This is a genomic window from Nocardia aegles (genome assembly GCF_052545135.1).
In genome coordinates, this window is record NZ_JBQWRI010000003.1 from 632,345 (window position 1) to 688,123 (window position 55,779).

Genomic DNA, 55,779 nt, shown 5'->3' on the forward strand with positions numbered 1-55,779 from the left:
AGGTCGCTCACCCGCCGCATCGACGACGGGCCGTCGCGCAGGATGCCACGCAGCGCGGGATCGTGGCGGCGCAGCTGGTCGGTGACCGTCGCGAGATCGGCGGTCCAGGACCGGATCGCGGCGTCCGAGCGGGTCTGGGTGTCCAGCAGCGGCCCGATCTGGTCGATCAGCTGTTTCGTCGGTTCCGCGTTGGCCTGCGCTTCCTGCACCAGCAGCGACGCGGAGTCGATGAACCGTTGCAGGTCCGGTCCAGCCCCGTCGAACGCGAGGAACGCCTCGTCGATAACCTGTTTCAGCCGGGTGTCCGCGACACTTGCCAGCAGCCGGTCGGCCTGGTCGAGCAGCGCGCCGACGTCTTGCGGCAACCTGGTGCGCTCCACCGGGATCACGCTGCCGTCGCGCAGGTTTCCGCCCGTGCGGTTCTGGGCGGGCACCAGGTCCACGTATTGCTCGCCGACCGCGGAGACGCTGCGCACCCACGCGTCGACGTCGGAGGGGATCGTGTAGTCACTGGCGATGGACAGCTTCGCGTCCACACCGACCGGCGTCAGCCGAACCTCTTTCACCACACCGACGTCGGTGCCGCGATAGGCGACGTTGGCCGTCGGGTAGAGGCCACCGGTCGCGGCCAGCTTCACGGTGACCTCGTAGCGCCCGATCCCGAACATCGCGGGCAGTTCGACGTAGGTGCCGCCCATGACCACCAGGCCGATCACCGTGAGCGCGGAGAAGACGACCAGCTGGATACGGACCAACCCGGTGAGCTTCACTGTCCCGGGCCCCCTCGCGGTGCGGTGTCGCCCGGCAGGGGCACGGTCCATCCCGGAATGGCGGGGATGCCGGGTATCGGCGGCAGCCCCGGGACGGTCGGAGCGGGCACGCCGGCCGCGGGCGGCGGCGCCCGCAACGGACCGGTGGCCGGGTCGCCGTTCTGCGCGGCCGTGCCCGGCGCGAAGCTACCGAGCGCGCCTTCGACGCCGCCGAACCGTCCGCCCAGCGGCGTTCCGGTGAGGAAGTTCGAATCCAGCCGCTTGCCGGTGATGTCCACGGTCATGAACAGATTGAGGTAGTCGCCTTTGATCGCGTGGTCCAGGTTCTTCATCGGGAACGGGAAGGTGGCCACGATCTTCAGCGCTTCGGTCAGGTCGCTACCGGTGTCCGACAGCGACTTCAGCACCGGCACGAGGCTGCGCAGGTCGGCCTTCAGGTCGTCGCCGCTGGCGTCGACGACGCGCCGCACGACGTCGCTCAGCTCCCCCAGGGCGGTGATCGCCCTGGTGATGTTCGCGCGGCGATCGGCCAGCACGGTCAACGCCGGATGGATCTGCTCGATGGCCGCCGCCACCACGTCGCGCTGCTCGGCGAGCCGGCCGCCGAGCCGGTCCAGTCCGCTCATCGCGGCGATGATGTCGCCGGTCTGCCGGTCGAGGTTCGTGGTCAACTCGTTCAGCTGCGGCAGCAGGTCCCTGATGGCCGCTTCCCGCCCGGTGAGCGCGGCATCGAGTTCGTGGGTGATGGTTTCCAATTGCGCGATGCCACCGCCGTTGAGCACCACCGACAGCGACGACAGCACCTGCTCGGTGGTCGGATACGCACCCGCACGCGCCAGCGGGATGACGTCGCCCGCCCGCAACCGGCCTTCGGGAGGCTGATCCGTCGGCTCGGCGAGCTCGAGATGGTCGGAGCCGAGCAAACTGGTCTGCCCGATCTTGGCGACGGCGTTCGCGGGCAGCCGCACGCCCGGGTTCAACGTGACGGTGACCAGCGCGTGCCAGTCCTCCACCTCGATCTTCGAGACGGTGCCGACCGCCACATCGTGCACCCGTACCGGCGAATTCCGGGTCAGCGTGGTGACGTTCGGCATCTGGATGCGCACCTCGTACGAGCCGGGCCCGGTGCCCTCGGTGCCGGGCATCGGCAGCGAATTCAATCCGTCCCACTGACAGCCGGTGACGCCGAGCACCACCACCAGCCCCGCCGCGACGACGGCGGCGCGGCGCATCCGCCGCGTCGGCATCATCGCCCTCCTCCGGTCGGGCCCGGAATGGCCAGTCCGGCGAGACCGTCCGGGACGCGCACCTCAGCGGGGCGCTGCGAATTCTGGCTCGCCACCCGCCCGGCCAGACTGGGATCGGAGTAGACGAACTGGTCGGGGAACGCGGTCACGCCGCTGGCCGGGTTCGCCATGATCGGCACGTAGTTCATGCTCAGGCTGTTGATCACGGGCGCGAGGTACTGCGCGCACAGGTCGGCGCTGCGATCGGAGTCGTTGGTCTCCAGCGCGCGCACCGAGCCGCACAGGAAGCCGAGCGGGTCGGCGGGGTTGTTCAGCGCGATCGCGCCGGTCAGGGTGCCTTGGGCCGGTTTGTAGATCTGGTAGAAGTTCACCAGCGCGGTCGGGCCGGAGTGCAGGACGCGTTCCAGTTCCGGCCGCTTGTCGACCAGCACCTGGGTGGCGTCGGCCAGGCGTTGCACGCCTTCGGTGAGCTCGGCGCCGCTGCCGTCGATGAACCGGCGGACGTCGACGATCGCCGCGTCCAGGTTGTCCAGTCCGGCGCCGAGATCCGAGGAGACTCCGGCCAGCACGGAGGACACCGACGCGAGCCTGCCCTCGAACTGCACGATCTGGTCGTTGCTCGCCGACAGCACGTCGACGAACTTCTGCAGGTTGCGCACGGTGCCGAACAGGTCGGTGCGGCCGTCGGACAGCGTGCTCAACGTTGCCGACAGCTCCCGCAGCGTGTCGCGGAAGCGCTGCCCGTTGCCGTCGAGATTGTTCGCGGCGGTGTCGATGAAGCGGCCGAACGACCCCTGTTTGTCGTCACCGACCGGCCCGAGCGCGGTGGCCAGCTTGGACAGTTCGGCCTTGATGTCGTCCCACTCGACCGGCACCGCGGTGTGCTCGATCGGGATCACGCCGTTGTCCTTCAGCGTGGGGCCGCCGGTATAGGCGGGCGCGATCTGGACGAAACGCGCCGAGACCAGCGAAGGCGAAATGATCACCGCCTTCGGGTCGGCGGGGACATCGACCCCGCGATTCAGGGTCATGGTCACCTTGACCCGGTCCGCGCCGGGCTCGATCGCATCGACGCGGCCGACCTTGACGCCGAGCACCCGCACGTCATCGCCCGCGTACAGGCCGGACGTCGACGGGAAATAGGCGGTGACCGTGGTGGTCCCGATCCTGGTCAGGCCGTTCCACGCGACCGCGACCACGAGCGCCGCGACGACCACTCCGGCCGGCACCAGCGCCCAGCGAGGTAGCTTCCGTACGGCGTTCGACGCGGTCACGCGTCCACCTCGCTCGCACTCGGTTCCGGAAGGACCGGGTAAACGTTGCGTTCACTCATCGCGGCTCCTGGGTCGCGGGAACGATCGACGGGGGCGGCGTGAGGTAGCTCTGCAAGTCGCTCGGCAGGTGCTGCGGCCACACCAGCGCGTCCACCAGCGGTTGCAGCGTCTTGCTCGCCGCGTTGACCACGTACGCCTGGAAGTAGGGGCCGCTGCCGACCTGCTCGCCCAGAGCCGCGGCGAACGGGCCGAGCCCCTCCAGTGCGTCGGCGAGGTTCTGCTTGTTGCGCTGCAACAGCGCCAGCACCGAATTCAGTTTGTCCAATGCGGGTTTCAGCTGCGCCTCGTTGTCGGCGACCAAGCCCGACAGCTGCTGGGCGAGTCCGTTGACGTAGACGATCAGCTGCCCGAGCGCGGTGCGCCGCCGGTCCAGTTCGCCGAGCAGCTCGTTGCCGTCCAACAGCAGCGCGCTGATCTGGTTGCCGCGGTCGGCGAGGATCTTCGTCACGTTCTGTGCCCGCTTCAGCAGATCGGTCAGCGCCTGGTCGCGCGCGTTGATGCTGCGGGACAGCGCGGTGACGCCGTCCAGCGCCGAGCGCAGCGGCGCGGGCGTGTCGGCGAAGGTCGCCGAGAGCACGTCCAGGGTCTGATCGACCCGGTCCAGGTCCAGATCGTGCACCGTGCCCGCCAGGTCGCCCAATGCCTCGTTCAGCGAATACGGCGAGGTGGTGCGCTCGAGCGGAATGGTGTCGTCGGCACGCAGCGCGCCGGTGCCCGACGGCGTGACCTCCAGCGACTTGCGCCCGAGCACCGTGTTCGTCTTGATCGCCGCCGAGGTCTTCTCGCCGAGGACGATCGACTCGGCGAGGGTGAACCGGACGAGCACTTTCGCGCCGTCCAGGCCGATGTTCTCCACCCGGCCGGATCGAACGCCCGCCACCTGGACCGGGTCGCCGGGCAGCAGACCGCCCGCGTCGGCGAAGTACGCGGTGAACGTCGCGCCGGAACGGACGAACGGCAGCCGGTCGAATTGCAGTGCCGACAGCGCCACCGCCACCGCGAGCACGAGGCCGACGATGCCGATGGTGATGGTGGGTGATCGCTGCTGTTTCATCGGTTGTCCGCACACCTTCCGGTCGTCTGCGCCCCGGGCATGTTGATCTTCATCGTCTGCCCGTTCGGGCCGTCCACCAGGAAGTTCGTCGAGCAGACGTAGAGCTGGAGGAACGAGCCGTAAGCGCCGATGCGGATCAGCTGACGATAGGTCGACGGCAGCCGGTCCAGCACCCACTGGACCGTGTCCGACCCGGCGTCGAGATTCGTGGCCAGGCGTCCGGTCTGCTCGATGGTCCCGCGCAGATCGGGGCGGGCCTGGGCGAGCAGATCGGTCAGATCGCCGGTGGCCCCGGCGATGCGCGGGATCGCGTCGCCGATCTGGTCCTTGTCGGCCGCCAATCCGCTGATCAGGCGCTGCAGTTCGGCGATCGTGGTGGCGAACTGGTCGCCGCGCTCGTCAATGGTTCGCAGCACCGCGTTCAGGTTGTCGATCACGCTGCCGATCAGGGCGTCCCGGTCGGCGAGGGTCTTGGCGAACGAGCCTCCGCTGTCGAGCAGGGACACCAGGGTGCCGCCCTGGCCCTGGAAGATCTGCAACAGTGCGTTGGTCAGGTCGTTCACCTGTCCGGGGTCCAGGCCGCGCAGCAGCGGCCGGAAACCGCCGAGCAGCATGTCCAGATCGAGGGCGGGCGCGGTCTGTTCCTTGACGATGGTGCCGCCGGGCCGCAAGACGCGGTTGGAGCCCGGTCCCTCCGACAGCTCGAGATAGCGGTCGCCGACCAGGTTCTCGTATTTGATCGCCGCACGGGTGCTGGTCAGCAGCCGGTATTCGCGATCGACGTCGAACTCGACATGCGCGAGATAGTCCTTGCCGACCCGCACCGACGTGACCGACCCGACCGGCACGCCCGCGATGCGCACCTTCGCCCCGGGCAGCATGCCGGACGAACTGGTGAACACAGCGTGGTATCGGTTCTCCCGCGCGAAGCGCAGCTGACCGAACACGACCGCCAGGCCGGCGAAGATCAGCGTCATCACCAGGGTGAAGATGGCCAGTTTTACGGTGGTCGCGGTGTTCTTCACGGGTGCGGCACCCCCGGTAGTCCGGCGAACAAAAGCTGGAAGACCTTCGGCGGGTTGACGGTCAGCGTCGTCGACGGGGTGTACACATGCCCTTCCGAGGTGTCGGTGACGACATAGTTCGAGTGACTCCCCGGCACCCGGTCCAGGATTCCCCCGCACTGCGGGCCACCGGTCGCGTTGACCTTGGGCAGATCCTCCGGGTAGGTGTACGGCTTCGCGCCGTAGATGAATCCGGTGTTCAGCGCGACGCCTTCCTGCAGGCCGCCGAACACCGCCTCCCCCAGCGGCAGCGCCTTGCCCAGGCCGCCGATCAGGCAGTACAGCGCGGGCGCGTACTCGTCGAGCAACCCGGTGGTCGGGCGCACCAGATCCAGCGCCGTGCCGAGCTGGTTCTCGTTGTCGCGCAAGACCGATCCGGTGGTGTCGGCCAGGCCGGTGACATTCACCAGCACGTTGTCCAGGCTGTCGCGCTCCTGGGCCAGGGTCTGGCTGGTGACCGTGAAGTTGTCCACGGTGCGCAGCAAGTCGTTCACCGTGTCCGCGTACAAGTCGGTGACCGCGCCGGTCTTGGCCAGATCCGGTTGCAGCGCCGGCAGCGATGGGTTGATGTCGCGCAGGTAGGCGTCGCTCTGCTCGAGCAGTGCGCCCAGCTTCTCGCCGCGGCCCTGCAATGCGGTGCTCAGCGCGGACAGCGTCGCGTTCAGTTTCTCCGGCTCGATCTTGGCGAGTACGTCGGACAGGTGCTGGAACAGCGTGTTGAACTCGACGGTCACCCGCTGCGCGGTGACGACGGCCCCCGGTTGCAACGACGTAGACGCGGGTTGCCGCGGGACGGTGAAGTCGACGTATTTCGCGCCGAACACTGTGGTGGACCTGATGTCGACGTCCGCGTTGGACGGCACCAGTGTCAGCAGTTCCGGGTCGAGGGCCAGCGTCAGCCTGGCGCCGTCGTCGGTGTAATCGACCGAGGCCACCCGGCCGATCTCGACACCGCGAAACTTCACCTTGGCGTCCGGGTCCAGCACCAGGCCGCTGCGCGGAGCGTCCACCGTCACGGTGGCGGTGGACGTGAACCCGCCGACGAACATGATCAGCGCGACCGCCACGATCGCGACCAGCGCCAGCACCATCGCCGCCCCGGCCAGTTTCAGGCCGAGCCCGCCACGCAGCGCCCGCACCAGGCGGCTTCCCGTGTGCCTCGATTCCGCCATGTCGCTCATCCGGAGAGATGGAAGTTGCCGGAGGTGCCGTAGATGGCCAGCGAGATCAGCAGGGTGACCGTGACCACCGCCACCAGCGAGGCGCGCACCGCGTTGCCCACCGCGACGCCCACGCCGACCGGCCCGCCCGCGGCGTTGTAGCCGTAGTAGGTGTGGATCATCATGACCGCCAAGGCCATGAAGATCGCCTGGGCGAAGGACCAGAGGATGTCGCTCGGGATGAGGAACGTGGCGAAGTAGTGGTCGTAGACGCCCGCCGACTGCCCGTAGATCACGACGGTGGCGAACCGGCTGGCCAGGAACGAGGCGATCACCGCGAGCGCGTAGAGCGGGACGATCGCGATCATCCCGGCCAGCACTCGCGTGCCGACCAGGTAGGGGACCGGACGGATCGCCATCGACTCCAGCGCGTCGATCTCCTCGGCGACCCGCATCGCGCCCAATTGCGCGGTCGAACCGGCCCCGATAGTGGCCGCCAGGCCGATTCCGGAGATCACCGGCGCCGCGATCCTGACATTGATGAACGCCGCGAAGAAGCCGGTCAGCGCCTCGACGCCGATATTGCCCAGCGAGCTGTAGCCCTGCACGGCGATGGTGCCGCCCGCGAAGAGCGTCAGGAACCCGACGATCACCACCGTGCCGCCGATCACCGCCAGCGCGCCGGACCCCATGCTGATCTCGGCGATCAACCGGATGGTCTCGGTGCGGTAGTGCAGCAGAGCCCGCGGCAGGGAACCGAGCGCCCGGGCATAGAACACGGCCTGCTTGCCCACCGAATCGAGCGAGTCCGACATCCGGCGCACCCGTCGAACGACGCGGGGAAAGCGGGATTCGATGACGAAGGCCATCCGATCACCGCGCCGTGAACTTGATGCCGACGGCGGTGACCACCACGTTCACGACGAACAGGGCCATAAAAGCGAAGACTACGGTCTGATTCACCGCATCACCGACACTCTTGGGTCCACCTTTGACAGTCAGGCCCAGATAGCAGGCGACCAGTCCGGCGATCAGCCCGAACAATCCGGCTTTCACCTCCGAAATGATCAGCTCGGGCAGGTGGGTGAGCAGCGTGATGCCATTGACGAACGCGCCGGGGTTCACGTCCTGCAGAAACACCGAGAACAGGAATCCGCCGACGATGCCGATGGTGCACACCAGGCTGTTGAGCATCAGCGCGACGAACATCGAGGCCAGCACCCGTGGCACCACCAAGCGGTGCACCGGATCGATGCCCAGCACGCGCATCGCGTCGATTTCCTCGCGGATGGTGCGTGCGCCCAGGTCCGCGCAGATCGCGGTCGCGCCGGCCCCGGCGACGATGAGCACGGTGACGATCGGCCCCACCTGGGTGACCGAGCCGAACGCCGCACCCGCTCCGCTGAGGTCGGCCGCGCCGATCTCCCGCAACAGAATGTTCAGCGTGAAGCTCACCAGAACGGTGAACGGAATGGCCACCAGCACTGTCGGCACGATCGACACCCGCGCGATGAACCATGACTGATCGATGAACTCTCGCCATTGAAAGGGTCTGCGCAGGCCGGCGCGGGCGACATCGGCGGTGAGTTCGAAGAATCCGCCGACGGCCCGCAACGGCACGGCAAGGACCTCGTTCATCCGCGATCCTCCTTGCTCACCGGCGGACCCGGCACACGGCGCGAACCGTGACCACCCAGCCGGTACGATTAGAACACGTTCACCGCTGTCGGATAGCCTTTTTGCTTATTTGAACTGCAATTCTTACAAGGACATGCATATAAAATTGGAACTGGTACCAGAAGGCAGATAATCCAACCCTTGTGAGATGGGACATAACCCGTCCCTATGTCTACCAAGCACCGATCACATGATCAACAGTTGGACAGCTGATCAGTAGCGCCCCCACGGCGAGTCGCCGCGGCTCACCCCGGCTCGGTCAGCGAGGACGCCGAAAAAGTCCGCCCATCAGGGCGATCAGCGAAGTAGCCGCCCAGCGTGTCGGCCAGCCCCCGCGGCGACCACTCCCCCGCGGCCGCGTGAAACCGGCGCTCGACGACAGGCGCCGCCATGAGCGCGACCAACCCCCCGTAGACGACGAACAGTTGCCCGTTGACCGCGTCGGCCGCGGGCGAAGCCAGATAGGTCACGAGCCGGGCCACGTGATCGGGCGACAGCGGATCGGGCTCCCCCTCCGGGGCCGGGCTGAACACCGCCTCGGTCATCGCCGTCCGCGCGCGGGGGGCGATCGCGTTCGCTCGCACGCCATAGCGCGACAGCGCTCGCGCGGCCGACAGCGTCAGCGCGATGATGCCCGCCTTCGCGGCGCCGTAGTTGGCCTGCCCCTCCGGGCCCAGCAACCCGGCCTCCGACGACGTGTTGATCAGCCTGCCGTAGACCGGCGCGCCCGCCCGCTTCGACTTGCCGCGCCAGTAGGCGGCGGCGTTGCGCGACAGCAGGAAATGCCCGCGCAGGTGCACCGCGACCACCGCGTCGAAGTCCTCGTCGGACATGTTGAACAGCATCCGGTCGCGGGTGATGCCCGCATTGTTGACCACGACGTCGACCGACCCGAAGGACTGCTCCGCGGCGCGGATCAGCGCGTCCGCGGTGGCGCGTTCGGCGATACTGCCTGCGACGAACTCGGTCTCGGCGCCGAGCGCCCGGATCGCGCCGAGCGTGTCGGCGACCGCGTCGGTCTCGGCGAGGTCGTTGACCACCACGGACGCGCCGGCCCCGGCCAGCGCGAGCGCCTCGGCCCGCCCGAGTCCGGCGCCGCCGCCGGTCACGATCGCCACTCGGCCCGCCAAGCTCAGATCATCGATCACGCGGCCGACTCTAGAACGTGTTACAAATTACGGCAAGGGCGCTTCACTCCAGCCGCAGCGCCGCCTTGGGGCACTGCGCGACGGCATCCCGGACATCGGCGAGCCGATCGGCGGGCACGTCGGCGGTCGGGATGTGCAGCACGTCCTCGTCATCGAGTTCGAACACGTCGGGGGCGATTCCGACACATATTCCATTGGCTTCGCACTGGTCTGGATCGACACTGATCTTCATCGCAACTCCTTTACCACCACTCTGGCCGAAGCCTGACAAGACGATCCGCCCCGCCCGGGCGTCATCGGAGGGATACAGTCTCAATACTGGAACATGTTTCAGTCAATATGCAATGATCGGGAGACCCCGATCCCACGAAGGTTCGGTCCTTCCCGCCCGCCGACGACGCAAGCCGTGTCGGCCGACCATCCCCAGTGAGGTGTCGCCATGCGCATTGCGTACACGCCGCGACAGGAGCAGCTGCGCGCGGAACTGCGCGACTACTTCGCGCGGCTCATCACCCCCGAGCGCCGGGCAGCCCTGAGCGCGCAGACCGGCGAGTACGGGGAGGGCAACGTCTACCGCGAGGTGGTCCAGCAGATGGGCCACGACGGCTGGCTGGCGCTGGGCTGGCCCAAGGAGTACGGCGGCCAGGATCGCACGACCATGGATCAGCTGATTTTCACCGACGAGGCCGCGATCGCGGGCGCGCCGGTGCCGTTCCTGACCATCAACTCGGTGGCGCCCACGCTCATGCACTACGGCAGCGAGGAACAGAAGAAGTTCTTCCTGCCGAGGATCGCGGCCGGTGAACTGCACTTCTCCATCGGCTACTCGGAGCCGGGCGCGGGCACCGATCTGGCCGGTCTGCGCACCACCGCGGTGCGCGACGGCGACGACTACGTGATCAACGGCCAGAAAATGTGGACCAGCCTGATCGCCTACGCCGACTACGTCTGGCTGGCCGTGCGCACCGATCCGACGGCCGCGAAGCACAAGGGCATCAGCATGCTCATCGTGCCGACCACGGCCGAGGGCTTCTCCTGGACGCCCGTTCGCACTATGGCGGGGCCGGACACCAGCGCCACCTACTACCAGGACGTCCGGGTACCCGCGAGCGCGCTGGTCGGCCCGGAGAACGGCGGCTGGGCGCTGATCACCGACCAGCTCAACCACGAGCGCGTCGCGCTCACCTCGGCCGCTCCGCTCGCGCTGGCCCTGCGTCAGACCGTCGAGTGGGCGAGCAACACCAAGGCGAGCGACGGCTCCCGCGTGATCGATCGCGAATGGGTGCGGCTCGACCTGGCCGAAGTACACGCCAAGGTCGCGTACCTCGAGCTGCTGAACTGGGAGATCGCCAGCCGGGCCGACGTGGGCGGCGATGCCGCTCCGCGCCCGTGGGACGCTTCGGCCTGCAAGGTGTACGGCACCGAGCTGGCCACCGCGGCGTACCGGTTGCTGATGGAGGTGCTCGGCCCGCAGGCCTACCTGCGCCAGGACTCCCCCGGCGCCCAACTGCGCGGCCGCCTGGAGCGTATGCACCGCGCCGCGCTCATCCTGACCTTCGGCGGCGGCACCAACGAGGTGCAGCGCGACATCATCGCCATGACCGCCCTCCGGCAGCCCGCCGCGGCGCGCTGATCGAAAGCAGGTAGACCCTGATGGATTTCACCCCCTCCGAAGCCCAACTCGATCTCGGCCGGCTTACCGGCGAGGTGTGCGGAAAGCTGGTCACCGCCGACCGGCTGCGCGAACTCGACGCGGCCGACGAGCGGTTCGATCAGCGGCTGTGGAGCGCGCTGGCCGAGACCGGCGTGCTCGCGGCCGCACTGCCCGAGTCGGTCGGCGGCAGCGACCTCGGTGCGCTCGAGCAGACCGCGATCCTGCGCGAACTGGGCAAGCACCTCGCGGCCGTGCCGTACCTGTGGTCGATCGTGCTCGGCGCGGGCGCGCTGGCGCGATTCGGCGATGCGCCGCAACAGGACCTGGCCACCCGGGCGGGCGCGGGCAGCGTCATCCTGACGGTGGCACTGGCCGAGGAGCGCAACTGGGAACCCGCCGCACCGACCACGACCGCGGTCGAGTCCGCGGACGGCTGGCGGCTGACCGGGGCCAAGACCACCGTGCCCTGCGCGAACCGGGCCGAGCGAATTCTGGTGCCCGCCACCGTGTCCGGAACCACCGCGGTGTTCCTGGTCGATCCCGCGGCGGCGACGGTGACCGCGCAGCAGGTCGTCGACCGCAGCCCGGAGTTCGCGGTCGAGCTCACCGATACCCCCGCCGAACTCGTCGGCACGGTGGCCGGCGGCGCGGCGATCCTGGACTGGATTCTCACCCGCGCCTGGCTCGGCCTGAGCGCCGCGCAGCTCGGCACCCTGGAACGGGCGCTCGAACTGGTCGCCGAATACGCCAGGCAGCGCGAGCAGTTCGGCAAGGCGATCGGCGGCTTCCAGGCCGTGGCCCAGCGGCTCGCCGACGCCTACATCGACGTCCAAGGCCTGCGCCTGACGGTGACCCGGGCGGCATGGTTGCTGTCGGAGGACCTGCCCGCCGCCGAAGCGGTGCACACCGCCAAATTCTGGGCCGCCGACGCGGGCCACCGCGTCGCGCACACCGTCGTCCACGTGCACGGCGGCGTCGGCATCGATCGCGACCACATCGTGCACAACTACTTCACCGCCGCCAAACACAACGAGTTCGCCCTCGGCGGCAGCACCGACCACCTCCGCGCCCTCGGCGCGTTGCTGGCCGGCTGAGAGCGGCACGGTAGCCGATCCGGCCCGCACGGCAACACGTCGTGCGGGCCGAGGACTTCGATATGCCCAGCACAGGAGTAAGGTCCGTCGATGAGGTACCGGACCTCATCGACGGACCTTACTCAGCCGAGTGAGTCCACGATCCTCGTTGTCTCGACCGCGACCGTTGTCACCCGCTTGATCAGGTCGACGATGTAGGTGGGGTATTCTGCCCCACTTCATCAGCCCACGAATCTCGCCAGATGCTTGGCAATCTCCGGCACATCAAGTGCACCCTGACATACGTCCGATACGAACCGCTCAGCTTCATCGACGTCGAAGTGTGGATCCAAGCGATGACCGTTGATGTAGAGGAAGACCCAGCTCGCATACCAGGCCAATCGCTTGTTGCCGTCGACCAAACCGTGGTTGCGGGCGATCGATTCCATCAATGCGGCGGCCTTCTGCCACACATCGGGGTACGCATCCTGTCCGAAAACACTGGACTGCGGTCGGGCCAGAGCAGAATCGAGCAACCCGTAGTCACGCACCGCTGGAGTGCCCAAGCGTTCCGCGAGACGCAGCAGCTCCGGGAGCGTCAAGTACTCCATCAGGCCAGCCTCCGATTCAGCTCCTCACTGACCCGCAAAACGTGATCGGCGGCCTCGTTGAACAGTCTGGAATGCTCATTGATCGCCTTGATCACGGCATCGTGGACGAATTGCTGCATACTGCGGCCTTCCGCCTCCGCGCGTTCGCGCAAGGCACCCAGTTCCTCGTCGGTGAATCGAACGTTCAAGCCGGCCATAAAAGAATAGTACCGCGCGGTACCGCTTGATACCGCACGATTCTCGGCGACCGGAGCGGACGTCAGGTAGCGCTGGAGGGCCGGCACGACTTCGGCGATGAACACCGGCATCCAGGACGCCGCCTACCTCGGCCCGCTCCTGGCCCCCATACAGGTAGAGCGCGGTGGCCGGCCGTGTGGATGAACTTTTACTTCCCGCCCGCCTCGGCGCTGTCGTCGGCCGGGCGGGACTGGGTTTGTTCCTTGGCCCAGCGGTAGTCGGGCTTGCCCGCCGGGGAGCGCTTGATCTCGTCGACGAACCACAAGCTGCGGGGCAGTTTGTACGGTGCGATCTCCTGGGCGAGCAAGGAGCGCAGCTCCTCCAGGGTGGGGCGGGACTCGCCCCGGCATTGCACCACCGCGGCCACCCGCTGGCCCCAGCGCTCGTCGTCGACGCCGACCACGAGCGCGTCGAAGATCTCCGGGTGCGTCTTGAGCGCGCCCTCGACCTCCTCGGGGTAGATCTTCTCACCGCCACTGTTGATGCTGACCGAGCCGCGGCCGAGCATGGTGACCGTGCCGTCCGCCTCCACGCGAGCGAAGTCGCCGGGGATGGCGTAGCGGATGCCGTTGAACTCCTTGAAGGTCGCCGCGGTCTTCGCCTCGTCCTTGTAGTAGCCGAGCGGAATGTGCCCGTGCCGGGCCAGGATGCCGACCGCGCCGGAGCCCGGCCGCACTGGATCGCCGTTCTCGTCGAGCACCTCGGTGGCGGCGTCGATCTTCACGCGCGGCCCTCCGGTGTGCGTCGCGCCCTTGGCGACGATGGCGATACCGCCGAAACCGGTCTCCGAGGAGCCGATCGAGTCGGAGATCATCCGGTTGGGCAGCAGCTCGAGGAACTGGTCCTTGAGCGCGGGCGAGAACAGCGCCGCGCTGCTGGCCAGCACATACAAACTCGAAAGATCGTAGGGCTGCCCGGTTTCGGGGTTGCCTTCGATCAGCGCATCGAGCATCGGGCGCGCCATCGCGTCACCGGTGATGAAGATCAGATTGATCTTGTGCTTGTCGATCGCCTGCCAGACGCCGTGCCCGGAGAACTCCGGGAGCATCACCGCTTTGCCGCCGCCGAACAGGCTGTGGAACGTGGCCCACTGCGCCCCGCCGTGGATCATCGGCGGGATCGGGAACCGCACCATCGGCGGGCTGCCCGCGCCGACCTTGGCCAGCTCCCACTCGTCCTGGACGTATTCACCGGTGATGAAGTTGATGCCCGCGCCGAGCACGCGCCACACGTCCTCCTGGCGCCACATCACGCCTTTGGGCATGCCGGTGGTGCCGCCGGTGTAGACCATGTACAGGTCGTCCGGGGAGCGTTCACCGAAGTCGCGTTCGCCGGAGTACCGCGCGATCACCGCCTCGTATTCGACCGAATCCGCTGCGGTGGCGATCGTGCCGGTCGTATCGTCGTCGACGACGATGACGGTGCGCAGCCGCGGCGTCTCGGGACGAACGGCGGCGACCCGGTCGCTGTAGCGCCGCTCGTGGATCAGCGCGACCATGTCCGAGTTGTCGAAGATGTACTGCAACTCGTTCTCGACATAACGGAAGTTCACGTTGATCATCACGGCCCGCGCCTTGAAGACCGCGACCATGGCCTCGACGGCCTCGATCGTGTTGCGTGCGTAGATACCCACCTTTTCGCCCGGCTGTACTCCCTGTTCCTGCAGATAGTGAGCGATTTTATTGGCCCGCTCCTCCAGCTGGGCGTAGGTGACCTCGCGGCCGTCGTCGGCCAGCGCGACGCGGGCGGGCATCAGGTCGACGGCATGTTCGACAAGGTCGGCTATGTTGTAGCTCACAGTCATAAAAATAGAACGTGTTACTGTTTCTGACAAGGCTCGAAGTCAGGAGAATCAGCGATGCCGCACTGCCTCGTCGAGAAGCGCGACCACGTCCTCATCGTCACCATGAACCGGCCCGAGGCGCGCAACGCGCTGTCGGGCGAAATGCTGGCGATCATGAAAGACGCCTGGAACCAGGTGGACGACGATCCGGACATCCGGGTCGCGATCCTGACCGGCGCGGGCGGCGCGTTCTGCGCGGGCGCCGATCTCAAGGGCATGACCTCCGCGCATCCCGGCGACACCATCCACAGCGGCGGCTGGAATCCGGCCAAGCTGGAGGCGCTGCTCAAAGGCCGCAGGCTGACCAAGCCGTTGATCGCGGCGGTCGAGGGCCCCGCCATCGCGGGCGGCACCGAGATCTTGCAGGGCACCGACATCCGAGTGGCCGGGGAGAGCGCGAAATTCGGCGTTTCCGAGGCGCGCTGGGGCCTGTTCCCGCTGGGCGGCTCGGCGGTGCGGCTGGTCCGCCAGATTCCCTATACCGTCGCCGCCGAGATCCTCCTCACCGGACGGCACCTCGCCGCCGCCGAGGCCAAAGAGATCGGCCTGATCGGGCACGTGGTGCCGGACGGAACGGCACTGGGCAAGGCGCTGGAGATCGCGGACCAGATCGCGGCCAACGGCCCGCTCGCCGTGCAAGCCATTCTGCGCACCATCCGCGAGACCGAGGCCATGCCGGAGGAAGCCGCCTTCCGGATCGACGCCGAGCTCGGCATGTCGGTATTCCGCTCGGCCGATGCCAAGGAAGGGCCGCGCGCGTTCGCGGAGAAGCGCAAGCCCTCTTTCACCGGGAACTGAGTTTCCGGCCCGAGCCCTACGCCCCCGATGCGCGCGCATCGGGGGCGACTCCTCGCTGGACTCAGTTCGTGCCCGGGTAATCCATCCAGAACGGCTCCCACTGGTGTCCGTCCGGGTCGATGAAGGTGCGGCCGTGCATGCCCACCTGCGCCTCCTGCGCTCGCTTGTCCTCGTTCACCTCTTCGGTCGCGCCCGCGGCCAGCGCGGCCTCGGTCAGGCTGTCGACCTCTTCGGCGCTGCCGAGCGAGAGCGCGTACGCGGCGTTGATCGCCGCTTGCGTGTCGGCCACCGGGCGCTTGCTGAACGTGGTGAAGAAATCCCTGGTGAGCAGCATCAGGCAGATGTTGTCGTCCACCACGATGCAGGCGGCGTTGTCGTCGGTGAAGTCGTGGTTGACCTTCCAGCCCAGCGCCTCGTAAAACGCCATCGACCGGGGTAGGTCGGCGACCGGGAGATTGATGAAGATCATCTTGCTGCTCATGGCCTCTTCCTCTCGAGCAAGTCCGTTGTGTCATTGGTTAAGACGGGCCACGAACAGTGGACTCATCGCCACGACGACCGTGACAGGTACCACAGCCCGCACCGGTTTATTGATCTTGATTGCCGGTTCCCTCGAGTTCTCGGGCCTGTTTCGTGTCGGCGCCCTGTGGCAGGGTGACACCCATGAACGACTCGCCCGGCACCCCCGCCGGCCTCGCGCCGGAACTGCTCGCCGCGTTCGAGACCCATCGCAGGGAGTTGTGCGCGTACGCCTACCGCATGCTCGGCTCGTCCTTCGAAGCGGAGGACGCGGTCCAGGAGACCCTGACCAGGGCGTGGAAGTCCTTCGCCTCGTTCGAGGGCCGCGCCAGCCTCCGCTCCTGGCTGTACAAGATCACCACGAACGTCTGCCTGGACATGCTCGACGGTCCGCAGCGCCGCGCCCGGCCGATGGATCTGTCCGGCCCCTCGCGGCCGGACTCGCCGTTGCCCGCGCCGCAGCCGGATTACGTCTGGATCGAGCCGATCCCGAACGCGCTGGCCTTCGGCGCCGACCCGGCCGAACATGCCAGCGCCAAGGACACGCTGCGCCTGGCCTTCGTCGCCGCCTGCCAGCATCTGCCCGCCACCCAGCGCGCGATCCTGATCATGCGCGAGGTGCTGCGCTTCTCCGCCAGCGAGACGGCCGAGGCGCTCACCATGTCGCCCGCGTCGGTCAACAGCGCGCTGCAGCGGGCCCGCGCCACCATGTCCAAGGTCCAGCCCGCGGCCACCGACACCTACGACGAAACCGACGACGACCAGCGCAAGCTGGTGGACGATTTCGTCAAGGCGTTCGAGGCCTACGACATGGACACGCTCACTTCGCTGCTGAAAGCGGATGTGGCCCTGTCCATGCCGCCGATCGAGCTATGGATCTCCGGCCCGCGGAACGTGGCCGCGTTCATGCTCGGCCACGGAAGCGGTTGCCGCGATTCCCGACTGGTGCGGCTGGAAGGCGCCAACGGCTTGCCCGCTTTCGGCCACTACAAGCCGGGCGAAGAGCCGGGCGTGTGGGTGCCGTGGTCGATCACGGTGCTGGAACTCGACGGCGACACCATCGCCGGGCTGAACTTCTTCCTCGACACGGAGAAACTGTTCCCGCTCTTCGGCCTCGCGCCGGAACTGCGCGAAGACTGACCGCTGCTCGGCGTATTCGGGACGTGCAGACGAGTGTCACCGACAGTGGTTGACCACGGCAATCCGCTGCCGGGAACAGCATTGCGTCGGGGCTAGGATCCAGCGCATGACCACCCTGAGAATGATCGGTGCCGCCGTATCGGCTGTCACAGTGATGCTGGCAGGCAATGCTTTTGCCCAGGCGGACCCCACCACCGCCGGCCCTGACCTGGTTCCGATCGGTCTGGTCGAAGCAGACCCGGCGGACTTCCTGGATGGCGACACGGTGTACTTCTCCGACTGGCTCGGGCAGGCGAACTGCGCGATCCACCCGAACGGCGATGTGGCCTGCGACCTGACGGCCGGCTACCGCCTGTGGGGAGTCGTTCCGATCACCGACATCGCCATCGACGCCCCGTTCCTGCCCGCACACCCGACCTTCGGACTGGCAGGCCAGCACGGCCGACCGGGCAGTCGCTGGATCACCGACGTGCCGCGCCCAGAAGGGGTCTATCAGGGCACTAGTCTCAGCTATGCAGGCGTCACCTGCATCGGCGGGCTGCCCAGGGGCGCTACGAACTGCACTTCCAAGGGGCACAGCTTCACCCTGGGCGCAAACGTCCAGATCAGCTGATTCCCGCAGATTGTTTCCTCGGCAACAGCGGGGTGCCGACCCGTGTGCTGGAACTCGACGGCGACACCATCGCCGGGCTGCCTCGCCCGGGAACTTCATCTCACATATCCGGTGGCAACCGTCGCCCCATGGTCAGATCGGTGATCAGGCAGTCGTAGGCGTGGCCGATCCGGGTCAGCCACCACGAATGCTCGCCGCGGTCGCTGTCGAGGTCGTTCAGCCAGAGTTCGGCCAGGCGCGACACCACGAGGCCGACCGTCTCGGTGTGCCGGACTTCGGAAACCGTCCGCCGATCTCTCAACACCCTGGCAACCAGGTGATCTATCGTGGTGGCCAGAGCGGCCAGCTCGATCTCCGCGCTGCTGAAGGTGCGCGCCGCCTCGAGCAGGTCACTGCGCGTGCATGATTCCGGTGTCGCGAACCGCCGCAGGGCAGCTCGACGCTTGTGCTGAGCGGGGATCATGGCGGCGGCAGTCTCGGCCATCTCCCTCCACGCCATCGGCATCCGTTCACCACAGAACGCGCGCAGCAAATGTTCTGCGTCCGGGAACAGCGGCACCGGCGCTTCGGGTTCGAGTGTCACCGGGACCCACTTCGCCGATGCGAGTCCGGCACGATGCGTCCGGCGGCAACCAGCACATCCCAGGCGGCGTGCTTACGAGCACAGTGGTGTTCGCGGTGCCGTTGCATAGCGCCATGAGCTTCGGCGAGCGTGAACGGTTCCAGCGGGGCCGCGCAGGTCCATGCCCTCGGCCACGGCACTGCCTGCACCGCGCCGGTTGTGGAAGCCGGACGGCGTCGGCGTGCCGCGACACGGCGTGGTGGACAACTGCTCGGCCACAAACACGCCGATCCGGCAACGACGCAGAACCCACCGCCGACGCTCGCGACCACGCAGTCCACCACATCCCACACGCTCACGCCGGTCCCATCCCTTCCAGCGGCGGCCTGACCTCCTGCCCCGTGTCCGGCGGTTCCGCGAGCCGGCTCAGTTGGTCGAGCACCTGCCGAAACGTTGCCGGCGCGGGACGCCCATCCGGCAGCGCGCGGTCGTCGTCCAATGGTGGGAACGGAATGCCCCTCTCGGCGGCACGTTCACGCGGACTTCGCATTGGCGGCATGATTCGGCCGAAGGCGACAAGCGTGTGATAGGCGGCGAGTTTCCAAGCACACCGCTCGATTCGGCACACCCGATGCGCCCGCATGAGGCGATGGGCGAGTTCGACGTCCGCATGACCACAGATCAGCGGAGGAGCCACAACGGTCTCGATGCTCATCGATCCCCCTCGACTGCCATGCCGGGCACTGGCTGGGCCGAGCGCACCCAGGTCCCCTGCGGACTGACGGTCTCGAGATCAAATCCCTTGTCGCAGAACAGGGCCGGCTGATTATCGACATGATCCAGGTCGAAGACGACGATCACTTCCACGCCGAGCCCGGCTGCGATGCCGAGCACGTACCCGATCGGGTTGTCCACATCGGCCGGTGGACGGACTGTGTAGACGTGGTGGTAGCCGAGCGTGTGCGCGTGCCGTCGCACCTCGGCGGCATGACGTGGTGCGTGTATACCGGAAACGTCATTCCGGATGAACCCCAAGGATTTCGGCCGGGATGGCGCTGGCTCGCCAGTGTGTGCGTAGGTCATAGATCCCCCTTGGAACCTCGTAGGAACTGGTTGCGGGACATCCGGGTGACCGGCAGCAATGAACGCCACACTGTGCGAGCGGGCTCGGACCTGCGTTCGATCGACGACGTTTGGCGGTCTAAAGTTGTTGTGGCTCAGGCTAACTGGTGACTCGTACCCACACCTGCCGTGTCATCCGAATGTTGAAACCAGCAGACCATCGCGCAATCCACATGGGAACCCTTGTATGGGATTCCCAAATTTTTGATGAAAAGCCCAGTAGTCGGACCTGCTGCCGTGTAGAAATTTCCCAGAGCGGGTGTACATGACTACTTCGGAGGGGAACGCAATGTCAGAGGTCGGTAGCACGCTTCCACGGCGTCAGCTCGGTCGATACCTGCGAGGGGCTCGCGAATCGCTCGGCCTCACTCTTGTCGAGGCCGCCACACTGATGCAATGGGGGAAGTCCACACTGCAGCGACTCGAGACGGGGCAGATGGAGAAGATCCGTACGCACGACATCGCGTTGCTGTGCGAGATCTACCAGATGAAGCCCGAGGAGACCGCCGACCTGATAGCACTGGCTGAACAGACAGCGGTGAAGAACTGGTGGCACGACTACGGTTCGCTGATTTCACCGAACTTCGATGTTTACATGGGCCTGGAGTCATCAGCCCGCGAGATGATGTTTTTCCAGCCGTCCGCCATACCCGGCATACTTCAGACCGCCGACTACGCGCGCGCTCTCGATCGGCTGTTCTTCCCCACCGAGACCGGGGAAGAACTCGATAGACGGGTGGAGCTTCGGTTGCGCCGGCAGGGGGTGATCACCCGCAGAACAAGCCCGGCTAAGCTGACGGCGGTCCTGCACGAATCGGCCTTGCGGACAGTGGTCGGCTGCCCGAAGGTGATGGCAGCACAAATTCGCCACCTTGCCGAGTTGAGCACGAGGCCGAACCTCGATATCCGGGTGCTCCCGTTCCGGGCCGGACTGCCGGTTGGATGGTCCACCGGACCCTTCGTCATCCTGAACTTCGGGCTGAACAAAAAGGGCGTGCCGCTCGAGCCAACTTTGGTCTATGCCGAGGCGTTCACTGGCGCGATGTACTTCGAGGACGCCGGTGATGTAGACAGGTACCGTGACGCATACAGGATCCTCCTGCGCGCTGCGTTGGAAGACCGGCCGAGTCGAGACCTGTTGCGCGAGATAGCACGAAGCAGCAAGGGAGTATGAACGTGAACGTCGACGTCTCCGCGGCGCAGTGGTTCAAGAGCAGCCACAGCGGCGGAGGACAAGAGTGCGTGGAGGCTGCGTGGCTGGACGGCGGCATGATCGCTGTCCGTGACTCGAAGAACCCGACCGGTCCCGCGCTGGTGTTCACGCCCGGCGAGTGGGAGGCGTTCGCCGGTGGCATAGCGAACGGCGAATTCTCCCGCCCTGCATAAGTAACCTCGAACGTCCGCACCAGCAGCCCCGTTCACTTTGGCAGGGCTGGTTCATGCGCACAAGACCGTCAGGGCACCGGCCCGAGTAGAGGCGCGACCGGTCGACCGTTCTTGATGGGCTCTCGGCTGCGAATTCAGCACTTCTCGTAGTGGTCTGCGAGCGCCCTTTCCACAGGTTCCGCAGCGTAGGCAAGGTCGGTGCACCCTATACGCGCAACCGTCAGTGAGCATGGCAGTCAGAGGAACGAACGAACCGCCCATCGCGCGCCGAGGATGGCAGCGAGCACATAGACGAGGAGGATCGACGTCGACGGGAAGATACGCTTCCCAGATGCAGGCTCGTTCATGGCGATACGTTCATGGATTCGGGACCGCCGCCGATCCGGACATTCGCGAACTGCGGCAGCGGAACCCACACGCGGGGCGGCCAGTCGCGTGTAGGTGTATCGGCCATCCGCCACCCGGTCCACGGCGGCATCGATGGCGGGCGACGCCGTGTCGGTCGAAGTCGGCCCGGACGGCAGTCTCCGCGCGATTCGCCTGACCGACAACGGCCGCCGACTCGATCCGGACACCCTGGTCGAAGCAATCGTGCGTCTGCATGCCGTCGCGCTCGCCGAGTCGCGAAAGTCCGTCGCGGCAGCGGTAGCACGGATCGAGAACGATCCGCGCCTGCGCGCCCAGCACGACCGCACGGTCGACGCGCTCGGCCAACCACTGCCGCATCCCGCACCGTCGTGGCAGCAGTCCCGAACCCGGGCCTGGTCTCCTACTTCGCCCCCAACGCCGCCGCAGCGCCGACAGCCCACCGCGGAAGAGGACGAGGAGATGGATCGGTACTACCAGCGCAAGAGCTGGCTCGAGTACTGAGGAGCCGATCAACCGTCGAAATCGCGGTGACCAAGGGGGTTACGAGCGCGGGCAGGTGGCCGCCCGATGGTCGTGTCGCGGCCTACAGACCCGGAGAAGCGGGCGAACCATACCGCTCGCGCAACTTGCGCTTGTACAGCTTGCCGTTGGGGTCGCGCGGCAGCTCGGGCAGGTAGTCGATCGATGTGGGCATCTTGTACTTCGCCAATCGCGTTGCGGCAAAAGCCAAGAGCTCCTCGGTGAGCGCGTCGTCGCCCTCGGCTCCGTCGGCGGGCTGCACGACCGCCTTCACTTCCTGACCCCAATCCGGGTGCGGAACGCCGAAAACCGCGACGTCGGCGACCTTCGGATGGGTGATCAGAACGTTCTCGACCTCCGCCGGGTAGATGTTCACCCCGCCGGACAGGATCAGATCCGAGCGCCGATCGTGCAGGTAGAGGTAGCCGTCCTCGTCGAGGTGGCCGATGTCGCCGACAGTGAACAGGTCACCGACGCGCGAGTCCTCGGTCTTGGCCTTGTCGTGGTGGTACTCGAAACTCGAAGCGCCCATGCGCAGGTAGACCAGGCCGGTTTCGCCGACCGGCACCTCGGAGCCGTCCTCCTCGCTGAGCACTTTGATCACCGACCACGGCCATGCCTTGCCGACCGAGCCCGGCTTGCGCAGCCAGTCGGTACCGTTGATCACCGTTCCGCCCCCCTCGGTGGCCGCGTAGTACTCGGTGACCGTCGGACCCCACCACTCGAGCATCTTCCGCTTGGTCTCCTGCGGGCAGGGCGCCGCGCCGTGCACCATGCAGCGCAGCGAGGACACATCGTACTTGGCGCGTACCTCCGCCGGCAGCGCGAGCAGCCGATGGAACTGGGTGGGCACCATGTGGCTGTGCGTCACCCGGTGCTTGTCGATCAGCCGCAGCATCTCCTCGGCGTCCCAGCGATCCATCAGAACGAGCTTGTGGCCCAGCTGGATCGAGATGGTGGCGAAGTTCAGCACCGCCGTGTGGTATAGCGGCGAGCCGCAGATGTGCACGTGGTCGTCGTAGGGCGCGAGTTCGAACAGGCCGAAGAACGCCGTGGTGTGCGGCGGGACGACATCCGGGTCGGCGCCGGTGAGCGGCCGCCGCACGCCCTTGGGCCGCCCGGTGGTCCCCGAGGTGTAGAGCATCGGCGCGCCGGTGCTGCGGTCGGACGGACGGCCGGTACCGGCGGCGCCGAGCCAGGCCACCGACTTGAAGCCTTCGATCTCGCCCACCGCGAAGCGCGCCGTCGCGGGCAGTCCCGCCTCGTCGGCGGCGGCCCGCGCGACGGCGGCGAAACGATCGCCGGCGATGAACGCCTTCGCCTCGCTGTCGGCCAGGATGTAGGCGACTTCCGGACCGGTGAGATGCCAGTTCACCGCGACGATGTACAGCCCCGACTGGTAGGCCGCGAAATACGCCGCGATCGCCTCCACGCAGTTGTGCACCATGCTCACCAGCACGTCACCGGTTTTCAGACCGAGCCCGCGCAGGCCGGTGGCGTAACGATCGGCGAGCGTGGCCAATTCGCGATACGTCACCTCCCGGCCCCGGGGATCGACCATCGTGATCCGATCGGGTTCGGCTTCGGCGATGTTCCACAGACCGAGAATTTTCGCTGACTCCTGCGTCGTCACGCCAATGAATCTAGAACGCGTTCTACTGTTCGACAAGAGGGGCGAGCCGATGCAACTGCGCGATATCGGGAACCGACACCAGCATCATGGTGACGCCCGCGGCCTCCCAGACCCGCAGTTGTGCGCGGACCCGCTCCTCGTCGCCGATGATCGCGGTGTCCAGAATCAGCTCGTCGGGCACCGCCGCGGCGGCTTGCGCCCGCTTACCCGACCGGAACAACTCGCCGATCTCGTCGACCTCACGGCCGTATCCCATGCGCCGGTACACCTGGGCGTGGAAGTTCAGCTCCGGCGCGCCCATGCCGCCGAGGTAGAGCGCCATGATCCAGCGCATCCGCTCCAGCTCGCTCGCCGGGTCGTCGGTGATGACCACCTGGCAATTCGCGGCGATCTCGAAATCCGCCCTGCTGCGCCGAGCACCCGCCCGCGCGAAGCCCTCGTCCAGCCAGGCGTCGTACATCCCGGCCAGCCGGGGCGCGTAGTAGATGGCCAGCCAGCCGTCGGCGATCTCGGCGGCGAGCGCCACGTTCTTCGGCCCCTCCGCGCCCAGCCAGATCGGCAAATCCGCACGTAGCGGATGCACGATCGGCTTCAGCGGCTTGCCGAGCCCGATCGAGCCCGGCCCGGTGTAGGGCAGCGGGTAGTGCGGCCCCTCGCAGGTGACCGGAGCCTGCCTGGCCAGCACCTGGCGCACGATCCCGACGTACTCGCGGGTGCGCTGCAACGGCTTGGCGAACGGCCGGCCGTACCACCCCTCCACCACTTGCGGACCGGAGACGCCCAAGCCGAGAACGGCGCGACCACCGCTGAGGTGATCGAGGGTGAGCGCGTGCATGGCGGTCGCCGCCGGTGTGCGTGCCGACATCTGCGCCACCGACGTGCCCAGGCGCACCCGCCGCGTGGCCGAGCCCCACCAGGTGAGCGGGCCGAAGGCGTCCGACCCCCACGACTCGGCGGCGAACACGGCGTCGAACCCGGCTTCCTCGGCTGCCATCACAAGCTCCCCCGCGTTCGCGGGCGGCTGGGCCATCCAGTACCCGAGCTGCAATCCGAACTTCACGCCGGACCCCTTTCCGATCGACCGCTTGCCACCAGAGTTAGAACCTGTTCTACTCGATATCGTGACTCAGGGGAATAGTGCGTCCACCGCAATTGCCGGTGGCAGCGGCGCGGCATCGAACACCGACGCCGTGCCCGAGGTACTGAGCGCGCCCCTGCGGGTGCGTTTCGATTACACCCGCTCCGTCGGCTCCACCATCGGCACCTTTCTGACCCGGTTACGCGACCACACGATCGTGGGCGTGCGCGGCTCGGACGGCCGGGTGATCGTGCCGCCCCCGGAATACGATCCGATCACCGCCGAACCGCTCACCGAGTTCGTTCCCGTCGCCGACACCGGCACCGTCGAATCGTGGACCTGGGTGCGCGAGCCGCTGCCGGGCCAGCCGTTCGACCGCCCGTTCGCCTGGGCGCTGATCCGCCTGGACGGCGCGGACACGACGCTGCTGCACGCGGTCGACGTCACCGCGCCCGAGGACATCCGGAAAGGCTTGCGGGTGACCGCCCGCTGGGCCGAGCACACCGAGGGCAGCATCCGGGACATCCTCTGCTTCGAGCCGGGCGAGAAATCCGCCGCACCCGCGGAGTCCGCTTCGGCCGAACCGGTCACCATGATCACCACGCCGGTCGACCTGTCCTACCAGCACACCGCCTCGCCACAGGAGACCGTCTACCTGCGCGGACTCGCCGAGGGCAAGCTGATCGGCGCGCGTACCGACGCCGCGGGCAAGGTGTATTTCCCACCGCGCGGCGCGAATCCGACCGACGGCAGGCCGACCGATGAATTCATCGAACTGTCCGACCGCGGCACCGTGACCACCTTCTGCATCGTCAACGTGCCCTTCCTCGGCCAGCGGATCAAGCCGCCGTACGTCGCGGCGTACGTGCTGCTGGACGGCGCCGACATCCCCGTGCTGCACCTGGTGCTCGGGTGCGACGCGAGCGAGGTGCGCATGGGCATGCGGGTGCGGGCGGTGTGGAAGCCGCGCGAGGAGTGGGGCTACGGCCTGGAGAACGTGGACCATTTCCGCCCCACCGGCGAGCCGGACGCCGACTACGAGACCTATCGGCACCACCTCTGAGAGAGGCGCACGTTGACCGACAACGCCACCGACATCGCGGTCGTGGGCTTCGCCCACGCACCGCACGTGCCGGAGACCTACGGCACCACCAACGGCGTCGAGATGCTGGCGCCCTGCTTCCAGCACCTCTACGCCCGACTCGGCATTACCAAGTCCGATATCGACTTCTGGTGCTCGGGCTCGTCCGATTACCTTGCCGGACGGGCGTTCTCGTTCATCTCCTCGATCGACGCCATCGGCGCGGTGCCGCCGATCAACGAATCGCACGTGGAGATGGACGCCGCGTGGGCGCTGTACGAGGCATGGGTGAAACTGCGCTCCGGGCAGGCGACGACGGCGCTGGTGTACGGCTTCGGGAAGTCCTCCGCGGGCACGCTGCGCCAAGTGCTCACCATGCAGCTGGACCCCTACCTGGTCGCGCCGCTGTGGCCGGACGCCTGGTCCATCGCGGGCCTGCAGGCGCGCGCCGGCCTGGACGCGGGCCGCTGGACCGAACGGGACATGGCGTCCGTGGCGGCCGGCACGGCCGGCGAGGGTGAGGTCGACCGCCTGCTCGATCGGCCCTACGTCGCCGATCCGCTGCGCGCGCACGACATCGCGCCGATCACCGACGGCGCGGCCGCGATTGTGCTCGCCGTGGGCGACCGCGCGCGCGACCTGTGTGAACGTCCCGCCTGGGTCACCGGCATGGCGCATCGGATCGACACCCCGCTGCTCGGCGCGCGCGACCTCACCGTCTCGCCCTCGACGACGGCCGCGGCGCGGGCGGTCACCGGCGGTGACGTCAGCGGTTTCGACATCGCCGAGTTGCACGCGCCGTTCAGCCATCAGCAGCTGATCCTCACCGAGGCGATCGGGCTGCCGAACGGCACGACGGTGAATCCGTCCGGCGGCGCGCTCGCGGCTCACCCGATGTTCGCCGCGGGCCTGGAACGCATCGGCTTCGCGGCCGAGGCGATCATGGCCGGCTCGGCGAATCGCGCGCTGGCCCACGCCACCAGCGGCCCGGCGTTGCAGCAGAACCTTGTGACCGTCTTGGAGACCCGATGACCTCGCCGGCCGCGGTGCTCGGCACCGGACAGACCAATCACGTGACGAAACGTACCGACGTCTCCATGGCAGGGATGTGCCGCGAGGCCATCGACCGCGCCCTTGCCGACGCCGGTCTCACCATCGCCGACATCGACGCGGTCGTGGTCGGTAAGGCGCCCGACGGATTCGAGGGCGTCATGATGCCCGAGTTGTTCATGGCGGACGCGCTCGGCGCCACCGGCAAGCCGCTGCTGCGGGTGCACACCGCTGGTTCGGTCGGCGGCTCCACCGGCATCGTCGCGACCAACCTGGTGCAGGCCGGCGTGCACCAGCGCGTGCTCGCGGTGGCCTGGGAGAAGCAGTCGGAGTCGAACGCCATGTGGGCGCTGTCGATTCCGGTGCCGTTCACCATGCCGGTCGGCGCGGGCGCGGGCGGCTACTTCGCGCCGCATGTGCGGTCCTACATCCGGCGCTCCAACGCCCCGGGTCACATCGGCGCCCTGGTGGCGGTGAAGGATCGCCGCAACGGCGCCAAGAACCCACTGTCGCACCTGAAGCAGCCCGACATCACGCTGGAATCGGTGCTCGCCTCGCAGATGCTGTGGGACCCGATCCGCTTCGACGAGACCTGCCCCTCCTCCGACGGCGCGTGCGCCGTCGTGCTCGGCGATGCGGAGGCCGCCGAGGCGGTCGAGGCCACCGACCGGAAGGTCGCCTGGGTGCACGGCACCGCGATGCGCACCGAGCCGACCACCTTCGCCGGGCGCGACCAGGTCAACCCGCGGGCGGGCCGGGACGCGGCCGCGGCGCTGTGGCAGGCGGCGGGCATCACGAACCCGCTCGAGGAGATCGACGTGGCCGAGATCTACGTCCCGTTCTCCTGGTTCGAACCGATGTGGCTGGAAAACCTCGGCTTCGCGCCCCAAGGCGACGGCTGGAAACTCACCGACAAGGGCGAGACCGAGATCGGCGGCACGCTTCCGGTCAATCCGTCCGGCGGCGTGCTGTCGTCCAACCCGATCGGCGCCTCCGGGCTCATCCGGTTCGCCGAAGCCGCCAAGCAGGTCATGCAGCGCGCCGGGGACTATCAGGTCGAAGGAGCGCGCAAGGCACTGGGCCACGCGTACGGCGGTGGTTCGCAGTACTTCTCGATGTGGGTGGTCGGATCGGAGCGACGGTGACCCGGCCACCGAGCAGGACTCACCGCGCAAGTTCGCGCAACAGCGCATAGCCGAACCCGTGCCGGCCGCGCGGGCGGCCGGTCGACACATACTTTCTAGGTCTCAGTGCACGACCGGGCAGGTCTGGTAGTCGACCGGGAATTCCTTGATCCCGTTGAGCCAGCCCGAACGCAGCCGCTTGGCGTCGGCGATCTTGGTGATGTCGGGCAAGTGGTCGGCGATCGCGTTGAAGATCAGGTCGATCTCCAGCCGGGCCAGATTCGCCCCGATGCAGAAGTGCGCGCCGGTTCCGCCGAACGCCAGGTGCGGGTTGTCCTCGCGCATGATGTCGAACTTCTCCGGCTGATCGAAGACGTCCTCGTCGAAGTTGGCCGAGCGGTACAGCATGACCACCCGCTGTCCCTTCTTGATCTGCACGCCGCCCAGTTCGGTGTCCTCCAGCGCGGTCCGCTGGAACGAGGTGACCGGAGTCGCCCACCGGATGATCTCGTCGGCGGCCGTGGCGGGGCGTTGCTTCTTGAACAGCTCCCACTGGTCGGGGTTCTCCAGGAACGCGATCATGCCGTGCGAGATGGCGTTGCGCGTGGTCTCGTTGCCCGCGACGGCGAGCATGATCACGAAGAAGCCGAACTCCTCCTCGGTGAGCTTGTCACCGTCGACGTCGGCCTCGATCAGCGTGGTGACGATGTCGTCGGCCGGGCACCGTTTGCGGGAGGCCGCCATCTGGTGGGCGTAGCCCAGAATGTCGCCGGTAGCGGCGAGCGGGTCGGCAGTGCTCTCCGGGTCGTCATAGCCGGTCATCTGGTTGGACCAGGAGAAGACCTTCATCCGGTCTTCCTGCGGGACGCCGATCAGCTCGGCGATGGCCTGCAGCGGCAGTTCGCACGCGACCTGGGTGACGAAGTCGCCGGAACCCGACTCGGCGGCCGCCCGCACGATGGCCTGCGCGCGGGCCGACAGCTCCGCGCGCAGGCCATTGATGGCGCGCGGGGTGAAGCCGCGCGAGATGATCTTGCGCAGCTTGGTGTGCTCGGGCGCGTCCATGTTCAGCAGGACGATCCGCTGCAGCTCGATCTGCTCCCGGGCGATGTCGTCGTTGAACCTCGGGATGGCGGTGTTCTCGTAACTGGAGAACACGTCGCTGCGCCGCGAGACCTCTTTGATGTCGGCGTGCTTGCTCACCACCCAGAAGCCGTCGTCGTGGAAACCACTGACGTCCGGCGACTGGGGGTTCCACCAGATCGGTGCCGTCCGGCGCAGTTCGGCGAACTCTTCGACCGGAACACGCTCGGCGTAGATGTCCGGGTCCGTGACGTCGAACCCGTCCGGGAGATTCGGCCGGGCATTCCGAGTGGCTACCACCAGATGTCTCCTTCGACAAACTGAAACACGTTCTATAATTATTGAAGCATAGGGGCAAGAACTAGGAAAGAAACCGGACAGATATACCCCTGGAACAGGCCATGAACGCGTTTCATTTTTCTGTCCCGTGAAGAGAGGTTGGACATGGGCACACCCGTGATCGTCGAGGCCGCACGGACCCCGATCGGCAAGCGCGGCGGCTGGCTGTCGGGCCTGCACGCCGCCGAACTGCTCGGTGCGGCCCAGCGCGGGCTGCTCGAGCGCGCACATCTGGACCCCGCGCAGGTCGAACAGGTCATCGGCGGCTGCGTCACCCAGGCGGGCGAGCAGTCCAACAACATCACCCGGGTCGCCTGGCTGCACGCGGGCCTGCCGTGGCAGGTCGGCGCCACCACGATCGACACCCAGTGCGGTTCCGCTCAGCAGGCCAACCATCTGATCGCGGGCCTGATCGCGGCCGGCGCCATCGAGATCGGCATGGCCTGCGGCGTGGAGGCGATGAGCCGGGTTCCGCTGGGAGCCAACGTGGGCGACAACGCAGGACCGCGCAGACCCGCGTCGTGGAACATCGACCTGCCCGACCAGTTCGCGGCGGCCGAGCGAATCGCCAAGCGGCGCGGCATCACTCGGGCGGACGTGGACGCGTTCGGCGCGCGCTCGCAGCGACTGGCCGGACAGGCGTGGACGGAAGGCCGTTTCGATCGCGAGGTGCTCATCGTCACCGCCCCCGTAGTCGACAACGAGGGCAACCCAACCGGCGAAAAGCTCGATGTGGCACGGGATCAGGGGTTACGTGCGACCACCATCGAGGGCCTGGCGAAACTGAAGCCGGTCCTGGCGGGCGGCGTGCACACCGCCGGGTCCTCCTCACAGATCTCCGACGGCGCCGCCGCGGTGCTGCTGATGGACGAGAATGCCGCCGCACGAGCGGACTTGCGGCCGCGGGCACGGATCGTCACACAGGCGGTGGTCGGCGCGGAGCCGGAGTTCCACCTCGACGGCCCGGTGCAGGCGTGCACCAGGCTGCTGGAACGGTCCGGCATGAATATCGGCGACATCGATCTTTTCGAGATCAATGAAGCGTTCGCGTCGGTGGCACTTTCCTGGGCTCGTGTACACCAGCCGGACATGGATCGGGTTAATGTCAACGGCGGCGCCATCGCCCTCGGGCATCCGGTCGGCTCCACCGGATCCCGCCTCATCACAACGGCTTTGCACGAGCTGGAGCGCTCCGACCGCAGTACCGCAATGGTTCTCATGTGCGCCGGTGGCGCACTCGCGACAGGAACGATCCTCGAACGTTTGTGACTTCAACCATTTCAGCTGGGTTTATTGAACGTTCATCCCCCAGGGCCACAAACGTGTCGTACGCCACAGAAATCCGTGTACCGTCAAGACCATGAGATGTCAGCTATCTTGCGGCTACCAATATCCCTTGCGCCGAGACCGCAGCGACGGGCCAGAACCGGTTCGTACCGCGGCTTCTCGAGAGCCCTTGGGGTGACCCGCAAACGCGACCGTCGCAGCCCCTTCGCCGCCATCCGACCTACAAGCTTCAAGGCAATCCGGAATCAGGCGTAGGTTTTCAGTTACTGAGCCGCTAATATCAATGATACGTATCCGAGATATCGACTGTTAGTACAGCGAAGGGAATTGGGCGGCTCACAATGGCTGATTTCGCGGCGCGGCTGAACAAGCTGTTCGAAACCGTGCATCCCCCGGGGCGCAAGCCGCACACCAACGCGGAGGTGGCGGCGGCGCTGACGGCCTCCGGACATCCGATCTCGAAACCGTACCTGTCGCAGTTGCGGTCGGGACAACGGACGAACCCGTCAGATGAGACGGTGGCCGCCCTGGCGAAGTTCTTCAAAGTCAAGCCGGACTACTTCTTCAACGACATCTACGCCGCCAAGATCGATCACGATCTGGAGCTGCTGTCCCAGCTACAGGGCTACGGACTGCGACGGCTGTCGAGTAGAGCGTTCGACCTGTCCGAAGAATCACAGAACCTGCTCACCTCGATGGCGGAGAAGTTGCGGGCAAGCGAGGGCTTGCCCGAAATTCCTCCGGATGGCACCGAATAGGTTCTCCCGCACGGCAGCACAGTGCGACCCACCGGGTCGCACTGTGCTGTGTTATACGGGCTGAGCACACAACCGGCGTGCGGTCATGCCCAGAGAAAATGGGGCAGCGGCCGCGGCCCGGTTAGTGCTGCTTCCCGGATCGGATACGTAGATAAGCGCTTTCGGTGCGGGTTCATCGGCCGGCCTTCGCCTCGAGGGAGATTCGCGGTCCAACTGGTCTGTCCGAATAGTCCCATCTATCGGCTATTGCGCCGATAGATCGCATCGGCACGAAGTCGATCAATTTCGAGCGAACGCGGGTGCGGCGTTCCGATAGGCACATGCGACCGCCCGCACCCGGCCGCGCGCCCCTATTACCTTCGGGCGGAGCAATCCACCGCAATCGCCCCCAGCGCATCACACGCGGGACCGGGCCATCCGGTCGATCCGGTCCGCCACCGAGGCGGGCGGCGGTCCGAGTGCCACCGGCACGGCCGAGCCGACCGCTGCCGAGCCGACGGCCGCGGACCCGGTGCCGCCCGAGACGATGGACCCAGCACCCAGCGCGGCGGACCCGTCGCCAGCACGACCGAACCGGTCCCGAGGCTGCCGCGGAAACCCCCTGCGGCCGAGCCGGTCCCGGCTCTCGGCGGGGCCGGGACCGCACCGACCTCCGACTGCGGCCTCGGCACGGTCGGTGGAAGCCAGGAATCACCGGTGCCTTCGGGCGGCGGCGCGGGATCGACGAAAGCCTGGCTGGCGAGCAGCGCGGAGCCGCCGGATGCTCGCAGCACACGGACTGTGCGACCTACTCCCATGCGCCGAGCCTTCCCCTCATCAGTCGAAGCGCAGTTCTGTGCCCGGTCGCCACTCTCACACGGGACTTCCTAACGGATGGGTGCCCATAGTAGACCCCCTTCCGCGAACGCGCCCCCGAGAGGGTCGGGCCGATCAGGCCCCGTACACCGGCTCCGGCGGAGTCGCTTCGGCGATCAGATCGGCCACGACGGGTCCGAGCTCGGCCGGATCCCAGCGGGCGCCGCGGTCGACGGGCACGCCGTGCCGCCATCCGTCGGCCAGCGCCACCTTGCCGCCCTCCACCTCGAATACCCGCCCGGTCACCGCCGCCGACTGCGCGCTGCCCAGCCAGACGACCAATGGGGACACGTTCTCCGGCGCCATCGCGTCGAAGCCGCTTCCCGGCGCGGCCATCATGTCCGCGAACACCGTCTCGGTCATCCTGGTGCGCGCGGACGGGGCGATCGCGTTCACCGTCACGCCGTAGCGGGCGAATTCGGCGGCGGCGGTCAGCGTCAGGCCCGCGATGCCCGCCTTGGCCGCACCGTAATTGCTCTGGCCGACGCTGCCCCGCAGACCGGCGCCGGAGCTGGTGTTGATGATCCGTCCGTCGACCGGACGGCCCGCCTTGGTCTCCGCACGCCAGTATTCGATCGCGTGCCGCATGGTGGCGAAGTGGCCCTTCAAGTGCACGCGGACCACCGCGTCCCACTCGTCCTCGCTGAGGTTGACCAGCATCCGGTCCCGCACGAAACCGGCGTTGTTGACCAGCACGTCCAGCGCGCCGAAGGTATCGACGGCCTGGTGGACGAGCCCGCGCGCGCCTTCCCAGTCGGCGACGTCGTCGCCGTTGACCACCGCTCGGCCGCCGAGCGCCTCGATCTCGGCGACCACGTGCGCGGCGGGCGTTTCCGCGGTGGCCGCGCCGTCGAGGGCCGAACCGATGTCGTTGACCACCACGCTCGCGCCGGCCGCGGCGAAGGCGAGGGCGTGCGCGCGGCCGATACCTCGGCCGGCGCCGGTGACGATGACGACGCGCCCGGCGCAGATCTGCTCGGTGTCCATAGCTGTCCTTCGTCGTGTTTGTTCTTGTTCAGGACTGCCGGTCGGCGTTGGCGGCGGCGAGGAATGCGGGTCGTTCGCCGCCGCCGTGCACCAGCAGGGTCGCGCCGCTGACGTAGGCGGCCAGCGGCGAGACCAGGAAGACGGCGCAGCGGCCGACCTCCTCGGGACGGGCCATGCGACCGAGCGGAATGGTCCGGCCCACCGCGTCGACGCCGTCCCGATCGCCGTAGTGCAGCCGGCTCGACTCGGTGTCCACCGGTCCCACCACCAGCGAGTTCACCCGTACTTTGGGCGCCCACTCGACGGCGAGCGAGCCGGTGAGGCTGTCCAGGCCCGCCTTGGCCGCGCCGTAGGCGGCGGTGCCCGGCGACGGACGGTGCCCGCTGACGCTGGAGATGTTCACGATAGAGCCGCCTTCGTCCTGCCGCTGCAGCACCGCGTTGGCGGCCTGCGCCAGCAGCAGCGGAGCGAGCAGGTTCAGCTCGACGATCTTGGTGTGGAAGTTCGTGCTCGCGGCGGCGGCGAGCGCGAACGGAGTGCCGCCCGCGTTGTTGACCAGATGGTCGAGCCGGCCGTGGCGCTCGGTGATCGTGTCGACCAGCGCACGCACCGCGTCCTCGTCCCGCACATCGCACGGCACGTAGTCGATCGCGCGGCCGTCCACCTCGACGGGAGCGCCGGCCGGTCGCCGCGCGCATGCCACAACGGTCGCGCCCGCGGCCAGGAACGCCTTGCTCACCCCCGCGCCGACACCCCGCACACCGCCGGTCACCAGAACGACGCTGCCGGACAGATCGATTTCGAGTGACACCGTGCTAACCTACCAAGCAACTGCTTGCTTTGCCAACGGGCACACGATGGGACCAGCCATGGGGATCGACCGCCGCTGCGAATCAACCGGCATCAGCGTGGTCACGGTCGACTATCCGCCGGTCAACGCCATCCCGACCGACGGTTGGTTCGCCATCGCCGACGAGGTGCGCGCGGCGGGCCGCGACCCGGACACCAAGGTTGTGGTGTTGCGCGCGGAGAACCGCGGCTTCAACGCGGGCGTGGACATCAAGGAGATCCAGCGCAAGCCGGGCCATCAGGCGCTGATCGACGCCAATCACGGCTGCTTCGAGGCGTTCGCGGCGGTGTACGAGTGCCAGGTGCCGGTGATCGCGGTGGTGCAGGGCTTCTGTTTGGGCGGCGGCATCGGTCTGGTCGGTAACGCGGATGTCGTGATCGCCTCCGACGACGCCACCTTCGGACTGCCCGAGGTCGACCGCGGGGCACTCGGCGCGGCCACTCACCTCGCCCGGCTGGTCCCGCAGCACCTGATGCGCGCGCTGTTCTACACCGCGAGCACCATCACCGCCCAGCAACTGCACCACTACGGCTCGGTGTACCGGGTGGTGCCACGCGCCGAACTCGACGCCGCCGCCGTGCAGCTGGCCGAGAATATCGCGGCCAAGGACGGCCGGGTGATCCGGGCGGCCAAGCGGGCGCTGAACGGCATCGACGTGCAGGACGTACACCGCAGCTACCGGTACGAGCAGGGATTCACCTTCGAACTCGACCTCGCCGGTGTCGCCGACGAGATCCGCGCCCGGTTCGACGACGATCTCGCCGCGCGCGAGAGCGGGCAGTAGAGAGGAATTTCCATGCGAGACAAGCGGATGTCGCTCGACGAGGTCGTCGGCGAGCTGCGCAGCGGGATGACCATCGGCATCGGCGGCTGGGGTTCGCGGCGCAAGCCGATGGCGCTGGTGCGGGCTATTCTGCGTTCGGACATCACCGGCCTGACGGTGGTCGGCTACGGCGGGCCCGATCTCGGGCTGCTGTGCTCGGCGGGGAAGGTGCGCAAGGCCTACTACGGCTTCGTGTCATTGGATTCGCCGCCGTTCTACGACCCGTGGTTCGCCAAAGCGCGCACCTCGGGCGCGCTGGTCGCCCGCGAGATGGACGAGGGCATGCTCGAGTGCGGCCTCGAGGCCGCGGCGGCGCGACTGCCGTTCCTGCCGATCCGCGCCGGGCTCGGCTCCGACGTCCCGAACTTCTGGGAGGGTGAGCTGAAGACGGTCCGATCGCCCTATCCCGTCGACGGCACGCCGGAGACCTTGATCGCCATGCCCGCCCTGAATCTCGACGCGGCGCTGGTGCACCTGAATCTCGGCGACGCGCACGGCAACGCCGCCTACACCGGCGTCGACCCCTATTTCGACGATCTGTTCTGTCTGGCGGCGCGGCGCCGCTACGTCTCGGTCGAGCGGGTGGTGGCGACCGACGAACTGGTGAAAGCCGTTCCACCGCAATCGCTGCTGCTCAACCGCATGATGGTGGACGGCGTGGTCGAGGCGCCGAACGGCGCGCACTTCACCCTGGCCGCCGACGACTACGGCCGGGACGAGAAGTTCCAGAAACACTACGTCGAGTCCGCGAAAACGCCGGAGGCGTGGCAGCTGTTCGTCGACACCTATCTGGCCGGCTCCGAGGAGCAGTACCGAGCCGCCGTCCGCCGATTCGCCGAGGAGACGTGATGACCAGCACCGAAACCGTCACCCGCGCCGAAATCTGCGCCATCGCCTGCGCGGAGATCTTCAGCGGCGCGGGTGAGATCATGGCGAGCCCCATGGCTCCGATGTCCATCATCGGCGCGCGGTTGGCCAAGCTCACCACCGAACCGGATCTGCTGCTGTCCGACGGCGAGGCGCTGCTGCTCGCCGAGACTCCCGCGTTGGGCGCGAAAGCGCCGATCGAAGGCTGGATTCCGTTTCGCAGGGTCTTCGCCGTGGTGGCATCCGGGCGCAGGCACGTGGTGATGGGCGCCAACCAGATCGACCGGTTCGGCAACCAGAACCTTTCGGCGTTCGGCTCGTTGCAGCAGCCGACCCGGCAGATGTTCGGTGTGCGTGGCGCGCCGGGCAACACGATCAACCACGCCACCAGCTACTGGGTCGCGCGGCACACAAAACGCGTATTCACCGACGAGGTCGACATCGTCTCCGGGGTGGGATACGACAAAGTCGACGCGACCGACCCGGCGTACCGTTTCCACCACCTGCACCGCGTGGTGACCAATCTGGGCGTCTTCGACTTCGGCGGCCCCGACCACACTATGCGTGCGCGCAGCCTGCATCCCGGCGTCACCGCCGACGAGGTCGCCGAGCACACCTCGTTCGAGATCGCCGGTCTCGCCGAGGCGGGCGAGACACGGCAGCCGACCGCCGAGGAGCTGCGGTTGATCCGTGAGGTGCTCGATCCGACGAAGATTCGCGAAACCGAGGTCCCCTCATGAGCCCGCGCTTGCGTACGCCATTGACCGATCTGGTCGGCGTCGAACACCCGATCGTGCAGACCGGCATGGGCTGGGTCGCGGGCCCGCGCCTGGTATCGGCGACCGCCGAAGCCGGTGGGCTCGGGATCCTCGGCTCGGCCACCATGACCTTCGCCGAACTCCAGGCGGCCATCGCGAAAACCAAGGCGCACACCGCGAAACCGTTCGGCGTGAACATCCGCGCCGACGCCGCGGACGCGCCCGAGCGGATCGATCTGCTGATCCGGGAGAAGGTGGCGGTCGCGTCGTTCGCGCTCGCGCCGAAGCAGGACCTGATCGCGAAGCTGAAAGACGCCGGAATGGTGGTCATTCCGTCGATCGGCGCGGCCGCGCACGCGGTCAAAGTCGCGTCGTGGGGCGCCGATGCCGTGATCGTGCAGGGCAGCGAGGGCGGCGGGCACACCGGCCCGGTGGCCACCACCCTGCTGCTGCCCTCCGTGCTGGACGCGGTGGATATTCCCGTGGTCGCCGCGGGCGGGTTCTTCGACGGGCGCGGTCTGGCCGCTGCCCTGGCCTACGGCGCGGCGGGCGTCGCGATGGGCACGCGATTCCTGCTCACCCAGGAAAGCACCGTCCCCGACGCGGTCAAGCGGGAATACCTGCGCCGACGGCTCCAGGACACGGTGGTGTCGCTCCAGGTCGACGGCATACCGCACCGCGTGCTGAACACCGAACTGGTACGGCGACTGGAGCATTCGGGCCGCTGGCGCGGCCTCACCGCCGCGGTGGGCAACGCGGCCCGCTTCAAGAGCATGACCGGCATGAAGTGGTCCACCATGATCCGCGACGGGCTGGCCATGCGAAAGACCAAGGGGCTCACCTGGTCCCAGGTCATCATGGCCGCGAACACGCCGATGCTGCTGCGCGCCGGATTGGTCGAGGGCGATACCGAGGCGGGCGTCCTCGCGGCGGGACAGGTCACGGGGATCATCGACGATCTGCCCACGTGCGAGGAGTTGATCGATCGGATCGTCACCGACGCGGTGGGGCGGATCGAGACGATCGCGGCGCTGGCCGGGGACACGCAGTCGGCGTGAGGGATGGCGGCCGCCGGTTCAGCCCGGGCCGCCCTACCTGTATCGGGAGCCCCACGCCCGCGAATTAAGCCGGGCGAACCGAGCCATGATCCCGAGGCGGGCCGTACGGCGGCCGCTCACCCACAGTGATAGCGGCATATTTGCCCATAATCTGGATAGCCTCGCAATGGCGTCTTACGCTGGACTGACAACAACCCAATGCGGTTCGCCGGTCGATCGCCAGAGTGCGCCGGCTCGGCCTGAGCCGCGACAGGCGAATCGTCGGACTCGATCACCATCCCTCGACTCGAGCGGAGGCCGCGATGCCCGCGACGAACGAGATCTCCGTGCGTAGTAGCGCTTTCGACCATGGCGACCCCATTCCGGTGGTCTACACCTGCAACGGCAGGAACGAGCCGCCGCCGCTGAACTGGACGACTCCCCCGGAAGCCGCCGCCCTGGCACTGATCGTCGACGACCCGGACGCCCCGAGCGGCCTGTTCACACACTGGGTGGTCAGCAATATTCCGCCGACCACGACGTCGAGCGCGGAGGGGGAGACACCCGCGGGCGGGGTGGTCAGCCGGAACAGCGCGCAGCGCGCCGAATACTTCGGACCGTGTCCACCTGCGGGCACCGGCGTCCACCATTACCGATTCATCGTGTACGCACTCTCGCGCTCCGTTCAGGTGGACGCGCGGACATCGGCGAACGACGCGAGGTCCGCGATCGTCGACGCGAGCATCGGAGACGGACAGCTTGTCGGCACCTACACCGTCGACTAGCGAAAGGCCGTGGACGGCGGACCGCTCGTCCGCGCGGATCAGCGCGGCAGGCGCTCGATGATGGTCACGTTGGCGGTGCCGCCGCCCTCGCAGATGGTGAGCAGACCGTAGCGGCCCTCGATCCGCTCGAGTTCGTTGAGCAGCGTCGCGAAAAGCTTGGCGCCGGTCGCGCCGAGCGGGTGGCCGAGGGCGATGGCGCCGCCGTTGACGTTGACCTTCCCCGGATCGGCTCCGGTCTCCTTCAACCAGGCCAGCACCACCGGGGCGAACGCCTCGTTGATCTCGATCACGTCGATGTCGTCGATGGTGAGACCGGTCTTCTCCAACGCCCACTTGGTCGCCGGGATCGGCGCGGTGAGCATGTAGAGCGGGTCCGCGCCGCGCGCGCTCACATGGTGGATGCGCGCTCGCGGTGTCAAGCCGTACTCCCGCACCGCCCACTCCGAACCGAGCAGGGTGGCGGCGGCTCCATCGGAGATCTGGCCGGCTACCGCCGCGGTCAGCGCGCTGCCCCCGGCCAGCGCGGGCAGCGCGGCCATCTTCTCCAGGCTGGTCTCGCGCGGCCCCTGGTCGATCCAGAAATCGCCGACCGGCACGATCTCGTGGTCGAAGCGGCCGTTCTTGATCGCGTCGCGCGCGCGCTCATGGCTGCGCAGCGCCCAGCGCTCCATGTCCTCGCGGCTGATGTCCCACTTCTCGGCGATCAGCTGCGCGCCACGGAACTGCGACACCTCGCCGGTGCCGTAGCGGTGGTCCCAGCCCTGCGATCCGACGAACGGCGAATCGAAGCCGTATTCCTTGCCCGCGAGCATGGCCGCGGAGATCGGGATCGCGCTCATGTTCTGCACGCCGCCCGCGACGATCACCTCGGCGGTGCCGCTCATGATGGCCTGCGCGCCGAAAGTGATGGCCTGCTGGCTGGATCCGCACTGCCGGTCCACCGTGACGCCGGGCACCTCCTCGGGGTAGCCGGCGGCCAGCCACATGGTGCGGCCGATGTTGCCCGCCTGCGGACCGACGGTGTCGACGCAACCGACGATGACGTCATCCACGTTCCCCGGGTCGATCGGGTTGCGGTCGATCAAACCGCGCAGCGCGGCCGCACCCAGATCGGCGGGGTGCACGCCGGCCAGCGCGCCGCCACGCTTGCCGACCGGGGTGCGTACCGCATCGATCACGTAGGCGTCCCGCAGCGGGGCATACGGACGACGGGAGGCGGATGGTGCCGACATGTCACGACTCCTACGTGGCGCGCTCGCCGGCCGTGAGCCCGTCGAGCACGATGGTCAGGTACTGCTTCGCGAGGTTCTCGACAGTGACCGGGCCACCGGGGCGGTACCACCGCACCGCGACCCACACCGTGTCACGCAGGAACCGGTAGGCCAGTTCGATATCCAGCTCCGGCCGGAAGGTGCCGTCCTGGACGCCGGTGGTCAGCACCCGGTGCCACAGCTCGCGGAATTCGCGGTTGTACGCGGCGATGTAGGTGAACCGCTCGGAGTCGCGCAGTCGCTTCGCCTCGGCCTGGTAGATCGCCACCGCGGCATGCCAGCGGTCGAACGACTCGTAGGACGCGAGCACCAAGGCTTCCAGGGTGGCTCGCGAACTCAGTCCGGAGGCGACGATCTCGCGGTAGCGACCGAACAGCTCGTCCAAGAATCCGCGCAGGATCTCGTCCACCATCGACTCCTTGGAATCGAAGTGGTGGTAGAGGCTCCCCGACAGGATCCCGGCCGCGTCGGCGATGTCGCGCACGGTGGTGGCGCGCAATCCCCGCTCGGCGAACAATTCGGCCGCCAAGGCGAGCAACTCGCCGCGCCGTGCTGATTTGGAGACATCTGGTGCGGGCACACGGCCATGATACAACCAAGCATTTGCTTGGTATAGCGGACCGCTCAACGGGCCGAATAGCGCAGCGGTGAGGAGACCGACAGGTCGGCGAGGAGACGGTCGCAGATGATCACGGGCGAGACGCCCGCCCGCGTCATCCGGGCGACGAGCGCGAGACGACGTTCGCAACTGTCCCACTCCACGATGAGCTGACCGCGGTCGGGACCGGCGTCCACCGTGGCCATCACCCGTGGTGGGCCGCCGCGCACCGGCTCCTCGCTCAGCCTGAGTACCATGCCGCGCTGCCAGGCGTGATAGGCGTCCATGTCGGCCCCGATCACCAGTTTGTCGGTGGCCGCGCACAGGCCCTGCGCGATCTCGTCCGAGAAGGTCACCTGGTCGAAGCGGAATTTCCGGCATTTCGCGACCACCGCGAGCAGGTCGGCGCGCACCTCGCACAGCAGCGCCGTCCGGCGCTGCCTGAGCCGCTCCTGCTCGCTCTCCGCGCTGTCGGCACCGAGCCCGATGCGCCGGGCGCGATCGCGATCGCGCGCCAGATCGGCGCGCAGCGCCCCATGCGGATCGCGGGCGACCTCCCCCTCGTCCACGGCGTGCTGCTGGAGAATCCGCGCGGCGGCCAGGGCGACCGCGCTTTCGGAGGTGTGCTCGATCAGCTCGGCGCCGAGAGTGAGGGCCGAGAGGACGAGACTGTCGAGCCGTCGCCTGGCGAGCACTACTTCGCGCACCACATCGAGTTCCAATTGTTCGCGGGCAGGTGGGCGATCCCGGCCCATAGCCATCGCCCCCTTGAAGAGCGCGGATCCGATCTCATTCAGCATGGCATACCGCGCCGCCCTCCGGCTCGCCCTTTTTCACCTGATCAGCTGCCCATTTCACGCACGGTGCACGACGCGGGAAGGCGATCGCACTACCGCGTGCGAGGATCGTCCCAAAGGTCCGGACACGCGGCTGCCCGACGGTCGCCGGGTCTGCTCGTGCGTCCGGCGAGATCGAACGAGCCCGCACCACGGTTCGGTTCAGGCGCGCTGGCTGCTGATCGAGACCACCTCGCCGGTCAGATAAGTGGTGTAGTCACTGGCCAACATGGCGATCGTGGCGGCGACCTCCCACGGTTCGGCCGCGCGACCGAACGCCTCGCGCTCTGACAGGCGGTCGAGCAGCTCGCTCGAGCTGACCTTGTCCAGGAAGGCGTGCCTGGCGATGCTCGGGGCCACCGCGTTGATCCGGACGCCGAGTCCGGCGGCCTCGACAGCGCTGCACCTGGTCAACGCCATGACGCCCGCCTTCGCCGCGGCGTAGTGCGCCTGTCCGTACTGTGCGCGCCAGCCGAGCACGCTGGCGTTGTTCACGATCACGCCGCCGTGGCGCGCGTCGCGGAAGTAGCCGAGGGCGGCTCTGGTGCAGCGGAAAGTGCCGTTGAGGGTGATATCGAGGACGCGGTCCCACTGCTCGTCGGTCATGTCGACCACGGGTGTCTCCCCGCCCAGGCCCGCGTTGTTGACCAGGACGTCGATCCGGCCGATGGCCTCGGCAGCGCCGCGGACCAGCGCGTTCACCTGTTCGGTGCGCCGCACGTCGCACGGGATGGCGGCGACCCGCCGGTCCGGGAACTCGCCGGCCAGTTCGGTCGCGGTTTCCGCCAGACGCCGCTCGTGCCAGTCGGAGATCACCACGTCCGCGCCCTCGGCCAGCAGCCTGCGCGCGGTGGCCGAGCCGATGCCCGTGCCCGCCGCCGCGGTGATCACGGCCGAACGTCCGGTCAGCAGGCCGTGCCCCGCGACGGGCGCGGGGGCGACCGACAGCGGCCCGGTCACGGGCGAGGCTCGCGCGGCAGACCGAGCACCCGCTCGGCGATGATGTTGCGCTGCACTTCGTTCGAACCTCCGTAGATGGTGTCGGCGCGGGTGAACAGATACAGCCGCTGCCATTCGTCGAGATCGTCCTCGCCCGCCACCAGGCCGCGGGCGCCGAGCACGGCCATCGCCAGCTCCCCCAGCCCGCGATGCCAGGTGGCCCAGAGCAGTTTCGCCACCGAGGCCTGGCCCGCGGCGTCGGCCACGCCGGCGCCCTCCATCGTGCGCAGGGCGTGCGCGCGCAGCACGCGCAGCCCGACCCAGGCCCGGTCGATCCGATCGGCGATCAGCGGGTCGTCGGCCGCGCCGGTGCGGCGGGCCAACGCCTCGATACCGGCCAGTTCGCGGGCGAACCGGATCTGCTGCCCCAAGGTGGCGATGCCGCGCTCGAAGGTGAGCGTGCTCATGGCGATGCGCCAGCCGTCGCCCGGCTCGCCGACCACCAGGTCGGCCGCGGTGCGGGCGTTGTCGAAGAAGACTTCGTCGAATTCCGAGGTGCCGGTCAGCTGGATGATCGGGCGCACGTCGATGCCCGGCTGCTTCATCGGAACCAGCAGGTAGGACAGGCCTTTGTGCCTGGTGGAGCCGCGCTCGGTGCGGGCGAGGACGAAGCACCAGTCGGCCACGTGGGCCAGCGAGGTCCAGATCTTCTGCCCGGTGATCGACCACTCGTCGCCGTCCAGATGCGCCGCGGTGGCGATAGCGGCCAGGTCGGAGCCCGCGCCGGGTTCCGAATAGCCCTGGCACCACAGTTCGCCGACGTTGCGGATGCCGGGTAGAAACCGGTCCTTCTGGGCCTGGGTGCCGAACGCGAGCAGGGTCGGGCCGAGCAGTTCCTCGCCGATGTGCGACACCCGCGCAGGGGCGTCCGCCTTGGCGTACTCCTCGTGGAAGATCACCTGCTGACGGACTGTGGCCGCGCGACCGCCGTACTGCGCCGGCCAGCCGAGGCAGGTCCACCCGGCCGCGGCCAAGTGCCGGTCCCAGGCCAGGCGTTCGTCGAACGCCTCGTGTTCGCGGCCGGGTCCGCCGAGGCCGCGCAGCGCGCCGAATTCGCCGTTGAGGTTCTCCGCCAGCCACTCGCGCACTTCGGCAGCGAAACGCTCGTCCTGCGCGGCGGGAAAACGCCCGTCCGCAGCGCCCATGTCGGATTCTGAGCTCTGGATCGCACCCACGCCGGTAGGATAACCTACCAAGCACTTGCTTTGTAGTGTGCGCGCATGACTCGCTCGCAGACGGTAAGGACAACCGTGGCAACCCCGGCACAGACGACACCGACAGCACTGCACCACGCCGCTCGGACCTTCGGCGACACTCCCGCGATCGCCGACGGCTCGGTGCGGCTGAACTGGACCCAATTGCTCGAGGCGGTCCAGGAAGTGGCGCGGGCGCTCATCGCGCGCGGAGTGCGAACGGGCGACCGCGTGGCCATCTGGGCACCCAATACCCACCACTGGGCGATCGCCGCGCTCGCCGCCCACTACGCGGGCGCGGCGCTGGTGCCGTTGAACACCCGCTACCTGGCCGCCGAGGCCGCCGACGTGCTCGGACGGGTGGACGCGAAGGCTCTGTTCATCGCGGGACCGTTCCTCGGCCGCGACCGCCTCGCCGAACTACGTACGTGCGCCGCCGGTCCGGCCATCGACACGGTGGTGGTGATCCCGGCGGAGCCCGGCACGGAGAACACCGACATCGCCGCGCTGGACTGGTCGGAACTCGCGACCGTCGCCGCGCCGGTCACCGTCGCCGAAGCCGAGGAACGCGCCGAGTCGGTCCGCCCCGACGACATCTCCGACATCCTGTTCACCTCCGGCACCACCGGCCGCAGTAAGGGCACGCTGGTCGCGCACCGGCAAGCGCTGTCGGTGGTGCGGGCCTGGGCCGAATGCGCCACCCTGCGCGGCGACGACCGGTATCTGGTGGTGAACCCGTTCTTCCACAATTTCGGTTACAAGGCGGGCATTCTCGCCTGCCTGGTCACAGGGGCCACGATCATCCCGCAAGCCGTTTTCGACGTGCCGGAGACGATGCGACTGATCGACTCGGAGCGGGTCACCGTGCTGCCCGGTCCGCCGACGATCTACCAGACGATCCTGGATTTCCCGCGCCGCGCCGAATTCGACTCGAGTTCCCTGCGGGTGGCCGTCACCGGAGCGGCGACGGTGCCGGTGGTGCTGATCGAGCGGATGCGCTCGGAACTGGCCTTCGACGTCGTCGTCACCGCCTACGGCCTGTCCGAGAGCGCGGGATTCGGCACCATGTGCCGCGTCGACGACGACGCCGAGACCATCGCGAACACCTGCGGCAGGCCGATCGCGGATTTCGAACTGCGCCTCGGCGAAGCCGGCGAGATCCTGCTGCGCGGACCGAACGTGATGCTCGGGTATCTGGACGATCCGGACGGCACCGCGGAGACGATCGACGCCGCCGGCTGGCTGCACACCGGCGATATCGGCACGATCGACGACCGCGGCTACCTGACGATCACCGACCGGCTCAAGGACATGTACATCTGCGGCGGCTTCAACGTCTACCCCGCCGAAGTGGAACAGGCGCTGGCCCGGCTGGACGGCGTGGCGGAGTCGGCGGTCATCGGCGTGCCCGACACGAGGATGGGCGAGGTGGGCAAGGCCTATGTGGTGCGCAAGCCCGGCTCAGGCCTCACCGAGGACCAGGTGCTCGCCCACGCCACCACCGTGCTGGCCAATTTCAAGGTGCCGCGATTCGTCGAATTCCGCGATCAGCTGCCCTACAGCGCCGCCGGGAAAGTGCTCAAGCGCCAACTACGTGAGAAGGAGTCGTAATGTCGGAACCGGCAGGCCCGGACCGTGGTCCGGCGATACCGGACGAGGGCGAGGTCGTCACCTACGAGCGGCGCGGGCGCGTCGCGATCGTCAGGCTGAACCGGCCGGACTACCGCAACGCGCAGAACTCGGTGATGACCTACGCCCTCGACGCCGCGTTCGAGCGCGCCGTGGCGGATCCCGAAGTCGGGGTGATCGTGCTGGCGGGCAACGGCGAGCATTTCAGCGCCGGGCACGACATCGGCACGCCCGGCCGCGACCACCACGTGCGGTACCAGAACAAGGCCGCGCTGTGGTGGGACCACGTGGACCGGGCCGGCGGCGACCAGCGCTTCGCCCGTGAGCTCGAGGTCTACCTCGGCATGTGCAGGCGCTGGCGGGAGATCCCCAAGCCGACCATCGCCATGGTCCAGGGCGCCTGCATCGCGGGCGGGCTCATGCTGGCCTGGGTGTGCGATCTGATCATCGCCGCCGACGACGCGTTCTTCTCCGATCCCGTGGTCCGCATGGGTATTCCGGGCGTGGAGTACTTCGCGCACCCGTGGGTGATGGGTCCGCGCGCGGCGAAGGAATTCCTGTTCACCGGCGATCGGTTCAGCGCGGCACAGGCCAAGGAGTGGGGCATGGTCAACCGCGTGGTGCCGCGCGCCGAACTGGAGGCCGAGACCCTCGCGCTGGCCGAAAGGATTGCCACCATGCCGCAGTTCGGTCTCGCGCTCACGAAGAAGGCGGTCAACCAGGCCGAGGACCTGATGGGCATGCGGTCGGGCATGGACTCGGTCTTCGGCCTGCACCACTTCGCGCACGCGCACAACGCCGAGGTCGGCGCCGACTCGCTGGGCGGGATGAACGCCGAGTCGATGAAGGCCTCCGCGAGCAGCGCAGAACAGAACGGAACGACCTAGTGGATCTGGAGCTCGACCGGTCGACCCAGGAATTCCAGCGGGAGGTCCGCGAATTCCTGGCCGCGAACAAACCCGCGAAACCGCTGCCCGCCATGGACACCGAAGCGGGATTCGAGGCGCACCGCGCGTGGGAGCGCACCCTCGCCGACGCCCGGCTCTCGGTGGTGGCCTGGCCGGAGGAGTTCGGCGGGCGCGATGCCTCGCTGCTGGAATGGGTGCTGTTCGAGCAGGAGTACTACGCGGCGGGCGCACCGGGGCGGGTCGGCCAGAACGGCATATTCCTGCTGGCGCCGACGCTTTTCGAACACGGCACCCGCGAACAGCTGGAACGGATCATGCCGCGGATGGCGCGCGGCGACGACATCTGGGCGCAGGCGTGGTCGGAACCGGAAGCGGGCAGTGACCTGGCGGGTATCCGCTCAACCGCCCGGCGCACCAACGGCGGCTGGCTGCTGAGCGGACAGAAAACGTGGAGTTCGCGCGCCGCCTTCGCGGACCGGGCGTTCGGGCTGTTCCGCAGCGACCCCGAGGCCGAGCGGCACCAAGGCCTCACCTACGTCATGTTCCCGCTGACCGCCGACGGGGTTTCGGTGCGCCCGATCCCGCAACTGGACGGAGAACCCGGCTTCGCGGAGATCTTCCTCGACGACGTGTTCGTGCCGGACCGCGACGTCATCGGCGCCCCCGGCGCGGGCTGGCGCGTGGCGATGAGCACCTCCAGCAACGAACGCGGCCTCTCGCTGCGCAGCCCCGGCCGGTTCAGCGCCACCGCGCAGCGGCTGATCGAGCTGTGGCGGGAGGCGGGCGAGGAGGACAACACCGCGCAGCGCGACGCGGTGGTGGACGCCTGGATCGGCAGCGAGGCCTACCGGCTGCACACATTCGGCACGGTCACCCGGCTCGACGACGGCGGCAAGCTGGGCGCGGAATCCTCGATCACCAAGGTGTTCTGGTCGGAGCTGGACATCGCCATGCACGAAACCGCGCTCGAGCTGCTCGGTCCCGCGGCCGAGCGTTCCGGACCGTGGACCGACGGTTACCTGTTCGCGCTGTCGGGACCGATCTACGCGGGCACCAACGAGATCCAGCGCACCATCATCGCCGAGCGGCTGCTCGGATTACCGAGAGGAAGCGGCCGATGAGATTCGCGCTCAGCCCCGAACACCTCGATTTCGGCGCCGGCCTGCGCAAACTGCTGGAGGCGGGGCGCGTGCCCGCCGCCGCGCGCGCGTGGGCCTCCGGCGACACCGGGCCCGGTCGCGCGTTGATCCGGCAACTGGCCGAGACCGGTGTGCTGGGGCTAGCCGTCGCGGAGGAACACGGCGGAAGCGGCGCCGAACCGATCGATCTGGTCGTGGCGTTCCAGGAGATCGGCCGGGCGGCCGTGCCGGGACCGCTGGTGGAGACCGGCGCGGCGATTCCGGCACTGCTGCGAGCGCTTCCGGACCAGGGCCCGGCCGCGCGCCGGCTGCCCGGCTTCGTGGCGGGCACGGCGCTGGGCACCGTCGCCTTCACCGGGCCCGGCCACAGCGGTGTCGCGCTGGACGCTGACACCGCCGATCTGGTCTTGCTGGCGGGCGAGCGGCTGTCCATCGGGCGCCGCATCGGACTGGTGCGATCGGTCGATCCCGCCCGCCGCCTGTTCACGGTCGCCGCGGCCGAGATCGTCGCCGAGGGTGAGCAGGTCGGCGCGGCCGTGGCCGCCGGTTTCGACACCGGCGCGCTGGCCTGCGCGGCCCAGCTGCTCGGCGCGGGCAAGGCACTGCTGCACGCGTCCACCGAATACGCCAAGCAGCGCAAGCAATTCGGCAAACCGATCGGCGAGTTCCAGGCCGTGCAACACAAGCTGGCCGATGTGCTCATCGCACTGGACTTGGCCGAGCCGCTGCTCTACCGGGCCGCGCTGACCATGACCGGCCCCACCCGCGGCCGTGACGTCTCGGCCGCCGTGATCGCCTGCGGCGACGCCGCCTACCGCGCGGCCCGCACCGCGCTCCAGGTGCACGGCGCGATCGGCTACACCGCCGAGTACGACCTCTCGCTGTGGCTGACCAAGGTGACCGCCCTGCGTTCGGCCTGGGGCACACCGGCCCTGCACCGCGCCCGGATCGCCCACGCGCTGCGGGACGACACCGACCAGAAACGCGCCGCCCGAGGCATCGCATAGCGAAGCGTCACCACGCAGGGCCGGCCGAAAGGACTCCGATGAGCACCGCCGAACATCAGGAATTCCTCGCCTCGGTGCGGGCGCTGCTGACCAAGCACGCCGGGTCCGCGGCGGTGCGCGCCGCGATGGACACCAAGCTCGGCTACGACCCGGCGCTGTGGCGGCTGCTGTGCGACCAGATCGGTGTCGCGGCGCTGGCGATTCCCGAGCGGTACGGCGGCGTGGACGCGAGCCTGGTCGAATCTTTCGCGGTGGTGGGCGAATTGGGCCGCACGCTGGCCGGGGTGCCGATGCTCGGCTCGGCTGTCCTCGGCGCACAGGCGGTGCTGCGGTCCGGCGACGCGGAGGCGTGCGCGCGGCTGCTGCCTCAGGTCGCCGAGGGGACGCGCACGATCGCGGTTTGCTGGGCGGACGAGCGCGGCTGGGACGAGCCGGGCGTGCACGAGACGGATGGCGCGCTCACCGGGACCGCGTACTACGTGCTCGACGGGATGTCGGCGGACACCTTCGTCGTCGTCACGCCGACCGGTCTGTTCGAGATCGAGCCCACCGCGCCGGGCGTCACCCGGCGACCCGCACCCACCATGGACCCCACCCGCAAACTGGCCGAAGTCGGCTTCGCCGCCGCACCCGCACGACGGCTCGGCTCGGGTGACCAGTCCGCGACGGTCGCCCGGCTGCGGGAGATCGCGTGGGCCGCGCTGGCGGCGGAGCAGGTCGGAGCCGCCGACCGCTGCCTGGAGACGACGGTGGACTACGCCAAATCCCGGGTGCAGTTCGGCCGGGTGATCGGCAGTTTCCAGGCGCTCCGGCACCGCATGGCCGACATGTACGTACTGCTGGAATCGGCGCGGTCGGCGTCCGTCGCGGCCACCGCGGCGGTGGCCTCGAACAGCCCGTCGGCCGCCGAGGACGTCTGGGTCGCCCGCGTGCACTGCTCGGACGCGTTCACCGCCATCGCGGCCGAGACCGTCCAGTTGCACGGTGGCATCGCGATCACCTGGGAACACGACGCGCACCTGTTCTTCAAGCGCGCTCACGGGGACGCGCATTTGTTCGGCGTGGCGCACCGCCCGGTGCCACAGTCCTCCTGAGCGGGGTCGGCGGCGCACCGATCCAATCGGCGGTACCGCCCTGCCCCGACAGGCTGTGCGGCGCGGACGCCGATGCACTAGGATGTGACAGGCACCACACGCGCATGGCCGGGGGATGCGTTTTCGAGTGGCACCGCAGGTCGGAATCGGTGCCGTAGCGGGTCGACATGCCGGCTCGCCTTCCCAAAGTCGTCGGGGCCCACCAGCCGGGAGGATGCCATGACGCAAACAGTGAATTCCGATCTCCAAGCGTTGCGGTCCACCATCGCCGGGCCGGTGTACGGCCCAGCGGACACCGGATACGATCGCGCCCGCGCCATCTGGAACGGTGACATCGACCGGCATCCCGCCGTGATCGCCCAGTGCCTGTCGCCGCGTGACGTGGCCGCGGCATTGGCCTTCGGCCGCGACCGCGGGCTGGAGATATCCGTTCGCGGCGGCGGCCACTCCTACAGCGGGACCGCCGTCGGCGAAGGCGGCTTGATGATCAACCTGAGCGCCCTCAAAGGCGTCGTGGTGAATCCGGAGACCGAGCGCGCCCGGGTCGGCGGCGGCGCGACGATGGCGGACATGGACGCCGCCACTCAGGCGTACGGGCTGGCGGTGACCGGCGGGGTGATCAGCGATACCGGCGTCGGCGGCCTCACGCTCGGCGGCGGCATGGGCTGGCTGACCCGCATGGCCGGGCTGGCCATCGACAACCTCGTCTCGGCGCAGGTGGTGCTCGCCGACGGGCAGGTGGTGCGGGCGTCCGATACCGAGAACGCGGAACTGTTCTGGGCGTTGCGCGGCGGCGGCGGAAATTTCGGAGTGGTCACCGAATTCGAGTACCGCCTGCATCAGGTCGGGCCGCAGATCCACCTCGGCCTGCTGTTCTGGGACATGCCGGACGGTACCGACGCACTCCGCCTGATCCGTGAGTTCATCCCCACTCTGCCGCGCCGGTCGGGAGCGTTGATCGCGCTGGCGATGTCGGCGCCACCGGCGCCGTTCGTCCCGGAGCGATACCACGGCCACGCGGGCCACGCCCTGATCGTCGCGGGTTTCGGCACGGCCGAGGAGCACGCCGCCGCGATGGCGCCGATCCGGAACGCGCTGCCGCCGCTATTCGAATTCCTCACCCCCATGCGGTACGTCGAATTGCAACGGATGCTCGACGCGGCCGCGCCGTGGGGCCTGCACGGCTATGAGAAGGCGCTGGATCTCTACGATTTCTCCAACGACGTCATCGCGGTTCTGGCCGAGAACGCCGCCAAGAAGACCGCGCCGCTGTCGTTCATGCCGATTTTCCCGCTCAGCGGCATGTTCAGCACTGTCGGTGAGGACGACACGGCGTTCGGCGGCACGCGCGACTCGCATTACGAGTGCAATATCACCGCGATCGCCCCGGACGCCGAGACGCTCGCCCTGGACCGGGAATGGGTGCGCACGACCTGGGAAGCGCTGCGTCCGCTGGCTTGCAACCGCGGCGGGTATGTCAACTTCATGACCGACGCGGACCACGACCGGGTTCGCGAGTCCTACGGGCGCACGAAATACGCGAAGCTGGCGCACATCAAGGCCGACTACGACCCGGGCAACGTCTTCCACCGCAACGCGAACATAGCCCCCAGTTGACCTCGTGTGGCCGACTGCACCATCGATAGCCCTTCAGCGCGGTTAGTTAGCCTATGTAATAAAATTTCCCGGTGCGGCAAGCTCAGGTGAACGTAGCGGATGACATCGTCGTCGACCTTCTCGTCACCGCGGGCAGGCTCACTCGGCTGGCCGGGGTGATCAGCGGCGACGACCTGCCGCGGGCCATGTTGCGGGCGCTGGCGGTGCTCGACGAACACGGCGCGCTGCGCGTCAGCGAATTCGCCAGGATCGACCGATGTTCACAGCCGGCGGCAACGGCGCTGATCGGCAAGCTGGTCGCGGAAGGCTTCGCGACCCGGCGCAAGGACCCGGAGGACTACCGGGCCGTGATCGTCGACCTCACCCCGGCCGGGCGAACCCGGCTGGCCGAATCCCGCCGCGCATTCGCCACCGCGATCGGCGGACACCTGCCCGGCTTCGACGCCGATCGACTGGCACGACTGGACACCGAACTGCACGACCTGCTGAAAGCCCTGAAAGCGGCTGGACGACAGCACGATCCGATCGCGAGGGGACAGTGATGAGCACTGTGGCTCCCACCCGCGCCCCGGTCGCGGGCACCACCGAGCAACCGAAAGCCGTCTGGGCGGTCGCGGTCGCCGGCGCCTGCGTGGCCGCCTTCGTCGTTTCGCTCTGACGCGCACCCGCCCGAGGAGTACGGTCAAGAGATATGACCGAAGCGAAGCGGGGGCGCGTCAGCGTCGAAACCAGCCAGAAGCGTGTGCGCGTCTACTTGGGCGGGCGTTTGGTCGCCGACAGCGTACGGCCGGTGCTCGTGTGGGAGAACCCGCACTACCCGACCTACTATCTGCCGGTCACGGACCTGCGCGCGAAGCTCGAACCGAACGGGCAGACCCAGCATTCCACCAGCCGCGGTGACGCGACGGTCTACGACGTCATGGTCGACGGCACGACCGCGGGCGGGGCGGCGCTGCGCTATCACGAGTCGCCGCTGACCGAATTGCGCGAGCTGGTCCGGCTGGAGTGGGGTGCGATGGACGAGTGGTTCGAGGAGGACGAACCGATCTACGTCCACCCGCGCAACCCGTACTCGCGCGTAGACATCCTGGCCAGTTCGCGGCATGTGCGGGTGGAGATCGGCGGCGTCACCGTCGCCGACTCGCGCGCGCCGCGCATCCTGTTCGAAACGGGGTTGCCCGCCCGGTATTACCTGCCGATGACGGATGTCCGCATGGATCTGCTGTACCCGTCGGCCACCCACACCAGCTGCCCGTACAAGGGCACCGCCGACTACTGGACCGTCCGCGTCGGCGGCGCGGAGTACCCCGACTACGTGTGGGGCTACCGCACGCCGCTTCCGGAGAGCCAGAAGATCGCCGGGCTGGTCTGCTTCTACAACGAGAAGGTCGACATCTACGTCGACGGTGAACTCCAGGAACGGCCCCGCTCGCCGTTCAACTGAGCATCGGGCGGCTGCGGTCGGGTCGGACCGCAGCCGCACGGCGGTATCGGCCGACGCCGTGTCGCGTCGCGGCGGCGGCGAGCCATTCGGAATCACCTGGCGCATCGAGGAGCGCTGAGGGGCGCGGGAGGATCGGGCATAGTCGAACGATGACCGATCATCGACCGCCGCTCGCCGTCGCACTCGATCTCGCGCCGCATCCCGAGGGCGGCTGGTACCGCGAAACCTGGCGCAGCCCCGCGCGATTCACGCCGGATGGCTATCCCGGCCCGCGCGCCGCCGCCACGGCGATCCATTTCCTGCTGCTGCCGGGCGAGCGGTCGGCCCCGCACACGGTGCGCTCCGACGAGCTGTGGCTGTGGCATCGCGGCGGGCCGCTGGCGCTGGACATCGGCGGCGACGAGGTGATCCTCGGTCCCGACCTGACGCGCGGCCACGCACTCCAAGCGGTGGTGCCGGGCGGGGTCAGCCAGTCGGCGCGGCCCGCGGGCGCGGAATACGTCCTGGTCAGCTGCGTCGTCGCACCGGGATTCGACTTCGCGGATTTCCGGCTGGACTGATCGGGCTCAGCGCACCGGCACGGCGGCGAATCGGTCGAGTTCGTGCGGATCGTGCGCGCAGAACATCCGCACCCGGTCGCCGTGGTCGGCGTGCAGCGTACGCAGCCGTTGCAGGTTCGCCACCCGCTCGCGTCCGAGCGTGCTCGCGAGCACCTCGAACACGCCGAGGCCGACCGGGGGACGCGCCTTCCCCGCCGCCAACTGCCGGTGATGGAAATAGGCGTCTCCGCAGTGCAGCAACCACCCGTCGCTCTGCCGGACCGCGACGCCGCTGTGCCCGCGCGTGTGGCCGACCAGCGGGATCAGCATGATGTCCTCGAGCACCGGGACGGCGGTGAAGCCGAACCAGGTGTCGGCGCCGGTCTCGTGGGCCAGCCAGCGGGGAGCGTGCTCCCACTGGCGCGGCCGGTAGCGCAGCTTCGCCCCAAGAGTGGGGCGCTGGGTCGCCGCGTCGAGTTCGTCGGCGAAGACGTGCACGGTGGCGTCGGGGAAGTCCGACAGCCCGCCGGCGTGATCGAGATCGAGATGGGTGAGCACGATGTGCCGGACGTCCTCGCGTCGATAGCCCAGCCCGCGGATCTGGTGCAGCGCGGTGCGTTCCGGGCGCAAACGCGGACGCAGCAGTCGCGAGGTAGCGAAACCCAGCCTGCCCCGATCGAGCACGTCGGCCATGCCGAAACCCGTGTCCACCAGCACCAGGCCGTCATCGGACTCGACGAGCAGGCAATGGCCGACCAGCCCGCCGGTCAGCAGCCCACCGCTGCCCAGCAGCGCGCGCCCGCCGGCCGGGCACATGGTCGCGCAGTCCAGATGCCGCACCAGCATCGCGGAAACTCCCTCCTGCGGCACCGAATCGGACTCGATCCGTTTCGGCACGAAGGTCTTTTTTGTTCCCGTCAACGTAGCCGGAGCACGACTCCGCCGCGACAGCGCGGTCACCGCCGCGGCGAACAGCGGGCGACCGGATCGTCGCGCACCGCCACCGAACAACCCTGCTACTCATGGATTTCCAGCACGCCCTCGGCCACGGCCCAGGCGATGGTGCGCTCCAGATCGGGACATGAGTCCGGGCGACCCGGCCCGTGACCGCTGGCGCTGAGTTCGGCGAAAACCGGGCAGTGCTCGGCCGGATCGCCGGTCCACTGCACGGACGTCTGATGCGTACTGCTCTTGCGCACCAGTACGTGGCTATGGCAGGTCCGGCACCGCAGGGGTGTCAGGCCGTCCTCCAGATACCGCTGTCGGTCGACCCCCGTCTGGGCGCGCACTTCGGCGCGCCGAGCGGGTTGATCGGCGAAATCGGGTGCCTTCGCCCAGCCTGCGGCCATCAGACGCCCGCCTCGGCTTCGTCGGTCTCGCGCTTGCGCCGCAGGTTCTCGGCGACCTCGGCCGCCCACGCCTCGTTCGCCTTGCTGGTGTCCACCTCGAACTCGAAGCGCTGGGTCATCTTCTCCGTGACGTCGGCCAGATCGACATAGAACTGCTCGTACCAGCGACGCAGCTGGTAGACCGGCCCGTCCTCCTCGCACAGCAACGGGTTCTCGATCTTGGACTTGTGCTTCCAGATCTCGACGTCCTGCAGGAAGCCGACGCTGATGCCCTCGGTCATCTTCTCGGCCAGCTTGGTCGCCATCTCGCCCTCGACGCCCTTCGGCTTCTCCAGCGTGATGCCCCATTGCAGGACGAAGGAGTCCTGGGTGACCGGGTAGTGGCAGTTGATCAGGACGCTGTTGACCTCGTAACCGCGGTAGATGTTGATCAAGGGGTTGATCATGTACGAAGGGCCGAAGTACGACGCCTCGGATTTCAGCAGCGTGTCACCGCCGTACTTGGCGGCCATGCCGATGTCCGGCCTGCCCTTGGTCTCCAGGAACTGGGTGGCGATGTGGCCCTCGAAGACGTTCTTGAAGTACGTCGGGAAGGCGAAATGGATGTAGAAGAAGTGCGCCATGTCGACTACGTTGTCGATGACCTCGCGGCAGTTGGCGCCCTCGATCAGCATCGAGTTCCAGGTCCAGTCGGTCCATCCGCGGTCGAGTCGCTCGCTGGGGTTGCCGTCGGCGTCGGTGTAGGGGCCCTTGATGTGCGGGATCGTTACCTCGGGCGGCGGCTGGCTGCCCTCGTGGTCGTGCCAGATGAACAGCTGGCCGTTGCGCTCCAGCGTGGTCCACTTCCTGGTGCGCGCCAGCGGCGGCACCCGTCGCGCGTACGGAATCGCGGTGCACTTGCCGTTGGCGCCCGACCAGCGCCAGTCGTGGAACGGACAGGCGATGTCGTCGCCCTTGACCTCGCCCATGCTCAGGTCGCCGCCCATGTGCCTGCAGTAGGCGTCCAGTACCCGCAGTTCACCGCCGCGGTCGGCCCAGACGACGAGCTTGGCGCCGAAGACGTTCACCGCGTGCGGCTCGCCGTCCCGGAACGTCTGGGCCAGACCCAGGCAATGCCATCCCCGCGCATAGCGGGTCGGAGCGGTGCCGACATCCAGCTCCCGGACCTTACCGCCGCGCGGCGTCGGATCGGCCGCCGCGCGGGTCCCTCCGTGGGTTCGCAGGCTGCCGACTCCGAGCCCGTCGCTCGGCGGCGGTGGGGTAACTGCCATCGCGGTTCCTCCTCCTTCTTTACTAGAACACGTTACAAAACTGGCGTCTTCGGCGCCAGCGATTGCCCCCACTTCCTGCATGAGCCCAGGTCCGAGTCGAGGTGAACGACGGTTCTCGACAGAAATAGGAACCTGTTCTAGTCTCAGAGGCGAATGAGATTCCCGACCTCCACCGAGCAGGCAGGAGCAGGTCCCGAGATGACGCGAGAAGTGACCGAACGGGTCGAAGCGCTGTTGCCGACGTTGCGCGAACGCGCACAGGAGGCCGAGGATCTGCGGCGCATTCCCGACGAAAGCATGAAGGCGTTGCAGGAGACCGGCTTCTTCCGGTTGCTCCAGCCCAGGCAGTGGGGCGGTCACGCCGCCGACCCGGTGCTGTTCTACGACACCGTGCGCAAGATCGCCGGCGCGTGCGGCTCCACCGGCTGGGTGGCCGGCATTGTCGGCGTGCACAATTGGCACCTCGCGCTGTTCCCGCAGCAGGCGCAGGAGGATGTCTGGGGCGAGGACACCGAAGTGCGGATCTCCTCCTCCTACGCGCCGATGGGCGCGGGCGCGGTCGTCGACGGCGGCTACCTCGTCAACGGCGC

General features: G+C 68.2%; 58 protein-coding genes and 1 pseudogene (2 of these 59 only partly in view). 28 read left to right on the top strand and 31 right to left on the bottom strand.

Annotated elements, in window-relative coordinates:
- The 10 genes from ACT89H_RS12770 to ACT89H_RS12815 form a co-directional block, all read right to left on the bottom strand.
- On the bottom strand, positions 1-770 hold the 5' portion of the coding sequence (locus ACT89H_RS12770; RefSeq protein ID WP_445108764.1) for an MCE family protein. 643 nt of this gene lie to the left of the window's left edge; the window shows 770 of its 1,413 coding nt (coding positions 1-770); its start codon is at positions 768-770; its stop codon lies beyond the left edge, outside the window.
- On the bottom strand, positions 767-2,017 hold the full coding sequence (locus ACT89H_RS12775) for an MCE family protein (RefSeq protein ID WP_445108765.1): 1,251 nt from the start codon (positions 2,015-2,017) through the stop codon (positions 767-769). The genes ACT89H_RS12770 and ACT89H_RS12775 overlap by 4 nt, the downstream gene beginning before the upstream one ends.
- Entirely contained in the window at positions 2,017-3,291 is a 1,275-nt protein-coding gene (locus ACT89H_RS12780; RefSeq protein WP_445108766.1) for an MCE family protein, read from the bottom strand. Before ACT89H_RS12780 ends, ACT89H_RS12775 begins: the two co-directional genes overlap by 1 nt.
- A gap of 55 nt (positions 3,292-3,346) precedes the next feature.
- Positions 3,347-4,405, bottom strand: a complete 1,059-nt coding sequence (locus tag ACT89H_RS12785; RefSeq protein ID WP_445108767.1) for an MCE family protein — start codon at positions 4,403-4,405, stop codon at positions 3,347-3,349.
- Entirely contained in the window at positions 4,402-5,430 is a 1,029-nt protein-coding gene (locus ACT89H_RS12790; RefSeq protein WP_445108768.1) for an MCE family protein, read from the bottom strand. The genes ACT89H_RS12785 and ACT89H_RS12790 overlap by 4 nt, the downstream gene beginning before the upstream one ends.
- Entirely contained in the window at positions 5,427-6,560 is a 1,134-nt protein-coding gene (locus ACT89H_RS12795; RefSeq protein ID WP_445108907.1) for an MCE family protein, read from the bottom strand. The genes ACT89H_RS12790 and ACT89H_RS12795 overlap by 4 nt, the downstream gene beginning before the upstream one ends.
- A gap of 86 nt (positions 6,561-6,646) precedes the next feature.
- Positions 6,647-7,498, bottom strand: coding sequence for an MlaE family ABC transporter permease (locus ACT89H_RS12800; protein ID WP_445108769.1), 852 nt, complete (start codon positions 7,496-7,498; stop codon positions 6,647-6,649).
- A gap of 4 nt (positions 7,499-7,502) precedes the next feature.
- Positions 7,503-8,267, bottom strand: a complete 765-nt coding sequence (locus tag ACT89H_RS12805) for an MlaE family ABC transporter permease (RefSeq protein WP_445108770.1) — start codon at positions 8,265-8,267, stop codon at positions 7,503-7,505.
- 284 nt (positions 8,268-8,551) lie between these two features.
- Positions 8,552-9,454, bottom strand: a complete 903-nt coding sequence (locus ACT89H_RS12810; RefSeq protein ID WP_445108771.1) for a 3-oxoacyl-ACP reductase — start codon at positions 9,452-9,454, stop codon at positions 8,552-8,554.
- A 43-nt stretch (positions 9,455-9,497) separates the two neighbouring features.
- Entirely contained in the window at positions 9,498-9,686 is a 189-nt protein-coding gene (locus ACT89H_RS12815) for a ferredoxin (RefSeq protein WP_445108772.1), read from the bottom strand.
- A gap of 207 nt (positions 9,687-9,893) precedes the next feature.
- Between ACT89H_RS12815 and ACT89H_RS12820 the strand changes: the two genes are divergently transcribed.
- Both ACT89H_RS12820 and ACT89H_RS12825 read left to right on the top strand, forming a co-directional pair.
- Positions 9,894-11,087, top strand: a complete 1,194-nt coding sequence (locus ACT89H_RS12820) for an acyl-CoA dehydrogenase family protein (protein WP_445108773.1) — start codon at positions 9,894-9,896, stop codon at positions 11,085-11,087.
- Between the two features lie 20 nt (positions 11,088-11,107).
- On the top strand, positions 11,108-12,202 hold the full coding sequence (locus tag ACT89H_RS12825; RefSeq protein WP_445108774.1) for an acyl-CoA dehydrogenase family protein: 1,095 nt from the start codon (positions 11,108-11,110) through the stop codon (positions 12,200-12,202).
- Between the two features lie 122 nt (positions 12,203-12,324).
- On the opposite strand, the pseudogene ACT89H_RS12830 reads toward ACT89H_RS12825, so the two are convergent.
- From ACT89H_RS12830 to ACT89H_RS12845, 4 genes and pseudogenes are all read right to left on the bottom strand, one after another.
- Positions 12,325-12,405: pseudogene (locus ACT89H_RS12830) on the bottom strand (type ISP restriction/modification enzyme); the annotation flags it as partial.
- An 18-nt stretch (positions 12,406-12,423) separates the two neighbouring features.
- Complete coding sequence (locus ACT89H_RS12835) at positions 12,424-12,795, bottom strand: type II toxin-antitoxin system death-on-curing family toxin (protein WP_445108908.1); 372 nt, start codon at positions 12,793-12,795, stop codon at positions 12,424-12,426.
- Positions 12,792-13,100, bottom strand: a complete 309-nt coding sequence (locus tag ACT89H_RS12840; RefSeq protein ID WP_445108775.1) for a hypothetical protein — start codon at positions 13,098-13,100, stop codon at positions 12,792-12,794. The genes ACT89H_RS12835 and ACT89H_RS12840 overlap by 4 nt, the downstream gene beginning before the upstream one ends.
- A 77-nt stretch (positions 13,101-13,177) precedes the next feature.
- Positions 13,178-14,827, bottom strand: a complete 1,650-nt coding sequence (locus tag ACT89H_RS12845) for an acyl-CoA synthetase (RefSeq protein ID WP_445108776.1) — start codon at positions 14,825-14,827, stop codon at positions 13,178-13,180.
- A 60-nt stretch (positions 14,828-14,887) separates the two neighbouring features.
- On the opposite strand from ACT89H_RS12845, the gene ACT89H_RS12850 reads away from it, so the two are divergent.
- Entirely contained in the window at positions 14,888-15,670 is a 783-nt protein-coding gene (locus ACT89H_RS12850) for a crotonase/enoyl-CoA hydratase family protein (RefSeq protein ID WP_445108777.1), read from the top strand.
- 61 nt (positions 15,671-15,731) lie between these two features.
- Here the strand turns inward: ACT89H_RS12850 and ACT89H_RS12855 are convergent, their stop codons facing one another.
- Positions 15,732-16,151 (bottom strand): VOC family protein, encoded by a 420-nt coding sequence (locus ACT89H_RS12855; protein ID WP_445108778.1) that lies wholly within the window; start codon positions 16,149-16,151, stop codon positions 15,732-15,734.
- A gap of 182 nt (positions 16,152-16,333) precedes the next feature.
- On the opposite strand from ACT89H_RS12855, the gene ACT89H_RS12860 reads away from it, so the two are divergent.
- Both ACT89H_RS12860 and ACT89H_RS12865 read left to right on the top strand, forming a co-directional pair.
- Positions 16,334-17,329: a sigma-70 family RNA polymerase sigma factor gene (locus ACT89H_RS12860; RefSeq protein WP_445108779.1), complete on the top strand. Its 996-nt coding sequence runs from the start codon at positions 16,334-16,336 to the stop codon at positions 17,327-17,329.
- A 106-nt stretch (positions 17,330-17,435) separates the two neighbouring features.
- A complete protein-coding gene (locus ACT89H_RS12865) occupies positions 17,436-17,942 on the top strand; it encodes a hypothetical protein (protein ID WP_445108780.1) in 507 nt (168 codons plus the stop codon).
- Positions 17,943-18,042: 100 nt separating this feature from the next.
- Here the strand turns inward: ACT89H_RS12865 and ACT89H_RS12870 are convergent, their stop codons facing one another.
- The 3 genes from ACT89H_RS12870 to ACT89H_RS12880 form a co-directional block, all read right to left on the bottom strand.
- A complete protein-coding gene (locus ACT89H_RS12870) occupies positions 18,043-18,525 on the bottom strand; it encodes a hypothetical protein (protein ID WP_445108781.1) in 483 nt (160 codons plus the stop codon).
- A gap of 334 nt (positions 18,526-18,859) precedes the next feature.
- Positions 18,860-19,219: a hypothetical protein gene (locus ACT89H_RS12875; RefSeq protein ID WP_445108782.1), complete on the bottom strand. Its 360-nt coding sequence runs from the start codon at positions 19,217-19,219 to the stop codon at positions 18,860-18,862.
- The gene (locus ACT89H_RS12880; RefSeq protein WP_445108783.1) at positions 19,216-19,587 is read right to left on the bottom strand and encodes a hypothetical protein; all 372 of its coding nucleotides are present in this window, start codon (positions 19,585-19,587) and stop codon (positions 19,216-19,218) included. The genes ACT89H_RS12875 and ACT89H_RS12880 overlap by 4 nt, the downstream gene beginning before the upstream one ends.
- Before the next feature lie 328 nt (positions 19,588-19,915).
- Here ACT89H_RS12880 and ACT89H_RS12885 point away from each other — a divergent pair, with 328 nt between their 5' ends.
- From ACT89H_RS12885 to ACT89H_RS12895, 3 genes are all read left to right on the top strand, one after another.
- Positions 19,916-20,800: a helix-turn-helix domain-containing protein gene (locus tag ACT89H_RS12885; RefSeq protein ID WP_445108784.1), complete on the top strand. Its 885-nt coding sequence runs from the start codon at positions 19,916-19,918 to the stop codon at positions 20,798-20,800.
- Positions 20,797-21,012, top strand: a complete 216-nt coding sequence (locus ACT89H_RS12890) for a DUF397 domain-containing protein (protein WP_445108785.1) — start codon at positions 20,797-20,799, stop codon at positions 21,010-21,012. The genes ACT89H_RS12885 and ACT89H_RS12890 overlap by 4 nt, the downstream gene beginning before the upstream one ends.
- 480 nt (positions 21,013-21,492) lie before the next feature.
- The gene (locus tag ACT89H_RS12895) at positions 21,493-21,882 is read left to right on the top strand and encodes a hypothetical protein (protein WP_445108786.1); all 390 of its coding nucleotides are present in this window, start codon (positions 21,493-21,495) and stop codon (positions 21,880-21,882) included.
- Positions 21,883-21,964: 82 nt separating this feature from the next.
- Here ACT89H_RS12895 and ACT89H_RS12900 read toward each other — a convergent pair whose 3' ends face one another.
- Both ACT89H_RS12900 and ACT89H_RS12905 read right to left on the bottom strand, forming a co-directional pair.
- Positions 21,965-23,533, bottom strand: a complete 1,569-nt coding sequence (locus ACT89H_RS12900) for an acyl-CoA synthetase (RefSeq protein WP_445108787.1) — start codon at positions 23,531-23,533, stop codon at positions 21,965-21,967.
- Between the two features lie 22 nt (positions 23,534-23,555).
- Entirely contained in the window at positions 23,556-24,593 is a 1,038-nt protein-coding gene (locus ACT89H_RS12905; RefSeq protein WP_445108788.1) for an LLM class F420-dependent oxidoreductase, read from the bottom strand.
- Positions 24,594-24,684: 91 nt separating this feature from the next.
- Between ACT89H_RS12905 and ACT89H_RS12910 the strand changes: the two genes are divergently transcribed.
- From ACT89H_RS12910 to ACT89H_RS12920, 3 genes are read left to right on the top strand one after another with little or no spacing between them, the layout of a single operon-like run.
- Positions 24,685-25,674: a Zn-ribbon domain-containing OB-fold protein gene (locus tag ACT89H_RS12910; protein WP_445108909.1), complete on the top strand. Its 990-nt coding sequence runs from the start codon at positions 24,685-24,687 to the stop codon at positions 25,672-25,674.
- Positions 25,675-25,686: 12 nt separating this feature from the next.
- Complete coding sequence (locus ACT89H_RS12915; RefSeq protein WP_445108789.1) at positions 25,687-26,724, top strand: thiolase family protein; 1,038 nt, start codon at positions 25,687-25,689, stop codon at positions 26,722-26,724.
- Positions 26,721-27,887 (top strand): thiolase family protein, encoded by a 1,167-nt coding sequence (locus ACT89H_RS12920; RefSeq protein WP_445108790.1) that lies wholly within the window; start codon positions 26,721-26,723, stop codon positions 27,885-27,887. The genes ACT89H_RS12915 and ACT89H_RS12920 overlap by 4 nt, the downstream gene beginning before the upstream one ends.
- A 102-nt stretch (positions 27,888-27,989) precedes the next feature.
- Here the strand turns inward: ACT89H_RS12920 and ACT89H_RS12925 are convergent, their stop codons facing one another.
- On the bottom strand, positions 27,990-29,249 hold the full coding sequence (locus ACT89H_RS12925; protein ID WP_445108791.1) for a cytochrome P450: 1,260 nt from the start codon (positions 29,247-29,249) through the stop codon (positions 27,990-27,992).
- Positions 29,250-29,393: 144 nt separating this feature from the next.
- On the opposite strand from ACT89H_RS12925, the gene ACT89H_RS12930 reads away from it, so the two are divergent.
- Together ACT89H_RS12930 and ACT89H_RS12935 are read left to right on the top strand one after the other, a co-directional pair.
- Positions 29,394-30,557: a steroid 3-ketoacyl-CoA thiolase gene (locus tag ACT89H_RS12930; RefSeq protein ID WP_445108792.1), complete on the top strand. Its 1,164-nt coding sequence runs from the start codon at positions 29,394-29,396 to the stop codon at positions 30,555-30,557.
- A gap of 359 nt (positions 30,558-30,916) precedes the next feature.
- Positions 30,917-31,333: a helix-turn-helix domain-containing protein gene (locus ACT89H_RS12935; RefSeq protein WP_011207048.1), complete on the top strand. Its 417-nt coding sequence runs from the start codon at positions 30,917-30,919 to the stop codon at positions 31,331-31,333.
- A gap of 930 nt (positions 31,334-32,263) precedes the next feature.
- On the opposite strand, the gene ACT89H_RS12940 is transcribed toward ACT89H_RS12935, so the two are convergent.
- Together ACT89H_RS12940 and ACT89H_RS12945 are read right to left on the bottom strand one after the other, a co-directional pair.
- Positions 32,264-33,175 carry an SDR family oxidoreductase gene (locus ACT89H_RS12940; RefSeq protein ID WP_445108793.1) on the bottom strand — a complete coding sequence of 304 codons (912 nt, stop codon included), beginning with the start codon at positions 33,173-33,175 and terminating at the stop codon, positions 32,264-32,266.
- A 28-nt stretch (positions 33,176-33,203) separates the two neighbouring features.
- Positions 33,204-33,986 carry an SDR family oxidoreductase gene (locus ACT89H_RS12945; RefSeq protein WP_445108794.1) on the bottom strand — a complete coding sequence of 261 codons (783 nt, stop codon included), beginning with the start codon at positions 33,984-33,986 and terminating at the stop codon, positions 33,204-33,206.
- A 58-nt stretch (positions 33,987-34,044) separates the two neighbouring features.
- Between ACT89H_RS12945 and ACT89H_RS12950 the strand changes: the two genes are divergently transcribed.
- From ACT89H_RS12950 to ACT89H_RS12970, 5 genes are all read left to right on the top strand, one after another.
- Positions 34,045-34,809, top strand: a complete 765-nt coding sequence (locus tag ACT89H_RS12950) for an enoyl-CoA hydratase family protein (RefSeq protein WP_445108795.1) — start codon at positions 34,045-34,047, stop codon at positions 34,807-34,809.
- Positions 34,810-34,821: 12 nt separating this feature from the next.
- A complete protein-coding gene (locus tag ACT89H_RS12955; RefSeq protein WP_445108796.1) occupies positions 34,822-35,697 on the top strand; it encodes a CoA transferase subunit A in 876 nt (291 codons plus the stop codon).
- Positions 35,697-36,455 (top strand): CoA-transferase subunit beta, encoded by a 759-nt coding sequence (locus ACT89H_RS12960; protein WP_445108797.1) that lies wholly within the window; start codon positions 35,697-35,699, stop codon positions 36,453-36,455. Before ACT89H_RS12955 ends, ACT89H_RS12960 begins: the two co-directional genes overlap by 1 nt.
- Positions 36,452-37,531: an NAD(P)H-dependent flavin oxidoreductase gene (locus ACT89H_RS12965; RefSeq protein ID WP_445108798.1), complete on the top strand. Its 1,080-nt coding sequence runs from the start codon at positions 36,452-36,454 to the stop codon at positions 37,529-37,531. Before ACT89H_RS12960 ends, ACT89H_RS12965 begins: the two co-directional genes overlap by 4 nt.
- A 302-nt stretch (positions 37,532-37,833) precedes the next feature.
- Positions 37,834-38,295, top strand: coding sequence for a YbhB/YbcL family Raf kinase inhibitor-like protein (locus tag ACT89H_RS12970; RefSeq protein WP_445108799.1), 462 nt, complete (start codon positions 37,834-37,836; stop codon positions 38,293-38,295).
- A gap of 38 nt (positions 38,296-38,333) precedes the next feature.
- On the opposite strand, the gene ACT89H_RS12975 is transcribed toward ACT89H_RS12970, so the two are convergent.
- From ACT89H_RS12975 to ACT89H_RS12995, 5 genes are all read right to left on the bottom strand, one after another.
- On the bottom strand, positions 38,334-39,527 hold the full coding sequence (locus ACT89H_RS12975) for an acetyl-CoA C-acetyltransferase (protein WP_445108800.1): 1,194 nt from the start codon (positions 39,525-39,527) through the stop codon (positions 38,334-38,336).
- Between the two features lie 10 nt (positions 39,528-39,537).
- On the bottom strand, positions 39,538-40,146 hold the full coding sequence (locus ACT89H_RS12980; RefSeq protein WP_445108801.1) for a TetR/AcrR family transcriptional regulator: 609 nt from the start codon (positions 40,144-40,146) through the stop codon (positions 39,538-39,540).
- 44 nt (positions 40,147-40,190) lie between these two features.
- Entirely contained in the window at positions 40,191-40,964 is a 774-nt protein-coding gene (locus tag ACT89H_RS12985) for a hypothetical protein (RefSeq protein WP_445108802.1), read from the bottom strand.
- Positions 40,965-41,162: 198 nt separating this feature from the next.
- Positions 41,163-41,960, bottom strand: a complete 798-nt coding sequence (locus ACT89H_RS12990; RefSeq protein ID WP_445108803.1) for an SDR family oxidoreductase — start codon at positions 41,958-41,960, stop codon at positions 41,163-41,165.
- The gene (locus ACT89H_RS12995; RefSeq protein WP_445108910.1) at positions 41,957-43,144 is read right to left on the bottom strand and encodes an acyl-CoA dehydrogenase family protein; all 1,188 of its coding nucleotides are present in this window, start codon (positions 43,142-43,144) and stop codon (positions 41,957-41,959) included. Before ACT89H_RS12995 ends, ACT89H_RS12990 begins: the two co-directional genes overlap by 4 nt.
- A gap of 105 nt (positions 43,145-43,249) precedes the next feature.
- Here ACT89H_RS12995 and ACT89H_RS13000 point away from each other — a divergent pair, with 105 nt between their 5' ends.
- The 9 genes from ACT89H_RS13000 (at position 43,250) to ACT89H_RS13040 (ending at position 52,590) form a co-directional block, all read left to right on the top strand.
- Positions 43,250-44,803 (top strand): FadD3 family acyl-CoA ligase, encoded by a 1,554-nt coding sequence (locus tag ACT89H_RS13000; protein WP_445108804.1) that lies wholly within the window; start codon positions 43,250-43,252, stop codon positions 44,801-44,803.
- Positions 44,803-45,708, top strand: a complete 906-nt coding sequence (locus ACT89H_RS13005; RefSeq protein ID WP_445108805.1) for an enoyl-CoA hydratase — start codon at positions 44,803-44,805, stop codon at positions 45,706-45,708. Before ACT89H_RS13000 ends, ACT89H_RS13005 begins: the two co-directional genes overlap by 1 nt.
- Positions 45,708-46,850, top strand: a complete 1,143-nt coding sequence (locus tag ACT89H_RS13010; RefSeq protein WP_445108806.1) for an acyl-CoA dehydrogenase family protein — start codon at positions 45,708-45,710, stop codon at positions 46,848-46,850. The genes ACT89H_RS13005 and ACT89H_RS13010 overlap by 1 nt, the downstream gene beginning before the upstream one ends.
- Positions 46,847-47,875 (top strand): acyl-CoA dehydrogenase family protein, encoded by a 1,029-nt coding sequence (locus ACT89H_RS13015; protein WP_445108807.1) that lies wholly within the window; start codon positions 46,847-46,849, stop codon positions 47,873-47,875. The genes ACT89H_RS13010 and ACT89H_RS13015 overlap by 4 nt, the downstream gene beginning before the upstream one ends.
- Positions 47,876-47,913: 38 nt before the next feature.
- Positions 47,914-48,969 carry an acyl-CoA dehydrogenase family protein gene (locus ACT89H_RS13020; RefSeq protein WP_445108808.1) on the top strand — a complete coding sequence of 352 codons (1,056 nt, stop codon included), beginning with the start codon at positions 47,914-47,916 and terminating at the stop codon, positions 48,967-48,969.
- A gap of 219 nt (positions 48,970-49,188) precedes the next feature.
- Complete coding sequence (locus tag ACT89H_RS13025) at positions 49,189-50,586, top strand: FAD-binding oxidoreductase (protein ID WP_445108809.1); 1,398 nt, start codon at positions 49,189-49,191, stop codon at positions 50,584-50,586.
- Between the two features lie 71 nt (positions 50,587-50,657).
- Complete coding sequence (locus tag ACT89H_RS13030; RefSeq protein ID WP_445108810.1) at positions 50,658-51,128, top strand: MarR family winged helix-turn-helix transcriptional regulator; 471 nt, start codon at positions 50,658-50,660, stop codon at positions 51,126-51,128.
- Between the two features lie 149 nt (positions 51,129-51,277).
- Positions 51,278-52,030, top strand: coding sequence for a DUF427 domain-containing protein (locus ACT89H_RS13035; RefSeq protein ID WP_445108811.1), 753 nt, complete (start codon positions 51,278-51,280; stop codon positions 52,028-52,030).
- Between the two features lie 149 nt (positions 52,031-52,179).
- On the top strand, positions 52,180-52,590 hold the full coding sequence (locus ACT89H_RS13040; protein ID WP_445108812.1) for a cupin domain-containing protein: 411 nt from the start codon (positions 52,180-52,182) through the stop codon (positions 52,588-52,590).
- A gap of 6 nt (positions 52,591-52,596) precedes the next feature.
- Here ACT89H_RS13040 and ACT89H_RS13045 read toward each other — a convergent pair whose 3' ends face one another.
- From ACT89H_RS13045 to ACT89H_RS13055, 3 genes are all read right to left on the bottom strand, one after another.
- The gene (locus ACT89H_RS13045) at positions 52,597-53,466 is read right to left on the bottom strand and encodes an MBL fold metallo-hydrolase (RefSeq protein ID WP_445108813.1); all 870 of its coding nucleotides are present in this window, start codon (positions 53,464-53,466) and stop codon (positions 52,597-52,599) included.
- Positions 53,467-53,585: 119 nt separating this feature from the next.
- The gene (locus tag ACT89H_RS13050; RefSeq protein WP_445108814.1) at positions 53,586-53,918 is read right to left on the bottom strand and encodes a hypothetical protein; all 333 of its coding nucleotides are present in this window, start codon (positions 53,916-53,918) and stop codon (positions 53,586-53,588) included.
- The gene (locus ACT89H_RS13055) at positions 53,918-55,189 is read right to left on the bottom strand and encodes a 3-ketosteroid-9-alpha-monooxygenase, oxygenase component (RefSeq protein ID WP_445108815.1); all 1,272 of its coding nucleotides are present in this window, start codon (positions 55,187-55,189) and stop codon (positions 53,918-53,920) included. Before ACT89H_RS13055 ends, ACT89H_RS13050 begins: the two co-directional genes overlap by 1 nt.
- A gap of 198 nt (positions 55,190-55,387) precedes the next feature.
- Between ACT89H_RS13055 and hsaA the strand changes: the two genes are divergently transcribed.
- On the top strand, positions 55,388-55,779 hold the start of the coding sequence (gene hsaA / locus ACT89H_RS13060; RefSeq protein WP_445108816.1) for a 3-hydroxy-9,10-secoandrosta-1,3,5(10)-triene-9,17-dione monooxygenase oxygenase subunit. It continues 772 nt past the right edge of the window; 392 of the gene's 1,164 nt are visible here — the first part of the coding sequence; the start codon lies at positions 55,388-55,390; its stop codon lies beyond the right edge, outside the window.

Excerpts from the sequence above, each read along its gene's own strand:
- ACT89H_RS12775 (WP_445108765.1), bottom strand. The coding sequence starts at position 2,017 with ATGCCGACGCGGCGGATGCGCCGCGCCGCCGTCGTCGCGGCGGGGCTG.
- ACT89H_RS12785 (WP_445108767.1), bottom strand. The coding sequence starts at position 4,405 with ATGAAACAGCAGCGATCACCCACCATCACCATCGGCATCGTCGGCCTC.
- ACT89H_RS12795 (WP_445108907.1), bottom strand. The coding sequence starts at position 6,560 with ATGGTGCTGGCGCTGGTCGCGATCGTGGCGGTCGCGCTGATCATGTTC.
- ACT89H_RS12800 (WP_445108769.1), bottom strand. The coding sequence starts at position 7,498 with ATGGCCTTCGTCATCGAATCCCGCTTTCCCCGCGTCGTTCGACGGGTG.
- ACT89H_RS12805 (WP_445108770.1), bottom strand. The coding sequence starts at position 8,267 with ATGAACGAGGTCCTTGCCGTGCCGTTGCGGGCCGTCGGCGGATTCTTC.
- ACT89H_RS12815 (WP_445108772.1), bottom strand. The coding sequence starts at position 9,686 with ATGAAGATCAGTGTCGATCCAGACCAGTGCGAAGCCAATGGAATATGT.
- ACT89H_RS12820 (WP_445108773.1), top strand. The coding sequence starts at position 9,894 with ATGCGCATTGCGTACACGCCGCGACAGGAGCAGCTGCGCGCGGAACTG.
- ACT89H_RS12825 (WP_445108774.1), top strand. The coding sequence starts at position 11,108 with ATGGATTTCACCCCCTCCGAAGCCCAACTCGATCTCGGCCGGCTTACC.
- ACT89H_RS12840 (WP_445108775.1), bottom strand. The coding sequence starts at position 13,100 with ATGCCGGTGTTCATCGCCGAAGTCGTGCCGGCCCTCCAGCGCTACCTG.
- ACT89H_RS12850 (WP_445108777.1), top strand. The coding sequence starts at position 14,888 with ATGCCGCACTGCCTCGTCGAGAAGCGCGACCACGTCCTCATCGTCACC.
- ACT89H_RS12855 (WP_445108778.1), bottom strand. The coding sequence starts at position 16,151 with ATGAGCAGCAAGATGATCTTCATCAATCTCCCGGTCGCCGACCTACCC.
- ACT89H_RS12860 (WP_445108779.1), top strand. The coding sequence starts at position 16,334 with ATGAACGACTCGCCCGGCACCCCCGCCGGCCTCGCGCCGGAACTGCTC.
- ACT89H_RS12865 (WP_445108780.1), top strand. The coding sequence starts at position 17,436 with ATGACCACCCTGAGAATGATCGGTGCCGCCGTATCGGCTGTCACAGTG.
- ACT89H_RS12875 (WP_445108782.1), bottom strand. The coding sequence starts at position 19,219 with ATGAGCATCGAGACCGTTGTGGCTCCTCCGCTGATCTGTGGTCATGCG.
- ACT89H_RS12880 (WP_445108783.1), bottom strand. The coding sequence starts at position 19,587 with ATGACCTACGCACACACTGGCGAGCCAGCGCCATCCCGGCCGAAATCC.
- ACT89H_RS12885 (WP_445108784.1), top strand. The coding sequence starts at position 19,916 with ATGTCAGAGGTCGGTAGCACGCTTCCACGGCGTCAGCTCGGTCGATAC.
- ACT89H_RS12890 (WP_445108785.1), top strand. The coding sequence starts at position 20,797 with ATGAACGTGAACGTCGACGTCTCCGCGGCGCAGTGGTTCAAGAGCAGC.
- ACT89H_RS12895 (WP_445108786.1), top strand. The coding sequence starts at position 21,493 with ATGGCGGGCGACGCCGTGTCGGTCGAAGTCGGCCCGGACGGCAGTCTC.
- ACT89H_RS12920 (WP_445108790.1), top strand. The coding sequence starts at position 26,721 with ATGACCTCGCCGGCCGCGGTGCTCGGCACCGGACAGACCAATCACGTG.
- ACT89H_RS12930 (WP_445108792.1), top strand. The coding sequence starts at position 29,394 with ATGGGCACACCCGTGATCGTCGAGGCCGCACGGACCCCGATCGGCAAG.
- ACT89H_RS12935 (WP_011207048.1), top strand. The coding sequence starts at position 30,917 with ATGGCTGATTTCGCGGCGCGGCTGAACAAGCTGTTCGAAACCGTGCAT.
- ACT89H_RS12940 (WP_445108793.1), bottom strand. The coding sequence starts at position 33,175 with ATGGACACCGAGCAGATCTGCGCCGGGCGCGTCGTCATCGTCACCGGC.
- ACT89H_RS12950 (WP_445108795.1), top strand. The coding sequence starts at position 34,045 with ATGGGGATCGACCGCCGCTGCGAATCAACCGGCATCAGCGTGGTCACG.
- ACT89H_RS12955 (WP_445108796.1), top strand. The coding sequence starts at position 34,822 with ATGCGAGACAAGCGGATGTCGCTCGACGAGGTCGTCGGCGAGCTGCGC.
- ACT89H_RS12960 (WP_445108797.1), top strand. The coding sequence starts at position 35,697 with ATGACCAGCACCGAAACCGTCACCCGCGCCGAAATCTGCGCCATCGCC.
- ACT89H_RS12965 (WP_445108798.1), top strand. The coding sequence starts at position 36,452 with ATGAGCCCGCGCTTGCGTACGCCATTGACCGATCTGGTCGGCGTCGAA.
- ACT89H_RS12970 (WP_445108799.1), top strand. The coding sequence starts at position 37,834 with ATGCCCGCGACGAACGAGATCTCCGTGCGTAGTAGCGCTTTCGACCAT.
- ACT89H_RS12975 (WP_445108800.1), bottom strand. The coding sequence starts at position 39,527 with ATGTCGGCACCATCCGCCTCCCGTCGTCCGTATGCCCCGCTGCGGGAC.
- ACT89H_RS12985 (WP_445108802.1), bottom strand. The coding sequence starts at position 40,964 with ATGCTGAATGAGATCGGATCCGCGCTCTTCAAGGGGGCGATGGCTATG.
- ACT89H_RS12995 (WP_445108910.1), bottom strand. The coding sequence starts at position 43,144 with ATGGGCGCTGCGGACGGGCGTTTTCCCGCCGCGCAGGACGAGCGTTTC.
- ACT89H_RS13005 (WP_445108805.1), top strand. The coding sequence starts at position 44,803 with ATGTCGGAACCGGCAGGCCCGGACCGTGGTCCGGCGATACCGGACGAG.
- ACT89H_RS13015 (WP_445108807.1), top strand. The coding sequence starts at position 46,847 with ATGAGATTCGCGCTCAGCCCCGAACACCTCGATTTCGGCGCCGGCCTG.
- ACT89H_RS13020 (WP_445108808.1), top strand. The coding sequence starts at position 47,914 with ATGAGCACCGCCGAACATCAGGAATTCCTCGCCTCGGTGCGGGCGCTG.
- ACT89H_RS13025 (WP_445108809.1), top strand. The coding sequence starts at position 49,189 with ATGACGCAAACAGTGAATTCCGATCTCCAAGCGTTGCGGTCCACCATC.
- ACT89H_RS13035 (WP_445108811.1), top strand. The coding sequence starts at position 51,278 with ATGACCGAAGCGAAGCGGGGGCGCGTCAGCGTCGAAACCAGCCAGAAG.
- ACT89H_RS13040 (WP_445108812.1), top strand. The coding sequence starts at position 52,180 with ATGACCGATCATCGACCGCCGCTCGCCGTCGCACTCGATCTCGCGCCG.
- ACT89H_RS13050 (WP_445108814.1), bottom strand. The coding sequence starts at position 53,918 with ATGGCCGCAGGCTGGGCGAAGGCACCCGATTTCGCCGATCAACCCGCT.
- ACT89H_RS13055 (WP_445108815.1), bottom strand. The coding sequence starts at position 55,189 with ATGGCAGTTACCCCACCGCCGCCGAGCGACGGGCTCGGAGTCGGCAGC.